The following is a 57,671-nucleotide window of genomic DNA, read 5'->3' on the forward strand; positions in this document are numbered from 1 at the left end:
TGTATTCCAGCTGTTTCTGCCGCCACAATGCCGAGAAGGCACCGGCCCTCTGTCCCAATAATCCCTCTAACTCACGCACCACTCCGTGTGGGTTGATCAGGGTTCCGTAGACATCAAAAGCGATGGTTTTAGACATGGCAGCCTCCCGCTGGATTTCTGTGGGCAGGCATTATCTATATCACTCTACCTGCCTCTGAACCAGACGCATAAGGTGGTATCAGACTTTAAACCGGGCGACCAGATCCTGCAGCTGACGGGCCGAGCCATCCAGTGCGCCGCTTACCTGCTGGGTTTTACCAACACCATGCGCCACAGTCCCCCCCAGCTCCTTGAAGCTGGCAACCTGTTCCCGCACCGAGCTGACTTCAGTGCGGGAATCCGTGGCCAGGCGAGCCGCCTGGTCACAGGCCTGACTCAGGTCGGAGATCGTCTGACGGATTGCAGACAGGCTGGTGACCGTGTTCTGCGCCAGTTCTACCGACTCCCGCGCTTTATCCTGATTGGAGGCCATGGTATCCACCGACGTGGTGATCGAGATAACGATCGACTCCAGCATACTGTTGATCTCGATGGTGGACTGGCGGGTACGGTTAGCCAGCGTCCGGACTTCATCGGCCACAACCGCAAAACCACGTCCGGTCTCGCCGGCACGGGCTGCCTCAATCGCAGCATTCAGTGCCAGCAGGTTGGTCTGGTCGGCAATATCAGCAATGGTCCCCACCACACCAGCAACCTGATCACCGGCATTACGCAGTGCCAGCAGCGAGGAGGCCGTGGTTTCGATATCTCCGGCCAGCGCTTCAATACTTTCAGCCGTCTTCGCCACGGCCCGGGCACCCGCTTCGACCTCTTCAGCGCCCTGCTGGGCGGATTCTGAAGCTGAATAAGAATATCCGGCCCCGGAGTCGATCTGCGCTTCCAGCTGGGTCATCAGTGACACCAGACGGTCGATCTCATTATTCAGGTGATTCACCGTATCATCGGAGGCGCAGGCCGCATCGCCAAGCGCATTGACCGACTGACCGATACTATCGATCGCGTCCATCACGCTGCTCATACCGGCCCGGAACACCGACAGCAGGTCATTGACACTGTGCGCTGCGCGGCCTATCTCGTCATTACTCTGCACCGGAATCTGCACACTGAGATCGTGACTGTCTGCCACCTCGATCAGCTCATTGGCAAGCAGGGTGATCGGTTTAGCCACCTGCCGGCGGGCAAAGATAAAGCCGGCTGCCGCAACCAGGCCGATGATGGTAACCAGCACTGCCACCATCTGGATGGTTTCATTCATATTCTGCAGAATCTGCTCTGAACTCTGAGCCGCATCCTCTGATACCGCGCGCTTCACACGTTCCAGACGCTGCAAGGCCGCCGCTGAAAGATCGGTCAGGACCATCAGCTCGGAGCGGGCGCTGTTCCAGTCGATATCGGAAGCCGACATTATGTTGTGAACCTGATCCAGTGAACGGCTGATGCTGCCAAGGTCCCTCTCCAGGCCGCCGACCTCGCGATAACCGGTTTCCTGAAGTTTTTCCAGGTTGCCCATCATCAGTCGATCCAGCTCGCTTCGCTTCTGCTCGAACTGCGCCACTGATGTGGTGGTACCGTAGAGAGAATAGGCCGATAGTTCCTGCTCTTTAACCGTAGAAGCGGTCAGCTCCAGATATTCGAGTTCGGGTATGGTTTTCTCGACAAACATCGACACCCGGCTACTCACGCTGCTGGTGGTATTGATAAGCATCACTGCAGCGATGGCCGTGATCACAAACACCGCGGCATAGCCTGCAAATACCTTTGAACTGATGGAGCCAAACAGTTTATTCATACCTATATCCCAACAGGTTTAAGAGATTCAGCGTAGACAGAGTATATAACTCTTTTAAGCATAACGACTTAGCTTGTAGATACTTGAGCAAATTTGTCATCTATTTCATGGCAGACAAACCGCTGTATCGCGCCTGACAGCCGCTTTGTGTGCTGCTGTGACAGCGGCAAGGGTAAAAAAATCCTAAAGCAATGCCAGACCCGAAAACTGGTTTCGATGCATCGCTCAAGCACACACCGGTTATTTAGTTCGGGCCTGGTACGAAAGCCGATTGTCGGCCGGGGAAGCCTGGGCAGAGGATCTGCATTATCTTGATGAAGTGGCCCTGCCCGCTGAAGAGACTCTGGTTGGATGGGGATCTGGCATCAGCCGAATCCGGAACAGAGTGAAGGTCGTGTGGATAGCACCCACATTGCAGTGCTGGCCGGTTGTCTGAAACAGTTCAGCCGATCCACTGTTTTGCCCGGACAAGCAGCGCTTACCGCTGCCTGTTCTGAGCGATCAATATTCCAGCCTCAGACCGCAAGCCGTGGATCGGTGCGGGCAACGTTTTCACTCTGCTGATGCTGTTTGTGAAATGCCGACAGGTTAGGCAGATCCGAAAAATCATGCAGTTCACGGAAGATCACCCAGTCAAGCATGGTGTAGAGGCAGATCGCCGGATAGTTCCAGTCGGCAAAGCCGCCATCAGCAACCATCCCCTCCAGCACTTTCAGAGTCTGACCGATGCGCTCATTCTGCAGGCCGCAGACCGGCTGCGCGTCAGCAGCCACTCCTGAGCGCTTTAGCAGCAACAGGGTGACAAAAGAGTCACCCGCAGCATCGACCAGTGTCAGGCGGTTCTCATCTTCCCAGCTCAGCACGGGCAGGTTCATTTTCTGCGTCAGGTAACGTGATATTACCCGTGAATCGTAGATCCGCTGCTCGCCATCCACCAGCACCGGCACTTTCATCGCCGGCGTATACTGGCGTAGCTGATCACGCCCTTCCGGGGTAAAGATATTAAGGTCGATAAACTCATAGGCCGATTCCGGCAGCCAGAGTCGCAGACGGCGTACATAGGGTGAGGTGGATGAGCCAATCAGTTTCATTGCTGCGTTTCCTTATGCTGTGTAGTCAAACAGGACTCCGGATTGAGCCAGCAGAAGCAGGCGGCTGTCGAGTTAAAAAGCCTGCAAGTCACAGAAAACTCTGTTGCTAATTTAGTCTTACCGATGTGATTACTCCCAGTGAACAGAAATAGCTAAAGGCGCTTCAGCTCACCTAACTTCGCATGTTACCGAAGCAGGTACTAACCTTTAGCGTAAGACAGGAACTTAATACCCTGATGCCAGGGTATGCAAATGCGGACGGGAGGATTGAAATACAACGTAGGAGCCGTGTTATGAACCGACACTACTACATCAGCGACAACCTCGATGATCTGGAATCCCTCGAGCATGAACTGGAGGAGCACGGAATCAATATCGAGCAAATCCACGTCCTTAGCGAAAAAAATGCGGAAGTCGAACAACACCACCTGCATGAAGTGACATCCCTGATGAAAAATGACGCCGTGCACTCCGGAGAGATCGGTGCAGCGATCGGCGTGCTGCTGGCAGCGATCATTCTGGGCCTGTCATGGCTGTTCGGCTGGACTGACACCGCCGTTGGCTGGATGCCGTTTATCTTTCTGGCCATCGTGGTGATCGGCTTCTGTACCTGGGAAGGAGGCTTCCTCGGTATCCAGATGCCCAACAGTCATTTCCAGCGCTTTAAACGCGCCCTCAAACGCGGTAAGCATATCTTTTTTGTAGACGTAGAACCCGAGCAGGAACCCCTGCTGGACGAGATCGCTCATCACCACCCTATGCTGAAAGATGCGGGCACCGGCAGCGCCGTGCCTCACTGGGTTGTGTCATGGCTGCACACCTGGCACCAGTTCAAACGCACCATCTGAAGCGGGGCTTTCAGCCTTATCTCAGTCTCATCGCCCGGATGCCAGGGAAGGCATCGCAGGGCTCCGTCCACTGACCCGCCCGACACGACTACCCAAAGAACAGCAACCGGCTCAGCAAGGTATAGTTTGACTCGGCGGCCATCAAAGCCACCAGTATCACCAGGCAACCCGGCGGCAGCAGGATGGCGTACATGATCGCCAGCCGCTCCCAGGCCATATGCATAAAGACGGCGACGATCAGTCCCGCCTTCAACAGCATAAACAGAATAATCAGCCCCCAGCGCAACAGCCCCTGAAACTGCAGGTAGTCGACCAGGTAGGAGAGCGTACTGAGCAGGAACAGCAGCCCCCAGATCTTCAGATAGGTGCCGATCGGATGTGTTTGGGTATTCACCATAGCCCTCTCCTCAGTATCTGTGTCGGGTTTAGCAGCAATGTCGTGCATTCAGAAATCCCCAACCGCTTCGCGGCATAACCCAGGGCCGTATGGCAGGCGATTTCCGGCGTCAGGTCGGGTATTCACCAGAGATAAAAGAAGGCGAAGATAAACACCCACACCAGATCGACAAAATGCCAGTAAAGGCCTGCGGTCTCGACGATCTGGTAATCTCCCCGCTGTTCGTAGTCCCCCTTTAATACCTTCAGCGCCACGATGCCGAGATAGATCACACCGATGGAGACATGCAGCCCGTGAAAACCGGTGATCATAAAGAAGCAGGCGCCAAACTGTGGCGCTCCCATCGGGTTACCCCAGGGCCGGACGCCATCCTCGATCAGCTTACTCCACTCGAACGCCTGCATACCGACAAAAGTGGCTCCGAGCAGCGCCGTCAGCAGGATCAGACCGCCGCATCTGAAGCGACGACGCTGATAGCCGAAATTGACCGCCATCGCCATGGTGCCGCTACTGCTGATCAACACGAAGGTCATAATGGCGATCAGCACCAGCGGGATATGGATACCGCCAAGGGTCAGGGCGAACACTTCACTGGTATTGGGCCAGGCTTCGACGGTGCTGCTACGCACCACCATGTAACCGGTCAGGAAGCAGGAGAATATAAAAGTGTCACTGAGCAGGAAGATCCACATCATCGCCTTGCCCCAGTTCACCCGGCGAAACACCTCACGGTCATCGGACCAGTCCTGTACCAGTCCCTGCATCCCCTCTTCTGCTGCCGCTTTTGGTCTGATCTCGGTACTCATAGCATCACCCCAGACCACAGAATGCGGCGATGGCACGGAAAGTTTCCGGCGTTCGGGTCAGCACCAGAAACAGCAGCAGCCAGATCAACAACAGGAAATGCCAGTAACGGGCACAGAGTTGTAGCGAACTGGCGAAGTGATGCCCCGGCAGCTGTTGCTGATCCAATGCCAGTAACTGACCCAGCAGAAAGCCCCACACCAGCAGTCCGCCCATCAGATGTAATCCGTGCAGGCCGGTCAGCAGATAAAAGAAACTACTGGCAGGGTTAGCATCCAGGGCATAACCGGTGGCTTCAAATAACTGCCACAGGCGCAGCTGGCCGATCAGGAACAGCAGGGCAAAAGCCCCGGCCAGCAAGATGCCGAGCATCAGGCGCTGGCGGTTGGCCCCGGCCAATGCCCGGCGGGCATCGACCAGGGCTAAACTGGCAGCCAGCAACAGCAGGCTGTTGAGCCAGAGAGGCCTGAAATCTGCCAGCGGCGCACCGAAGCCGGTCAGCGAGGGCCAGTCATCCAGCTGCGCACGACTGATAAAAGCCACCAGAAACAACAGGAACAACACACTGATCACCGCCAGCAACAGCCAGATCGCGGTGTTGGCGATGCGCCCTGGACGCTCCGTCGCAGGTACCCAGCCACTCTCACCGCCCTCCCCTGGCTCTGCCCGCCATAATTCCTGAGATCTCATGACTCACCTCCGACCTGTTCCCGGCTGCGGCGACGCTGCAGCTCCTGATCAGACACTGTCTGTGGTACGAAATCCGCTTTCATCCCCGGCAGGCTGTAGTCGTAGGCCCAGCGGTGCACTACCGGTAACTTCGCCCCCCAGTTACCGTGTGGCGGCGGGGTTTGTGGCGTCTGCCACTCCAGTGAAGTGGCCTGCCACGGATTCGCCCCGGCAGGCTTACCGTTACGCACACTCCAGAACAGGTTGAACAGGAACAGTAACTGGCTGACCCCGACCAACAGCGCCGCCACCGTGATAAAGGCATTCAGGTCCTGCGCCGAGTCGGGGATAAATTCATAGCCTTCAAAGCTGTAGTAGCGCCGCGGCATGCCAAGAAAGCCGAGGTAGTGCATAGGAAAGTAGATCGCATAGGTACCGAGAAAGGTGATCCAGAAGTGCAGCTTGCCGAGGCAGTCATTCATCATCCGCCCGGTCACCTTGGGATACCAGTGATAGATAGCGCCGAACACCACCAGAATCGGCGCCACGCCCATCACCATATGAAAGTGCGCTACTACGAAATAGGTATCGGACAAGGGAACATCAACGATGACATTACCCAGAAACAGCCCGGTCAGGCCGCCTACCAGAAAGGTCAGGATAAATCCCAGCGCGAACAGCATCGGTACCGTGAGATGGATATCCCCGCGCCACAGGGTCAGCACCCAGTTATAGACTTTCAGTGCCGTCGGAACCGCAATGACCAGCGTGGTCGTGGCAAAGAAGAATCCAAAATAGGGGTTCATGCCACTGACATACATATGGTGTGCCCAGACCACAAAACTGAGCACACCGATCGCCACGATCGCCCAGACCATCATACGATAGCCGAAGATATTCTTGCGCGCATGGGTGCTGATCAGGTCCGAGACCAGGCCAAAGGCGGGCAGTGCCACGATATAGACCTCTGGGTGACCAAAGAACCAGAACAGGTGCTGAAACAGGATCGGGCTGCCGCCCTGATGATCCAGCGCCTGCCCCATCGAAACGATCGCGGGCATAAAAAAGCTGGTGCCCAGCAGTTTATCGAACAGCATCATCACCGCGCTGACAAACAACGCCGGAAATGCCAGCAGCGCCAGGACGGTCGCCATAAAAATGCCCCATACGGTCAGCGGCATACGGAACAGGGTCATACCATAAGTGCGGGCCTGCAGCACCGTCGTCACATAGTTCAATCCGCCCATCGTAGCGGCAACGATAAAGATCGCCAGCGACACCAGCATCAGCACGATTCCCCAGTCAGTGCCCGGCGTACCGGCCGTGATGGATTGCGGCGGATAGAGGGTCCAGCCCGCCCCGGTTGGCCCGCCCGGGACAAAGAAGCTGGCCAGTAGCACCAGCACCGAGAGCAGGTAAAACCAGTAGCTGAGCATATTCACGTAGGGAAACACCATGTCGCGCGCCCCGACCATCAGCGGGATCAGGTAGTTACCGAAACCGCCGAGAAACAGCGCCGTCAGCAGATAGATCACCATAATCATGCCGTGCATGGTCATCGCCTGGTAATAGGCTGAGGCATCCATAAATTCCAGGCTGCCGGGAAAGCCGATCTGCATACGCATCAGCCCCGACAGTATCAGCGCAATCAGGCCGACAAAGATGGCCGTCAGCGAATACTGGATGGCGATGACCTTATGGTCCTGGCTCCAGATATAGCGGGTAAAAAAGCTCTTTGGCTCATGTACAGCTTCATTTTCAGCCTGGTCTGCATAGGCCATCTCATCATCCTCCGTTGGAGAACTCTGTTACTGAGACGATCCCTGTGAATTATCGGTAGCGGCGGTAAGCGAACGTATATAGGCGACCAGTGCGTCGAGGTCGGCGGAGGCCAGATTATATGCCACCATAATGGCCGGATAACCGGCCACCAGCTGGTCCGCCGGATCGGTAATGGAACGCTTCAGGTAGGCCTCATCGACCAGCACCTCACTACCGTCACTGAGCTTTTCCTTACGTCCGAACAGCCCCTTCCAGCCCGGTCCCAGGCTTTTGCTGCCATCGACGCTGTGACAGGCAAGACAGCCCTGCTGCTGCGCAATCAGGCGTCCGCGTTTCAGCAGCGGATCTTCCGGTGTGCTGTCCTCCCGCTGTAGCAATGCAGCCAGCGTCGGCTGCTGCGCCAGCCAGCTGCGAAACTCTGCATGTGGCTCGACCTGCAGCAGGCCGCGCATACTGTAGTGACCGATACCGCAAAACTCGGCACAAAGAATCTCAAAGCGTCCGTTGCGGGTGGGGGTAAACCAGAACCAGGAAACAGTTCCCGGCACCATATCCATCTTTCCGCGGATCTGGGGAACATAGAAGTTGTGCAGGACATCCTTGGAACGCAGCAACAGTTTGACCGGTTGCCCGAGCGGAAGATGCACCTCGTTGCCCAGCACCAGCTGGTCATCCTGCCCGGCCGGATCATCCGGATTCAGTCCCAGCGGATTGTTATCAGCAATCCAGCGCACATGGCTTTTACCGAACGTGCGGTCTTCACCGGGAAACCGAAACGCCCACTGCCACTGCTGACCGACCACTTCGACTTCATGGGCATCCTCCGGCACATCGATAAACTGTTCATAGACAAAGAGTCCCGGCGCCAGCATCGCCACGATACCGATACCGGTGATCCCCATCAGCCACCACTCCAGCCTGCGGTTCTCCGGTTCATAGGCCGCCCGGTGTGAGTTTTTTCTACCCTCCCGGTGGCGATAGCGAATCAGTGCCAGCACCACAAACAGGGTAATAACCACAAAGAAAAAACCGGTCAGCAGAATCGTAATCAGCAGGGTGTTGTCGATCGCACCCCAGTTGGACGCGGCCTCGGTAATCCACCAGGGGCTGTAGATATGAAACAGGACTGAAGCAACTACGATGAGGATCAGTACAATCGCCAACGCCATTCTTTCGTCACCCTGAAGTGAGGAGCATGGCCAGCAAAGGAAGGATGGTCAGCTCATAAACAGTGGCAAAAACGCCTTGTTCACGGCCAGTTCCATTGTGCGGCAGCGGGGCCGCGAACTTATACATAGGGTAGTGCTGATAAGGGCATCCCGCCAGTCAGGCCGATCTCTGATCTGTGGGAAAAACGGGGAAATCAAAGCAAATGCATGAATCCCATCGTATCCCTATCTGCCCCGGCTGAGGTAAATCTGACGCCGTACTCTGTGGCGATCATATGGCATTGTGGAAAATACCGTCTGACCGCAGAGCCCTGTTAATACGAACCTACCCGGCCCCTCATTCGCACCTTGCTATTACTTAGTTAGTTCAGCGCCTGCAGTTAAGTGCTGAAGCACTCACAATTGCCCCGTATCCCCTAAAATTAGCAGGAGGGATCTGTCAAAGACCGGAGGATCGGTAACGGTGTGACTAAAGAGATACCTGTTCCAAAAAACCGGGCCAGCCGCCTGTTGAAGATCGGCCGATTGCTCGGAGGGATTGCCGGGCAGATGCTCAGCGATGGCGTATCGGCTTTGGCCGACGGAAAACCGCTGCGAGCAAGCGACTTGCTGCTGACACCGGCCAATGCCATGCGGCTGGCGGAGAGGTTGTCTGAGATGCGCGGCGCGGCGATGAAGATCGGCCAACTTCTCTCGATGGAGACCGGTGATTATCTTCCTCCGGCGCTAACCGAGATTCTGGCCACCCTGCGCGAACACGCGCATCCCATGCCGCAGCATCAGGTAGCGCAGGTGCTGGAAACGGCCTGGGGTAAAGGCTGGGACGGTGCATTCCAGCAGTTTTCGTTTACACCTTTCGCGACTGCATCTATCGGGCAGGTGCACGAAGCCTGCAAAGATGGCCGGCACCTGGCGATCAAGGTGCAATATCCCGGGATTCGAAAAAGTATCGATAGCGACGTCGACAATGTCGCGGCGCTGTTCGGCCTTTTCCGCCTGATTCCAGGGGAATTCGATTTGGCACCATTGCTTAAAGAAGCCAAACAACAACTTCACCAAGAAGCCGATTACCGTGCCGAAGCGGTCAATATCGCCGAATATAACCGTTTTATTGGCGATGATTCCGGGTTCGAACTCCCAACGGTAGACAGTTCACTCACCACCTCCGATGTGCTCTCTATGTCTTTCGTCGCCGGGGCCCCTATCGAATCGCTGGCGAGTTCGCCGCTCAATGTGAGAAACCGTGTTGCGACACAGCTGCTGGCACTGGTATTGAAAGAGCTGTTCGAGTGGGGCCTGGTACAGACTGACGCTCAATTTGGCAATTACCGCTACCAGGTCGAGCGGGATCGAATCGGACTCCTCGACTTCGGCGCCACCCGACACTATTCCGACGAGCTGGTTGACGCTTTCCGCCGTCTGATGGGGGCGGCGATTAAAGGCGACCTCTCCGCCATTGAGCACACGGCTGTCGAGCTGGGTTATCTGCGGCAAGCGGAGTCACTAGCCTATCGCCGGGGCTTATGCGAAATGATCAGGGCGGTTGCCGAGCCGGTGCGATACCCGGGCTTATTTGATTTCGGTACCTCCGACCTGTCAAAGCGGGTCGTGGATCTGGCCATCTCCCTGCGGCTGCATCAGCGCTATATGCACCTGCCGCCGACTGATATGCTGTTTCTACACCGCAAAATCGGCGGCACTTATCTGCTTTGCGCCCGGCTACGGGCACAGGTCGACGTCAACCGCTTGGCCGCGCCCTACATCCGTTGAGCATTGCATGGCGTATCCAACATCAGGCGCTGTTTCAGTGGGTATCAGCGGGTAACCAAAAGGCCGCCGCCCGCTCCGCCCTTGCCAGAAGACTCAACAGCCGCTCGTGCGCCTGCCACTGTTGCAGGCTTTCATCCCGACACCATGTTCGCAAAGTTGCTAAAAAAATACCGGTCAGGAAAACCTCTTCAACCTGTCTGCGCCGGCCACCTGCATGCAGTCCAGCCGCTTCCCGCCAGAACTGCACCAGACGTGACAGATCAAAGACCATCGGCAGCCAATGGTGAATGTGGGGGAAATGCAGTTTGGCACCCAGCATCTGAGCAGTGACCCGATGGTAGGGGCTGAGCGCCTCAAACCAGCGCCAGATTACCGCTTCCAGCCGCTCTTTGACCGGCAATGCCTCAATATCCTCGAGATCAGCGGCCAGCATGGCCTCAAGCGCACGCGAAAACCAGGCATTGGCGATGGCATTGGTATCCGCATAATAGTGACGTATATGGTTTACGGAGGTGTCACAGTATTTCGCCAGCGTCACAAGGCTGAGGTCGTACCAGTTATCCCGCTCAGTCGCCAATTCTAACGCTGCATTCAGTATTCGATCAGACTCCACGGCTTGTGAGATCTGCTCTGCGTGTTGCGAAGTTGTAGCCATTACACCGCCCTCGATCAGAGAGACTGATGCCTGATGCGCCAGGATACTCTTGTCAGCGATCTCCCGGCGTTTCAGGCATCAGGTGTAAACAAGTATAGGGCAGCGAAGGGGTCTCTATACTTTGCTTTTGTTCTGGGCTAGCCCTGTGCTTTACGGTCATCCAATCCGGCCTCAATAGCCGGGTGGAGACAAGGGCCCGGCATCTTCTCAGATACGCTGAGAGATTAAAGAGATGGCGTTTATAGCGCGATCAGAGCAGAGAAAACCACAGAACCGGCAGTGTTCATCACCCATGCTACAGGAATCCTCTCGACGACAAGGTCAGGCAGCGGCCACCAGCTGCACCACGCCATCGTAGACAAACTGAATTGCCAGCGCGGCCAGGATAACACCGAGGAAGCGACGCAGAATCTCATCACCGGTACGACCGATCAGTACCTTGACGAAACCTGACAGCAGCATCAGTACCAGCGTCAGCAGAGTAATACTGAGGATTGCCAGGATGATCGAGACATCTGCCGCCGTCGTCTCAGCATCCGAGAACATCAGGATCGCCAGCGTCAGTGAACCGGGGCCGGCGGTGAGCGGTATAGACATTGGGAATACGGAGATATCTTTCTTCTCCGTTGTAACCTTGTACTCCAGGTCCTGCGTGATCATGTTGAAGGCGGTATAGAACAGTAGTAGGCCACCTGAGATCCTCAGAGCCTCGATACTGATCCCCAACTTGGACAGGAACACCTCGCCGTAGTTACCAAACACGATCAGTAGCACAGTGGTGATCAGCATCGACTTTATCGCCATCACCCTGCGGTGTCGCACCTCTCCGGCGGGCACCAGGGAGTGAAAGATGATAGCAGCGCCAATCGGGTCGATGATGACAAACAAGCCGGTAAGGGCATTCAGGTATACAAGCAGATCCATTCTAAATCTCAGGAAATAATCAGTTTACAGAGCTGTCCGCAGGGACAGTATTTTGCGTCAGGCAGGAGCGGCGGGTAACGGATGCCCCGACCGGAATCATAGCCGGGCGCGACTTTATCAAAATGTATATACATTTAAAACCCACAAGAACGATCTGTATGAATTTTCATACCGCTGTAAGAAAAAGTTGGGGATAAAGCGATCAGGCGGCGTGCAACGAATTCAGAACGCTTTCTCGCGGGCAAGACAGCCCCTGATGGAAGCGCGGCTGGAAAACCGGAGAGGTCCGGAGATAGTTAGGTCCTGAGATAAAAATGGCCCGCCTTAGGGCGGGCCGGAAAGCGATTCGAAGGGGATGAATCGTGTTAGAACAGGTTTATAGCAGGCCGGCAAACTCCAGCGCAGCCTTGACGTTGGCACGGCCCGCTTCGGACATTGGAACGATCGGCAGGCGCGCCTCATCACCACACAGCCCCAGCAGGGAAGCGGCGTATTTAACACCGGCCGGGCTTGGCTCAGAGAACAGGGCATTATGTAGCGGTGCCAGGCGATCCTGAATCTCCAGCGCAGCCGCAAAGTCACCACGGTCACAAGCTTCATGCATCTGTGCACAGAGTCCTGGCGCTACATTTGCCGTCACAGAGATACAGCCGTGGCCACCGTTGGCGCGGTAAGCCATGGCGGTCAGGTCTTCGCCGGACAGGTAGCTAAACTCACCTTTTACCTGCAGGCGCTCCTGGCTGATGCGGGACAGGTCGCCGGTAGCGTCTTTGACACCTGATACGCGAGGCAGCTCTGCCAGACGCGCCATGGTTTCCGGCAGCACATCGACCACGGCACGTGGCGGGATGTTGTAGATAACCACCGGGATATCGATAGCATCATGGATCATCTTAAACTGCTGGTACAGGCCTTCCTGGTTCGGACGGTTGTAGTAGCCCGCTACACTGAGGATGGCATCAGCACCGGCTGCCTGGGCATGTCGGGAGTATTCCACCGCTTCCAGCGGGTTATTGGAACCGGCTCCGGCAATCACCGGCACGCGACCCGCAGTCTCTTCAACCACGATCTCGATCACCCGCTTATGCTCGGCTTCCGTCAGGGTCGGGGACTCACCGGTTGTGCCGACCGGCACCAGACCATGGGTACCGTTGTCAATCTGCCAGTTAACCATCTTACGCAGCGCCGCTTCATCCAGCGTACCGTTTGTAAATGGGGTAATCAGCGCTACATAAGATCCGCGAAACATGGGTAAACTCCTTAAAAAAACTATAAAAAAACCCGGTTGCAAAGCCTGCGACCGGGTTTCGAATTCTGTGTCTGAGTGCAGCTAACAAGCGATACGAAACCGGGTCACGGAGAAGACTCCCCGTTTATCTGCCTTTGGTTTGTATTTCACTTGAGTGTTATTCACTGTCATTCTCAGTATTAGTGACAAATTAACGTCAAATTCAGGGACGGCATGACAGGCTGTTGTTCACCGCTAAGTGCCCATCCCTATTAATGACTGCTAATATACAGAATCATATTCTCAAAGACAACCCATTCTAGAATTTTATATGTAATATAAACATCAAACCGAATTATATTCTGATCTATTGTGCAAAAATGACGTCCGGCCGGGGGAAAACTACAAAAAAGCGGGCCTGATCGCCCGCTGCAGTCAGAATACAGAATTTAATTCAGGCGAGGATCTGGAAACGAGACACCCGGTCACGCAGCGTCCGGGCCTGCTGTGCCATCTGAATACCGGCGGTGGCATTGCCTTCAGCCTCCAGCGCCGTCCTGCGGGCTGAATCCTCCAGGGTCTGGCTGCTGGCACTGATCTGGCTGGCCGCAGCACTCTGTTCCTCTGTCGCCCGGGCAACGGATTCCAGATGCTGACGCACCTGATCGGCGGCCTGCCGGATCTGCTCAAGCACCGTCCCCGCCTCCCCCACCTCGGTGACACAACGCTGGACCTGACCGACACCCCCCTGCATCTGCTCGGTAGCACGAAGGGAGTTATCCTGCAGTTTCTGCACCACCAGCTGAATTTCACGGGTCGATTGCTGGGTGCGTTGCGCCAGGGTACGAACTTCATCCGCGACTACGGCAAAGCCCCGGCCCTGCTCACCGGCACGGGCAGCTTCAATGGCGGCGTTCAATGCCAGTAAGTTGGTCTGTTCTGCCACCGCAGAGATCACTTCGACTACCTTACCGATTGCAGCACTGTCCTGCTGTAACTGGCTGATCACCGAGGAGGCCTGACTGAATTCTCGTTGCAGGTCATCCACCGAGCGCACCACTCTGTCGATCACCTCTCCGCCCCGGGCCGACAGATCAGCGGTAGCACCGGCATCCTGCGAGACGGCAACCGTACTGGCAGACACCTCCTCGACCGATTCGGCCATCTGGTTGATCGCAACCGACACCTGGGTGGTCTCGTCACTGCTGCTGCGGGCGACGCCCTGCATCTCGCCGCTGACTTCTACCACCTGTTCAGAAACAGCAGCGATATCCTCGCCTGAAGAACGTACCTGGCTGACCACCGCCGAGAACTGCTCCAGCATGGCATTGATACTGAGCTTCAGCTGATCAAGTTCATTCGCGGTATCCGCCGGGATCTGATCACGGAAACGGTAGGTAAGGTCCCCGGCACCGATCTGCAGCATGATATCGCGCATGGTCCGGACCGGCCTCAGTGCCCGGCTCAGGAACAGTCCGAGTACGACAACCAGAATGAATGCGGCCGCCAGCGAGAACAACACCATCAGCCACAGCAGGTTGTGCACGGCGCTGACAAACTCATCGGCATAACTAACGGCAAACACCACCCAGTTTCCGGCACCGGTCTGATGCCAGACCATACGGGCATCGCGTCCGCTGGCTGACTCCGTGTAGTCCACGGCCCCTTCTTTCTGACTTAGCAGCTCTCTCAGCCGCGGCGCCGGCAGATCAGAATAGACCGCTTCAAGCTGCTTGCCCTGAGACTCTATGTGGGCGATCAGCTTGCCACGGTTTTTGCCGTCACCGGCATACGCCAGCCCGAGATAGCCTGAGTCACCGATAGAGAGCGACTGCAGGTTTTGTCGCAGTGCCGCCATCACCCTGGAGATAGGCAGGCCGACGTAAAGTATCGCATTCACCTGACCATCAGCGCCGGTAAGCGGGCTGTACTTGGTCATATAATCCGTCCCGAACAGGCGGGCCTCACCGATATATGGCTGGCCGGAGAGCAGTTGCCGGTAGCCCGGATGGGTCTTACCCAGCAAAGTACCGATAGCACGTTCGCCCCGTTCGTTTTTAAGTGATGTGGTCACCCGCAGGAAATCATCGCCATAGCGGATAAAGACCGTGGCATTACCACCGGTCATACGGGCAAACTGGTCAACGCGGGAGAAATTGAGGTTAACCTGATCACCCTGGTGGCGTACCAGAGGTGCCTCATAGTGACCGATACGCACTTTTTCCGAATGCGAAAACTCAAGCCGGTCCGGATAGAGTTCATTAAAGGTACGCGCCAGCATCTCAGTGTTATCCATAATGGTGCTGAACGCGGTATTCATCTGCGCAGCCAAGGCCGTCACCTGGCGCTGCTGACTCTCAGCAACATTGGACAACATCAGGTTACGGGTCTGATAACCGGTAATGGCGAGAAACAGTGCCATAACCAGGATAATAAGCAGAAAGGCACCGGTGCGCAGCTGGCGGGATAGAGACCAGTTAGCAATCCATTTATTCATCAACTGCTCCTTGCGGATCTGTGGGATTAAGCAGAGCTCAATTCAAACGATATATTGAGATAACGTTAAAGAATAAAGCGACGCGATCATACACTCAGATGAGAATAGTTTTCAATAACAAGTTAATAGAAGTGTAATAGACCAACAGAGGGGCACAGGCATACAAAGAAGCAGAGAAGGCTCTGGGGATGCAAGAGGTGTCAGTTGCTACCCAACCAGGACAGCAAACCAACCCGTAAATGTATAGCGCGGCTTCTGTATACTCCTGATAGAGAAGCCATTCTCAGGCAGCCGTCTGCTGCTGATCTGAGATGCGGCTGCGCCCCGCCAGTATCCAGAGTGCTATGGCAACAGGTAATAGCGATACCAGTGCCAGCAGCTGATAGACCCCCACCAGCGAACTGGTGCTGTCGCTGATAAAGCCAGCGATCAGGTTGCCGCTTGCCCCGCCGAGACCGGCCATCACCATGCAAAATCCGCTGATCTGCATCGTCGCCGTCGGCGCAAAATAGCGGCTCACCCAGCCCGCCAGAATGCCCCAGACCGGAAAGTACATCATGCCGTAGCCAACACCGGCCAGCAGGGCAAACCGGCCAGGATCAAGCACGAAGAGCCCCAACCCCGTGGCAAAGCCGGTGAATATCAACAACAACGCCACGCCGTGTCCCTTGCTGTCGGCCAGTTTACCGGTGACAAAACCGGCGAACATTCCGGTCAGCCCCAGCGTGGTCCAGGTCAGTCCCCCCAGTGCAGAGGGTAACTGGAGTTCTGCCAGAAAAGTATTCAGCCAGTTGCTAAACGGCATGGTGGTGAAGCCAACAAAGAAACACAGCAAGCAGGCCGTCAGTGCCACAGGCTGTCGGATTACGGTACTCAACAGCTGGGCCGCGGATAGCGCACTGTCTGCCTGCTCAGCCTCGCCGCCAGGCTGCTTCCTTTTCAGACGCCCGAGCATCCGCAAGGTAATGATTATTACCACCACCCCGATTGCGGCGGCGATCAGCCAGCCGCTCTGCCATCCCAGCAATGGCACCACAAGAAGAATCAGCAGGCCGTTAAAACCATAGCCCCAGGCGGTTCCGCTGGCAGCCGTTGACAGGTAGGTCGAGCTTTTCTCCGAGCTGCTGCTACGGCTGATAACATCGACAATAGCTCCCCAGCTGATAGCGGCACTGGCCGAGAGGCAGGTCAGTGCCGCCGTGATCACCAGTGGATCACTCAGAAAAGCGATGGAAGCCAGCAGCGACGTGGTCACTGTACCGGTACCGATCAGCAGTTTAGAGGCGGCAATGCGGTGCCCGATCAGGCCTAACAACATAGCCCCGCCCAGATAAGCCAGCTGAGACAGCGCCCCAATGGCAGCAAGGTGCCAGTGGGTCAGCGCAATGTCCTCCCGCATCAGCGGTACCAGCGCGGCAAAGAGAAATACTCCAAAGCCGTGGCTGATTATCTGATTCATACCGAAAATGGCGGCCATACCCATAGGACTACTCCGAAACTTTTTATTTTGCGGAGATCATAAAAGCTTGCCAGACATCAATAAAACGATAAATACTGACAACCACCTTCAGCTTTATTGAATTCTGACTATGCGCGATCTGCCAATTAGCCTGCTTCGAACCTTTATCACCGTAGCGGAAACCCTGAACCTCTCCGCAGCGGCGACACGACTGCACCGGGCTCCCTCCACTATCAGTATGCAGCTGAGCCGGCTGGAAGAGCTGGTATCCGCCGATCTGGTCGAGCGGGGACAATACGGCGTGCGAATGACTCCGGCCGGAGAACAGCTGAAGCAACATGCCCGGCAACTGCTCAATCTACATGATCAGATCGTCGGCTCCTTTCAGAATTGCGACCTCGACGGGCCTGTCCGGCTGGGCACCCATGACCAATACGCCAGCCGCACCCTGGCCCCGCTGCTTGAGAACTATATGCTGAGTTATCCCGAAGCCAGGCTGGAGGTGACCTGTGACCACCGCCCCTTCTATCTGGCTTCGCTGGTCAACGACCGTAAGCTGGATCTTGCGCTGGTCGAGATGCCGGCATCGGCGCCGGGTGGTATCAGGCTGAATGACGATGAACTGGTCTGGGTTGGCTCAGCCAGCCATAACGCCCATCAGCGCAAGGTGTTACCGCTGGCGGTGTTTGTAGAAGGATGCTTTCACCGGGACTCGGCGATAGAGGCGCTGGAAGCGGCGGGAGTCAACTATCGCATTGCCTTCACCAGCCAGAGCCGGGCAGGCATTCTGGCGGCCGTCAGGGCCGGAATCTGTATTGCGATCATCCCCCGCAGCACGGTGGAGCCCGACCTGCAGATCATTAATGACCGCCTGCCGGGACTGCCGAAAACCCGCACAACCCTGTTGCAGGCCAGCGACAGTAACAGCGCCTCCCGGCGCCTGTCGGAGATCATCCGGCAGAGTCAGCTGTTTGACTGCCGTTGATGCGGATTGCAGAAATAAAAAAGCCCCGACCAGAGGTCGGGGCCAACAATGAAGAAGCAGTGAAAAGGCTCTGATAGGCAAGCCATTGCACTTTGCGCCCCTCCAAACTCAGTTCACGAAAGGTCATGAAAGGGTGAGACGGCTGTACCTGTCAGATCCCCGCAATTCAGTCAGACTCCCTTAATTTGGACAGAATCAGGGATTCGACTGAGGAGGACTGCCAGGCAACGCGCCATCGGGTGGAACTCTTTTGTTGAATCCGGTTGTTGAATCCAGTTGATGAATTCAGCCACCGAACTCAATCGTTAGAAGCTGTCGCCGGGGATACGTACCCAGCCTTCCATTAATACGCGCGCACTTCGGCTCATAATTGCCTTAGTTGCGACCCAGTCACCATCAACAAGTTTAGCTTCTGCACCGACTTTAAGGGTGCCGGATGGATGACCAAAGGTAACTGCCTGGCGCTCACCGCCACCGGCTGCCAGATTAATCAGGGTGCCGGGAATAGCCGCAGCCGTGCCGATCGCCACCGCTGCTGTCCCCATCATGGCATGGTGCAGCTTACCCATAGAGAGCGCACGTACGCAGAGATCGATATCGTTTGCAGTGACCTCTTTGCCGCTGGAAGCCGCGTAGTGCTGGGCCGGGGCACAGAAGGCAACTTTCGGCGTATGCTGGCGCGCAGCAGCTTCAGATACATCGCTGATCAGGCCCATACGTACCGCGCCATGGGCACGGATGGTTTCAAACCGCTCCAATGCGGCCGGATCACCATTGATCGCTTCCTGCAGTTCGGTACCGGTGTAACCGATCTCTTCAGCATTGAGGAAAATGGTCGGAATGCCGGCATTGATCATCGTCGCCTTAAAAGTACCGACGCCCGGCACTTCCAGATCATCAACCAGATTACCCGTCGGGAACATGGAGCCTTCGCCATCGGCCGGGTCCATAAACTCCACTGCGACCTCTGCCGCCGGGAAAGTAACGCCGTCCAGCTCGAAGTCACCGGTTTCCTGTACTTCACCATTGGTGACCGGTACATGGGCAACGATGGTCTTGCTGATATTTTTCTGCCAGATACGCACGGTGCAGATACCGTTTTCCGGGATACGCTCGGCATCCACCAGGCCGCCACTGATCGCAAAAGCCCCCACCGCCGCAGTCAGGTTACCGCAGTTGCCACTCCAGTCGACAAATGCCTTATCGATGGCGACCTGGCCAAACAGGTAGTCAACATCGTGATCAGGTTCGCTGCTCTTATCCAGAATAACGGTCTTACTGGTACTGGAGGTCGCGCCCCCCATACCGTCGGTCTGCTTACCATACGGATCAGGGCTGCCAATGACACGCATAAGAATGTTGTCACGCGCTTCGCCGGGAACCTGAGCGGCTTCAGGCAGGTCCTGACGACGGAAGAAAACACCTTTACTGGTACCACCACGGATGTACGTAGCAGGAATCTTAATCTGAGGTAGATGTGCCATAAGAATATATCCTGTGATTCGGGTCTGAGTTTCCTGATGTAATCGGAACCCACCGGGTTGCTTCGGTTCAGAAAATGCTTAACGGGAATTACTGCAGGCAAGCCTGGCAGCCAGTCAGATTAAGCACTCTCGGATTAATTAAGGTGGCAGCGCCCTGCCCGTCCCGTAGCGTTGATACGGGCGGCTGCCCCCGATGCGCTGTGGTAGCGCCTAGCGGAGGCAGCCAGGCAAAGGCTGCCATTCAGACTTTACTGATCAGGCGTTGTCCGCCAGGAAGTCTTTTGCGAAGCGCTGCAGTACACCACCCGCCTTGTAGACATTCACTTCAGCAGCGGTGTCCAGACGACAGGTGACAGGGACTTCAACTTTCTCGCCGTTGGCACGGTTGATGATCAGGGTCAGGTCACAGCGTGGTGAGATATCACCGACCACGTCGAAAGTCTCGGTGCCGTCGATAGCGTAGGTATGACGGGTATCACCGGCTTTGAATTCGACCGGCAGTACACCCATACCCACCAGGTTGGTACGGTGAATACGCTCGAAGCCTTCAGCGACGATGGTTTCAACACCCGCCAGACGAACGCCCTTGGCAGCCCAGTCGCGTGAAGAGCCCTGACCGTAGTCAGCACCGGCCACGATGATCAGGTTCTGCTTACGCTGCATGTAGGTTTCAATCGCTTCCCACATACGGCTTTCAGTACCCTGAGGTTCGATACGTGCGAGGGAACCCTGCTTAACGTCACCGTTCTCGTCACGGCACATTTCGTTCAGCAGTTTCGGGTTAGCGAAGGTCGCACGCTGTGCTGTCAGGTGGTCACCACGGTGAGTCGCGTAAGAGTTGAAGTCCTCTTCCGGCAGACCCATCTTGGCACAGTATTCACCCGCCGCACTGGACGCCTGAATGGCGTTGGATGGAGACAGGTGGTCGGTGGTGATGTTGTCACCCAGTACCGCCAGTGGACGCATACCTTTCATGGTACGCTCGCCCGCCAGTGCACCTTCCCAGTATGGAGGGCGACGGATGTAGGTAGACATTGGACGCCAGTCGTACAGCGGGCTTTCAGCGCGCTCTACGTCACCCAGGTCAAACATCGGGATGTAGATCTGGTTGAACTGTTCCGGCTTAACGCTCTTAGCTACCAGTGCATCGATCTCTTCGTCACTCGGCCAGATATCTTTCAGCGTAACCGGGTTACCGTTCTGGTCTGTCCCCAGTACATCTTTCTCGATATCGAAACGCACGGTACCGGCAATCGCGTAGGCAACAACCAGCGGCGGAGATGCCAGGAACGCCTGCTTGGCGTGTGGGTGGATACGGCCATCGAAGTTACGGTTACCGGACAGTACCGCCGTAGCGTACAGGTCGCGCTCAACCACTTCTTTTTCGATCACCGGGTCCAGTGCACCGGACATACCGTTACAGGTAGTACAAGCGTAGGCAACGATACCGAAGCCGAGTTTTTCCAGCTCAGGCAGCAGACCCGCTTCTTCCAGGTACAGTTTTGCAACCTTGGAACCCGGCGCGAAGGAAGACTTAACCCAAGGCTTACGGATCAGACCCAACTCATTGGCTTTTTTCGCCACCAGACCGGCAGCGACGACGTTGCGTGGGTTGGAGGTATTGGTACAGGAGGTGATCGCCGCGATGATTACCGCACCATCTGGCATCAGGCCTTCAGCTTCTTCCGCTTGCGCAGCGGCCAGCATCTCGTCACCCGCAATTCCACGCTCGTTCAGCGCAGAGGTCGGCAGACGACGGTGCGGGTTAGATGGACCTGCCATGTTGCGCACAACCGTAGACAGATCAAACTCCAGTACACGCTCGTATTCAGCTTCAACCAGATCATCCGCCCACAGGCCGGTTTCTTTGGCGTACTGCTCAACCAGTGCAACCTGTTCAGGCTCACGACCGGTCAGCTTCAGGTAATCGATGGTCTGTTCGTCGATGTAGAACATACCGGCAGACGCACCATACTCAGGTGTCATGTTGGACAGGGTTGCGCGGTCGCCGATAGACAGGGTCGCAGCACCCGGGCCGAAGAATTCCAGGTAGGCAGAAACGACTTTCTCGTTACGCAGGAATTCAGTCATCGCCAGGGCGATATCAGTGGCTGTGATGCCCGGCTGACGCTCACCGACAATCTTAACACCAACGATGTCCGGCAGACGCATCATGGATGGCAGACCCAGCATCACGGTTTCTGCTTCCAGACCACCTACACCGATCGCGATAACACCCAGCGCATCAACGTGTGGTGTATGGGAGTCAGTACCGACACAGGTATCCGGGAACGCAACACCGTCGCGGTTCTGGATCACCGGAGACATTTTCTCCAGGTTGATTTGGTGCATGATGCCGTTACCGGCCGGAATCACGTCAACGTTATCGAACGCAGTCTTACACCACTCGATAAAGTGGAAGCGGTCTTCGTTACGACGGTCTTCGATCGCACGGTTCTTCTCAAACGCTTCCGGATCAAACCCTGGCGCCTCTACGGCCAGAGAGTGGTCAACGATCAGCTGAGTCGGTACCACCGGGTTTACTTTGGACGGATCACCGCCCTGATCAGCGATAGCATCACGCAGACCCGCCAGGTCAACCAGCGCAGTCTGGCCCAGAATATCGTGGCAGACAACGCGGGCCGGGTACCATGGGAAATCCAGATCGCGCTTGCGTTCGATAAGCTGTTTCAGGGAGTCGGTCAGCGCTTCAGGCTCACAGCGACGTACAAGTTGCTCAGCCAGCACGCGTGAGGTGTAAGGCAGAGTGGCGTAAGAGCCTGGCTGAATTGCCTCGACAGCCTCGCGGGTATCGTAGTATTCCAGTGCCGTACCCGGCAGTGGTTTGCGGTATGCAGAATTCATAGCTTTGTCACCGAATATTGTTCAGAGAGGCGGGGCAGGCACGAGTGAGCTCGCTACCTGCTCCCCTTTTCTTATATGTCTGGGTTCCGCTTAGGGACGATCTTCGATCGCTACCCATTCAGCAGACTCAGGACCGGTGTAATCCGCGGAAGGACGGATAATACGGTTGTTGGCACGCTGCTCCATCACGTGAGCAGTCCAGCCTGCAGCACGGGAACATACGAAAATCGGCGTAAACAGCTTGGTTGGGATACCCATGAAGTTGTAAGCAGATGCATGGAAGAAGTCAGCGTTACAGAACAGTTTCTTCTCACGCCACATAACCGCTTCAACACGCTCGGAAACCGCGTACAGGTATTCGTCACCGACCTGCTCAGACAGTTTCTTAGACCACTCTTTGATGATCGCGTTACGTGGGTCAGACTCACGGTAGATCGCATGGCCAAAGCCCATGATCTTATCTTTACGCGCCAGCATGCCCATCACGGCTTCTTCAGCTTCGTCAGCGGAACGCCAGTTTTCGATCATCTCCATCGCGGCTTCGTTGGCACCGCCATGCAGTGGTCCGCGCAGGGAACCGATCGCAGCCGTCACACAGCTATGGATATCCGACAGGGTGGAGGCACATACACGCGCAGTGAAGGTAGAAGCGTTAAACTCGTGCTCAGCGTAGAGGTTCAGGGACGCATGCATGACCTGAACGTGCAGAGGCTCAGGCTTCTTGTTGTGCAGGGTCCAGAGGAACTGCTCGGCAATAGAGTCAGCGTCGGTTTCAACCTCGACGCGGATGCCGTTATGGCTGAAGTTGTACCAGTAGTTGATCATGCCCGGGAAGACCGCCAGCATGCGATCGATATGATCGTGCTGTTCGGAGAAATCCTGTTCGGTTTCCAGGTTACCCAGCATGGAACAACCGGTGCGCATCACATCCATTGGGTGAGCGTCTGCCGGGATCTGCTCCAGAACAACTTTCAGTGCTTCCGGCAGTGCACGCATGCCTTTCAGCTTGGCTTTGTAAGCGTCCAGTTCAGCCTGGTTTGGCAACTTGCCGTATAGCAGCAGGTATGCCACTTCTTCAAACTGAGCCTTATCAGCCAGTTCTTTAATATCGTAACCACGGTAAGTCAAACCAGCCCCGGTTTGACCCACGGTGCAGAGAGCGGTTTCACCAGCGGACTGACCACGCAGACCAGCACCACCCAGTTTCTTATCAACCATAACGTGCTCCTTCGTTGTTTTGTATAAGGCGGGCTCTGCGGCCCGCTCTGTTATCTCAGGTGTGTATCGAAAGCGGCTTACTTGTTTTTGCCTTCAGCAAAAAGAGCGTCCAGCTTCTGTTCGAAGTCGTGATAGTTCAGGAAATCGTACAGTTCCATGCGGGTCTGCATGGTATCGACAACGGCCTTCTGATCGCCATCCTTCAGGATGTGCTCATAGACGTTCAGTGCAGCTTTGTTAGCGGCGCGGAATGCAGACAGTGGGTACAGCACCATAGAGGCACCGTTCTCAGCCAGTTCTGCCTTGTTGTACAGCGGGGTAGCGCCAAACTCAGTGATGTTCGCCAGCAGGTGACGACCCTGAATACCTTCTGCGAAAGCTTTGTAGTCTTCCAGTGTGTGAACGGCTTCAGCGAAGATGCCGTCTGCACCCGCTTCCAGACATGCCTGGGCACGCTCTACAGCGGCGTTGAGGCCATCCTGCTGGAAGGCATCGGTACGGGCGATGATGAAGAAGTCATCGTCAGTTCGGGCATCTGCAGCAGCCTTGACACGATCGACCATCTCTTCCAGAGATACGATCTCTTTGTTTGGACGGTGACCACAACGTTTCTGGGCAACCTGGTCTTCCAGGTGAACCGCAGCAGCGCCGGCTTTAATCATCTCTTTCACGGTGCGTGCAATATTGAATGCACCGCCCCAGCCAGTGTCGATATCAACCAGTAGCGGCGTTTCGACAGCGCTGCTGATACGACGTACGTCTTCCAGTACATCGTTCATGGAGGTCATGCCCAGATCCGGCAGGCCATAAGAGTGGTTTGCAACACCACCACCGGACAGATAGATCGCTTTGTGACCAACGCGCTCAGCCATCATTGCGTGATAAGCGTTTGTAGTACCTACGATTTGCAGTGGCTGGGTTTCAGCCAGAGCTTTACGGAAACGTCCACCTGCAGTCAGTTTTTCAGCCATGATTCTCCCCTTGTGCATTGTTATCGGCGCCCAGTTTCTCCTCGATATTGCGACGGGCTGCGCTGATATGACGCCTCATGAGCATCTCAGCCAGCTCGGGATCACGGCTCTCAATAGCATCGATTATCTGACGATGTTCCTTCAATGCTCGTTTTGGTCGTGAACTGGAGACACTGAACTGGTAGCGGTACATACGTACCAGGTGGTAAAGCTCGCCTCCCAACACCTCGCGCAGCTTGGCGTTCTTGCTGCCCTGCACGATGCGGAAGTGAAAGTCGAGATCACCCTCTTTCTGGAAATAGGAGCGTCCATCCAGCTGATCGATATTGCGCTCATGCTCATCAAGCAGGCTACGCAGGCCATCGATCTCATCCTGAGGCATATGCTCGGCCGCCAGGCGGCAAGCCATACCTTCAAGCGCTTCGCGGACGCGGTAAATTTCCACCAGCTCCACTGCCGACAACTTAACAACCCGGGCACCTACATGAGGCTTGCGTTCAACCAACCGCAACCCTTCAAGGCGGCGAATAGCTTCACGCAACGGTCCGCGGCTAATGCCGTAAGTGCGGGCCAGTTCGGGCTCACTGATTTTGTAGCCGGGCGGTATATCGCCCTTAACAATCGCAGTGACTATTTGTTCACATACTCGGTCTGCCAGGGTACGGCTTTCTGGCTGAAACGGAGCAAACGCTGTTTTCTGTGTCATAACAACCCTGAAGATTGGAGATTGTCGACAATGTTGGAGTAAAGACACCTTAATACCCTCATAAGGTGCCGTCAACTCAAAAACGACCAAACATTGTCAACATTAAACAAAAGTAGGAGGCCAAGAGCCCCGTAAGTCAGCTTTGCAGAAAGCGCTCCATTTCTGCATTCATCGTCCGCGCTATCTGCCGTGGCTTCTGGAACGGCAGCGAATGGTCTGTACCGGCAACCAGAAAGTAGTGCCAGTTAGGTAATCGCTCAGCCAGTGCGCGGTGGTAATCGTGCATCAGATCGACGCTCAAACCGCCGATAAAGCTGGATACATCACCCTGGGCAGCCACCAGCTGTTCGCGATCGATCGTCTGGATTGCCTCAGTGACACAATCCAGTGCATTGGCAAACCCCAGGGGCCGCATCGCCAGGCGGCTGACAGTAAGGCTTTCACTCTGGGGATGCACCTTGCGGTTGGGCGAAATCGTATCGAGAAAGTTACGTATACCGGTAACCGCCTCGTCGCCACGCAGATGCAGCGCAGCTTCAGAGAAGCGCTGGCGGAGTAATACCGTCGTCTCCCAGCAGGGGCGATCCAGCACTGCCGATTCCAGCAAGAACTGCTTCCCGACCCGGTCATGATGGGCCTGCTTATATAGCAGACTCACTAATCCGCCCATCGAATAGCCCGCAAGGTCAAAGTGCCACCATCCAAGATAGTCGACAATTGCACTTAGGTCGCTGACCAGTGTTTGTGGTGTGAAGGGGTGCTCCTGACCATCAGCTGAGCGGGTATCACCGCTGCCACGCTGATCCGGCACCAGAATTTCGCTCCAGTGACTCAGAAAGCCCAGCAGCATCTCCCAAGTGTCACGCCCGGCGACTCCCGCGCCATGCAACAACACCAGGCGGCGTTTTGAGGTGATATTTGGGTTGCGGTAGATACGATAACTGATCTGCTGATCCGGCACCTGCAGGCTGTGTCCGGTCATGGTAAATGGATGCTTCATTAAACTACTTTTAAGCCCGGCTAAAATTGTCGACAGTTGAATCCTGTCATTATAGCGACAATGTCACGACTGCACTCTCGATTTAGCCGACTCGCAGGAGTAAAATGCGCCGATTTGTACGGTTCAGGAAAGCGGCATTGATCAGAAGACACTCCCTTCCCTACGAGGAAGACAGCAGCACCTATTTCGAGCGGGTAAGGTCGCTGGGTAATCCGGTCTATCTGGACAGCTGTCAGCCAGCTGCACTTTTTGGCCGTTTCGATATCATCAGTGCCGCACCCGAAGCCCTGATACGCTACCACCGTGGCGAGTTGACGCTACAGCGGGCAACCTCCGGCGAGACGCTGACAGACAACCCGTTTGATGCCTTGCGTAACCTGCTGGATCAGTACCCTCAGGTTGCCCGGGAAAAAGAGTTCCCCTTCTGTGGTGGCCTGCTCGGTCATTTCGCTTACGACCTGGGACGTTCGCTGGAAGCGATCCCCGAACAGGCCGCAGATGATATAGCGTTTCCGGAGATGCGCGCCGGCCTCTATCTCTGGGCCGTCATTGTCGACCACCGCCTGAAACAGGCTACGCTGGTGGCACATCCCGCGATTTCTGACAGCCAGTGGCAACTGGCCCTCAATCAGCTGACTGCTGCCAGCACAACGGCTGAAGATCAGTTCCGCCTGAAGAAAGCCTTTGCCAGTAATGTCGACGAAGCGGGCTATCGCCATGCCCTCAATCGCATCGACGACTATATCCACGCCGGTGATTGCTATCAGGTAAACTTCGCACAGCGCTTTTCCGCCCCTTACAGCGGCGATCCGTGGCAGGCTTACAAACAATTGCGCCAGCATGCCCCCACGCCATTCGCAGCCTACATGGAAAGCGATGATGGCGAGATACTGTCGCTGTCGCCGGAGCGTTTTCTGTTCACGCTGGAAAACCGGGTTGAAACCAAGCCGATTAAAGGTACCCGTCCGCGCGGCAAAACGCCGGAGGAAGATCAGCAACAGCGGGACGACCTTAGCAAAGCGATCAAGGACCGGGCAGAAAACCTGATGATCGTTGATCTTTTGCGCAACGACCTAAGCAAGGTATGCGCTTTTGGCAGTGTCAGGGTGCCAAAGTTGTTCGATATCGAAAGCTACGCCAATGTACATCATCTGGTCACCACTGTTACCGGTAAACTCGATCAGGGACAGCACCCGGTCGATCTGCTGAAGCACTGTTTTCCGGGCGGCTCGATCACCGGTGCCCCGAAAATCCGCGCCATGGAGATTATCGACGAACTGGAACCTCACCGGCGCTCGATCTATTGCGGTTCAATTGGTTATATCAGCCTGTGCGGCAGAATGGATACCAGCATTACCATCCGCACACTGCTGTGCCACGATAATAAAATTCATTGCTGGGCCGGAGGCGGTATTGTTGCCGATTCAGATATAGCATCAGAGTATGCCGAGACATTCAGCAAAGTGAATAACCTGCTGGGGACGCTGGAAACGACAATCCAGAAATAGACCACGGCCTGAAGCCTGAACTGCGCGCGGGGTGCCGCGCGCAGTTGGTTGCTACAACGTCAGCTGGCGCTCGCTGGCCTTAAGAAACGCTTTTTTCAGATCAGCATATTCATGTACTGCAGGAAACTGCGGAAACTCGTCAATCACGTTTTGCGGTGACTTAAACAGGATACCGGCCTCGGCCTGCGTCAGCATCGTAGTGTCATTGTAGGAATCCCCGGCGGCAATGACCCGGTAGTTAAGCAATTGAAAAGCCCGCACCGACTGGCGTTTGGGGTCTCTCTGGCGTAGGGTGTAATCAACAATCCGCCCCGCCCCATCCACTTCCAATTTATGACATAGCAGCGTCGGGTGGCCCAGCTGCTTCATCAGCGGCGCCGCAAATTCATAGAAAGTATCCGACAGGATCACAACCTGAAACCGCTCCCGCAACCAGTCCAAAAACTCAGCAGCCCCCGCCAGCGGCGTCAGACGACTGATAGTATCCTGAATTTGCGGCAACGTCAGACCGTGCTGATCAAGAATGCGCAGGCGCTGCTTCATTAACACGTCATAGTCAGGTATATCCCGCGTTGTTGCTTTCAGCTCTTCGATTCCGGTTTCTTCCGCAAACGCGATCCAGATCTCCGGGATCAACACTCCTTCCAGGTCAAGACATGCGAGTTCCAAGGCTCACTCCTTACATTAGCAATAGGGCATTGTTTTTTTAGTTATCAGCCGTAAACCGAACAATATCCGGCCACGGTCAGACGCCCACGATAACGCTCCCTCCCGCTGAGTGTAAACATCGGCATTCACGCAACCATCAAAGCTGTGACCTGCCTCACCAACGCTGTCAGGCAGGCACAAAAAAGGAGGCTCGCGCCTCCTTCAGGGGTAGTCTGCAAAACTGTTCGGGACAATCAAAGTACCGGCAGCTGCTGGTTTGCAAAGATCTCATCGATCTCGGCCCGACTGGTGCAGGCCTGTACCTGACGAACGATGTCCGGCGTCAGATGAGGCGCAAAGCGTTCAATAAAGTCGTACATATAGCCCCGCAGGAAGGTACCTTTACGGAAACCTATCTTTGTAGAACTGGACTCAAACAGATGACTGGCATCGAGGCAAACCAGATCGCTGTCGAATTCCGGTTCATAAGCCATCGTAGCAACGATCCCCACCCCCAACCCCAGACGGACATAGGTTTTGATAACATCTGAATCGACGGCGGTGAAAACCACCTTCGGCTCCAGACCTTCGCGGTTAAAGGCGTCATCCAGCTTGGAACGGCCGGTAAAACCGAACACGTAGGTCACAATCGGGTGATCAGCCAGATCTTTCAGGGTCAGCCTGGAAAGCTGCGCCAATGGATGATCTTTCGGCACTACCACCGAACGATTCCAGTTGTAGCACGGCATCATAATCAGATCATTGAAGTGCTGCAGAGCTTCGGTCGCAATCGCAAAATCCACGGTGCCATCAGCGGCCATCTCAGAGATCTGCATCGGTGTGCCCTGCTGCATGTGCAACGACACATCCGGATACTCTTTCATAAAGTTGGTAATCGTCTGAGGCAGGGCATAGCGTGCCTGGGTATGCGTCGTTGCCACAGAGAGACTGCCCTTACGTTCATCACTGAATTCTTGGGCAACCTGTTTAATACTTTCTACTTTTTGCAGTATATCGCCTGCCACACTGAGAATGGCCTGCCCCGCCGGTGTCACCCGGGTCAGGTGTTTACCGCTCCTGGCGAAAACTTCTACACCCAGCTCATCTTCCAACAGACGAATCTGCTTGCTGATACCGGGCTGTGAGGTATAAAGGCTTTGTGCTGTGGCCGAAACATTCAGGTCATGCCTGGCCACTTCCCAGATATAGCGGAGCTGTTGCAGTTTCATCGCGAACTCCCAGAACTCAAAAAGCGTCTGAACTCAGGCCGGGTATACTATCCGGAAGCAAACCCCCGCCTGAATTTCCAGTAATTAATAATCACTTTATTATAACACATAAGAATAATAGCAACAGTTGACCGGGGTACCAGTTTGGGAGAAGCATCCCCGCTGCCCAGCTGACTCCCTACAGCCTAGCATTCAACCGTCGAATCTCCTCATCCTGTCCGATTATTCGCTTTTCGAGGCTGACGATTTTCGCCTGAGTCCGCATCAGCTCTTCATTGCGCTCCTTCAGCTGAATCCTCAGGCTGTTCTCACGACGAGCCACTTCGCTGTTGCCCTGCAACTCTTTCTGGCGCTGCAGACGGATCTGCTCTTCGAGTTCGGTCACTTTATCAGCGATACGTTTGTTCTTGTTGGTCTCAGACAGCAACTGGCTGTTCAGAGCAGAGATATCCCGGCTGCGACCGGTGGTATCCTTCTTCAGTTCTACCAGTTCGGCTTCGATACTCTTGATCTGGGTTCGCAGGGTTTCGACCTTGACGTCCTTCTTGGCAATCTCCCCCTGAAGGTCATGGATATTCTTCGTCAATGCCGACTCTTTCTTACCTGCTTCATCGCGCACCTTTTCCAGCGCATTGCGGTAATAACGTACATCGGCATCCGCTTTACTAACGGCTTCCAGGGTATGACGCTGCTCATCCTTAATCCGCTGATCAAAAGTACGACGGGCATCATCATAACTCTTGCGCAGGTGAGCCAGCTCCTGATCAACATTTGAACGCTTCTGCTCTTCCTGCTTGCGGCTGGTGGTTTCAGAAGCCAGGTTGGTCTTCAGCACATGCACTTCCGCTTCCAGCGCTTTTATCTGCGACTGGGCTTCATCATAGCGCCCGTGCTGCTCGCGGAAACGGCTTTCAAGCTCAAGCACCTTATCCTGCTGCTTTTTAAGCTCATCATCATTGGCTCGCTTAGCCTCATCATGGCTGTATTCGATGATGTGCTTTTTCTCAAAGCTCTGCATAGCGCGGGCTTCTTCAACGGCCCGATCCCAGATACGTGCAAACGACTGGTTCAGCGAATCAGGCACACCGGGCACAATTGGCGTGCTTTCCTGCTTCATCAGACCGAGGCGGCGAGGCACCTGCGCCCACCAGCCTGCCAGCGCATCTGCGACCAGTGAACTGTCACAGTCAAGCCGTGCGGCTATCACTTCAGCGGAGGGCTGCTGCCCCTGTTTGAGCAGTTTATCGGCCAGTTCAAATATCTTTTCGTTAGCACTTGCGTCAGTCATTCGTGTCGCCCGTTACTTAGCCAGTTCCAGTTGTAAATCATCCATCGCACTTTTCAGAACACCATCCAATGGCGCCTGAATAACTTCGCGCCCGCCACCCGGCAGGGGAAAGCGAAGCTCGGCCGCATGCAAGAATAGCCGCTTGAATCCCAGATCCCGCATTTCACGGTTAATTGCATCCACACCATACTTATCGTCGCCAATAATCGGATGGCCCAGGAACTGAGTATGGACACGTATCTGATGGGTTCTGCCGGTAATAGGTCGCGCCTCAATCAGCGTTGCACGACGGCCAAAACGACGTAATACCTTAAACTCGGTTAACGAAGGCTTACCGTCAGGTTGTACACGTACAACCCGCTCACCGGATTTAAGTTCATTTTTACGCAGTGGTGCATCAACCCGCTGCGCCCTTGCCGCCCAGCTACCGACCACCAGCGCGTTGTAGATTTTGGTAATCCGGCTGCCCTGCAATGCCTCATGCATAAATTTCAATGCGCTGCGTTTCTTCGCAATCATGATGCAGCCGGAGGTATCCCGGTCCAGCCGGTGTACCAACTCCAGAAACTTCGCCTGAGGGCGCATCTGACGAAACGCCTCGATCAGGCCAAGGCTGATTCCACTCCCACCATGCACAGCCAGTCCGGAAGGTTTGTTGACGATAATAAGATCGTTATTTTCAAACAAAATCGCCTTTTCCAGACTTTCTGTGAGGCCCTGACTCACCGGTGGTGGAGCATCACGTTCGGCAACCCGAACCGGAGGTATACGCACCAGATCACCACCCTGCAGACGGTATTCCGGCTTCACCCGCTTTTTGTTTACACGAATTTCGCCCTTGCGCAAAATGCGGTAGATAAGACTTTTAGGAACGCCTTTAAGTTCGTTGCGAAGGAAGTTATCGATCCGCTGTCCTTCCAGATCGTGACTGATTTCTACAAACCTTACAGAGGTGGCTGCGCCGCCATTTTTTACTGACATATGAATAAGATAACGTGGGCTCAATTGATGCTCATAGGGATAGCTGCTATATTCTACCGCTGCTGTTGGCGGTTGGCTTTATCTTTTTCAAATTAGCTCCAGGGCGGTTGGTAAGACCCTGTTGCAGCGAAAAATCGATCCCGCCTGAGGCAGCAAAGACAGATTTCAATGAATTAGAGAACGCTTTGCATCCTGCTGACCACGAAGGTTCAGTCGGAGGTGGAGACGCACGCTAGCCCGGAACCTGCCATCAGGCAGTAACAGCAATCAAAAAGAAGAACATAGGCCAGCGTTTCCTCCACCGTGGATTCAACAAATACCTGCAGCCAGTCAATCGCACACCGACCTGGCCAGCCCAATGGCGAAAAAACGCACGTTGAGGCTTATTCAGAACAGTCAGGCCAGCTTACTGGTGACTACGCTGTCGATACATACGACGCTAGTCTTCGAAGCCTTTGAAGAATCCGAAAGACAGAATAGGCGCATACCGCCAACGTGAATCGAAGTTTACAGAGCGTTCCCATATGAGAACGTTCACCCAAAATGAAAAGAATGCTAATAAATGCGACTCAACCGGAAGAGTTGCGTGTCGCCCTGGTCGATGGCCAGCGACTCTACGATCTGGATATTGAGTCCGGTTCCCGCGAGCAGAAGAAGGCCAATATCTATAAAGGCCGTATCACCCGCATCGAACCCAGCCTTGAGGCTGCTTTTGTCGACTATGGCGCAGAACGCCACGGTTTCCTGCCGCTGAAAGAGATCTCCCGTGATTACTTCTCGCGCCAGCCTGAGCGTGGCGCCCGCCCGAACATCAAGCAGGTGCTGGATGAAGGCACTGAAGTGATTGTTCAGGTGGATAAAGAGGAGCGCGGCAACAAAGGCGCTGCGCTGACTACATTCATCAGCCTGGCCGGACGCTACCTTGTCCTGATGCCCAACAACCCTCGCGCCGGCGGCATCTCCCGCCGTATCGAAGGCGATGATCGCAGCCAGCTGAAAGAAGCGCTGTCCGGTGTAACCATTCCAAACAAGATGGGTATTATCGTACGTACCGCCGGCATCGGTCGCAGCAGCGAAGAGCTGCAATGGGACCTGGATTACCTGGCCACGCTGTGGGATTCCATCAAGGACGCCTCAAACCGCAAAGCCCCTTTCCTGATCTATCAGGAAAGCAATGTGGTTATCCGCGCCATCCGTGACTACCTGCGTTCAGATATCGGTGAAGTACTGATTGATAAAGAGAGCACTTTCCAGGAAGCGCGCGACTTTGTTACTCAGGTGATGCCGAACTACGAAAGCAAGATCAAGCTCTACGCCGAGCAGACGCCGCTGTTTAACCGCTTCCAGATTGAAACCCAGATCGAAACAGCCTTCGAACGCGAAGTAAAACTGCCTTCAGGCGGCTCTATCGTGATAGACCCGACCGAAGCCCTGGTATCGATCGATATCAACTCCGCCCGTGCGACTCGCGGCGGCGATATCGAAGAAACCGCCCTGAATACCAACCTGGAAGCCGCTGACGAGATCGCTCGCCAGCTGCGTTTGCGCGATATCGGCGGCCTGATCGTGATCGATTTCATCGACATGACACCGATTAAAAACCAGCGCGAAGTTGAAAACCGCCTGCGCGATGCCCTGAAACTGGATCGCGCCCGCGTTCAGATGGGCCGCATCTCCCGCTTCGGCTTGCTGGAAATGTCCCGTCAGCGCCTGCGTCCGTCTCTGGCTGAAACCCGCGGTGTTGTCTGCCCACGCTGCAGCGGCCAGGGCATCATCCGCGATACGGAGTCACTGGCACTTTCCATCCTTCGCCTGATCGAAGAGGAATCCGCCAAGGACCGCACAGCACAGATCCGGGCCATACTGCCGGTTACCGTTGCCACTTACCTGCTGAACGAGAAGCGCCAGCCGGTGCATGATATCGAACAGCGCAATGACGTGCGCGTGGTCATTGTTCCTAACCCGAACATGGAAACCCCGCACTACGAGGTTGTCCGCCTGCGTGATGACCACACTGTTGCGACCACCAACGATGCCAGCTACACGCTGCAGCCTGAACCGGAAGAGCCGGAAATGGCCGACAGTGTCTCTGCTGCAGCTCCGGTTGTGCGTCAGCAGGCCGCGGTCAGAAGCGTTGCCCCTGCAACACCGGCCCCGGAAAGCTCCGAGCCAGCCGAGCAACCAGCACGCCAGGAAATTCCCCAGGCAGCACCCGCAGCTGCCGCTCAGGCACCTTCCCTCGGCCAGCGCATCAGCGGCCTGTTCCGCAACCTGTTCGGCAGCCCCGAAGAGAGCACACCGGAACCGGAAGCCAAGCCGGAAGAAACCACCAAGAAAGAGCGCACACCAACAAGAAGCCGTGGCACCCAGCGTAAGCCTAAGTCACGACGTCGCGACAGTGACCGCGGCAAGCGCGTTGAAAAAGACAATGATGAAATCATCACGATTAAACCGGATGAACTTGCGCCGCCGACCTCCGAGCCGGAACTGAAAGAGAAGCCGGAAAAGGAACGCGCAGAACGGGGCGAAAAATCTGAAAAAGAGAAAAGCAAGTCTCGCCGCCGTCGCAAGCCTCGTAAAGCGGAGGATAGCGAAGCTCCTGCACAGGCACCTGCACCTGCACCGACACCTGCACGTGAAGAAAGCAGCCCGAGCGAAGACCCTGCTGAAGCCGCTGAAAAGCGTCGCCAGAAGCGCGAAGAGGATGAATCCGCTCCGCGTGGCCGCCGTCGCGGTCGCCGCCGCCGCGGATCTGAGCGCGTCGCCAAGCGCACTCCAGTAGAAGCTATTGCAAGCGAGGCTACGCCTGAAGCAGCCGCTGAAGCGGGCACAGCTGAAGTGACCGCAGTCGACCAGCCTGCTGCCGAGACAACCAGCGAAGCGACTACTACCAAGATCGACACAGCTGAAAGCACTGCAGATACCACTCAGCAAGCCAGCAAGACTGCTGAAACTGCTGAAACTGCTGAAACTGCTGAAACCAGTATGGATTCAGAAACACAGCCTGCAGACAACGATTCAGTCACTGCTGCCGAAGCAAATGTCAGCGACACACCTGCAGCACAGACTGCAGAGGAGAGCCAGGAGGCAGCCGAAGCCAGCACCAGCAATGCAGCTGAAGCTTCCGCCGCCAAAGAGACCGCTCCAGAAGCCGCTGTCGACACTGCACCTGAAGAAAAATCTCAGGAAGCTGCCGAGACAGAGTCAGTCGAGACACTTCAGGCAGAGACAGAGCAGAGCGCAGCAGCAACCCAGGTGAGCGAAGGCCAAGAAACGACACCTGCGACAGAGACTGCCGCAGATGCCGAGACACAAACCGACGAAGCCCCTGCAGAGGCGGCAGTGACCGACATCGCCGCGACTGGCGCTGATACTGCCGAAACAGAAACCGCTGCCAAGACTGCGGAGACTGTGACAGAAGACGCAACTTCTGCCACCGCCCCGGACGCAGAAAGCGAACCGGAATCAGCTACAGAGACCGAAGCAAGCACTTCATCAACAGAAGTCACTGCTGAAGAGAAGCCGGTAGCTGAAGCGGAAGCAGCGGAAGCAGCGGAAGCAGCGGAAGCAGCGGAAGCAGCGGAAGCAGCGGAAGCAGCGGAAGCAGCCGATAAGGCGAAAGAAGCCGCTAGTGAAGAGAAGGCTGAAGAAGCCCCTCAGGAAGCTTCCCGCCCGGCTCAACCTAAGCGTCGCCGCCGCGCAGGCCGCGCGCCAAACGACCCCCGGGAAGTAAAGCGCCGCATGATGGAGCAGAACTCTCAGCAGGAACACTGATTCCAGCCCCACCTGTGACTGCCAGATCAGGCAGTCGCAGGCGGACAAAGAATATACTCCATTAGCAGCCTCTGGCTGACAGATATAAAAAAACCGCCGATGGCGGTTTTTTTATATCTGGTATTTCCATCTGCCCTCTACCCAGGCAAGTCAGCCGGATAGATTCGAGGCTCCTGACGCAGCTCCACACCAAAGCGCTCCCTGACCGAAGCTTTGATCCTATCCGCCAGCTCAGCCAGCTGAACAGCATCCCCACCCCCGCGATTAACCAACACCAGCGCCTGCTTCTCATAGACACCAATACCGGCATGACCGCAGCGATAACCCTTCCAGCCAGCCTGATCGATCAACCAGCCAGCCGCCAGCTTCATATAACCCGGCCTGTCTTCAAAGGCCACCAGGTCTGGAAACCTGCGCTTAAGCTCGGAGAAACTCTGCTGATCGACTACCGGATTTTCAAAGAAACTGCCGGCATTGCCGACTTCGGCAGGATCAGGAAGCTTGGAAGAGCGCACAGACACCACCGCATCAAATACCCGTTCAGCGGTAATCACCTGCTCCGCCGAAACACTGTGATCCGAGTGGCTGATGGCATCAGCCAGAGCCCGATACTGCAGTTGCGGCGTAAAATCCCGGTCCAGCCTGAAGCGCAGACTCCAGATTATGTAACGCCCGGGCACTACCGACTTAAAAATACTGTCCCGATAGCCAAAGCCGCAATCCGCACAGGACAGGCTGATAAAACTGCCGCTCTGCCGGTCAAGCACCCGCAGTTCGACCAGTCGATCTGCCAACTCGACACCGTAAGCCCCGATATTCTGCACCGGTGCGGCTCCGACTGAGCCCGGAATGAGTGCCAGGTTTTCCAACCCGTAATAGCCATTGCGGGCCATTTCAGCCACAAAGCCATGCCAGCTTTCACCGCCAGCCACTTCAATCAAGACATGATCCTGCTCCGTTTCCAGCAGCGACCAGCCGCGATTGCCAAGCTGAATCACCAGCCCGGGCACCTGCGGTTGCAGTATCAGATTACTGCCGCCACCCAATACCAGCAGCGGCCAGTTATTATCCTGCGCCCGTTGGGATAGTTGCTGCAGTTCAGTCTGATCAGACGCGATCGCATAGCGTTCCGCTACGGCACAGAAGCCAAAACTATTACTTTCCCGAAGATTTACTCCAGAACTGATCTTCAGCCCCATCAACGGCCCCCGCGCCGAATCGCATCAAGCAATCCTTCAGAAGCCGACTCGACCAGGTCAAGCACCTGCTCGAATCCCTGCCCCCCACCATAGTAAGGATCTGGCACTTCAGATTCAGAGCAATCAGCAAAATCGAGGAACAATCCCAGATAACCACTATAAGCTTCAGGCTTCATCTGCCGTAGATGAGCAAGGTTGGCCTGATCCATCGCCAGGATATAGTCAAACTGGTCGAAATCGGCAGCAACAACCTGTCGCGCCACCTGCTGGCTGAGATCATACCCACGCCGGGCCGCCGCCTGTGTGGCGCGGCTGTCAGGTGATTCTCCTGCGTGCCAGGCACCAGTGCCGGCGGAATCTACCCGGATCTGATCCCGCAGGCCTTGTCGTTCAACCAAAGCCTGAAAGACACCGTGCGCCGTCGGCGAACGGCAGATATTTCCCAAGCATACAAAAAGCACCGAACTCATCCGGCAGCCTCCAGGTAGGCGCGGATGCGTTCCAGATCCTCCGGCGTATCGACACCTGCCGGCGGCTGCTCATCAGCTTCAGCCACATGAATCCGGGCGCCGTTCCACATAGCCCTGAGCTGCTCGAGACATTCGGTCTGCTCCAGCGGAGCCGGCGGCCACTTTACGAAGTCATTCAGCAGCTTAACCCGATAGGCGTAGATACCGATATGACGCTGCCAGTCAAACCCCTGAGGCATCTGATCACGCCCCTCACCGGTCGCGAACTGGTCACGAGGCCAGGGCATCGGCGCTCGGCTGAAGTACATTGCCATCCCGCGCTGGTCACTCACTACCTTCACGACGTTCGGATTCAGCAGCGCCTCAATCTCTTCGATCGGCTCGCTCAGGGTCGCTATGCTGGCATCAAGCTCTGCCTGCAGATTATGCGCCACCTGATTAATCAGCCGAGGCGGCACAAGAGGCTCATCCCCCTGCACATTGACAACGATATCGTCAGCATAGAAACCCAGGCTTGCAACCACCTCCTGCAACCGGTCGGTGCCGGACGGGTGGTCAGCGGAGGTCATACAAACCTCGGCCCCAAAGCTATTGGCTACATCGGCAATACGCTGATCATCAGTCGCAACGATAACCCGCGCCGCTTCACTCTGGCAGGCTTTTTCATATACATGCTGAACCATCGGCTTGCCGGCCAGGTCAGCCAGCGGCTTGCCCGGAAAGCGGGTCGACGCAAAGCGGGCAGGAATAATGACACTAAAGCTCATATCAGACTCCGCTTTATTTGCGTTCGCGTTCTTCTGCTGTCAGCGTCCTTGCCTCTGATTCCAGCATCACCGGAATATCATCCCGGATAGGATAAGCCAGGCCGCTAGCACGGCAGATCAGCTCATTGGTCTCTTCGTTCAGCTCCAGAGGCGCTTTTGAGACCGGACATACCAGTATTTCCAGGAGTTTCTTATCCATCGTTCGATTTCCGCCTGCTATTTCGCAATACAATTCAACTTAGTCGCCAGCGCATCCGAAAATGCCGGGTCAGGCAGAGCTTCCACCTCAAGAAACCAGACATTATCGTAAGCGCCGGACGAAACTTTAACCGCATCTTTTTCCGTCATCACCACCGGCAGCCGATCACCGAACGCAAGATCCGACATCGTAAACGGGTGATGATCAGGAAAAGCATGCTCAATCACTTCAAGACCTGCCGTGCGCAGGGTATTAAAAAAACGTTGCGGATGCCCGATACCGGCAACCGCATGAATCCGACCTCCCGCCAGATCAGCCAACGGCATGCTTTTACTGCGATCCGGAGCATGCAGGGACTCGGGGACCAGATTAAAACGATAGGGAGCAAAACGCCCCGGGTCGCCGCCATTCTGTATAACCAGGTCAACACTGTGCAATCGCGTTTCAGGTTCTCGCAATGGCCCGGCGGGCATACAGCGGCCGTTCCCAAGCCCGCGTTCGCCATCGATCACCGCAATTTCGATATCCCGCCCCAGGGCATAGTGCTGTAATCCATCATCACTGATGATCAGATCACAGGCATGATGCTGCAGCAGGTAACGCACTGCGGCAGGCCTGTCCGGATCAATGACCAACGGGCAACCGGTGCGCTGCACCATCATCAGCGGCTCATCCCCGGCTTCAGGGGCAGGACTGGCCGCCGTTACCTCATAAGGATAGCCCGGCGGGCTGGCCCCATAGCCGCGGCTGACAATTCCCGGGGAATACCCCTGACCCCGCAGCCACTGAACCAGCCATAAGGTTAACGGAGTCTTGCCGGTACCACCGACGGAAATATTACCCACCACCAGCACCGGAACCGGCGCCTTCCAGCTCTGTTTTTTCCCGCTAAGGTAGGCCTGCTTACGCCGTTCGGCCAGGTAACGGTAGAGCCGCTCCAGCGGCAGCAGCCAACAGGGAGCCGAGCGGTCTGAATACCAGCGCTTTTCTAACCATTGCATCTATTGAGCGCGCTCCTGAGTCGTAATACTCAGCTTACTGAAACCAAGATTACCGGCAACCTCCATCGCAGTTACCACTGACTGATGGGGTGTACTGGCATCTGCGGTAATGGTCAGGGGATTGTCACGCTCCTTACCGGCTACTTTTTTCAGCGCCCGCCCCAGGGTATCGGCCTGACTGTTAACCAGCGCCTCCCCGTTCACACTCATCAGCCCATCAGAGGTGATGACGATCTCAATCACCCGGGGCTTATCGGCACTTTGCTGCGCCGAGTCAGCTTCCGGCAGATCGATCTGCAGCTGTGTTTCCCGGCTGAAGGTAGTGGAAACCATAAAAAATATCAGCAGTAGAAAAACAACATCGATAAGTGGCGTGAGATTAACGGAAACCTCTTCCTGCTTCTGACGACGAAACTTCAAGACCGGTCTCCGTTAATAGTCCACTTCCCGCTCACCATGCATCACCTCAACCAGCTTCACCGCATCCTGCTCCATGGCAACGATCAGCGATTCGATACGACGCTGAAAGAAGCGATGGAAGATCAGCGCCGGAATGGCAATAGATAAGCCAGATGCTGTCGTAATCAATGCCTGAGAGATACCGCCGGCCAACACACCGGCATTACCCGTGCCCTGGATCATGATCTCAGAGAAAACCTCGATCATCCCGATTACCGTACCCAGCAAGCCCAGCAAAGGGGTAACCGCCGCGATCGTACCCAGAGGATTGAGGAAGCGCTCCAGATCATGAACTACCTGACCGGCCGCTTCCTGAATACTCTCTTTCATGATCTCCCGGCCGTGAGAGGCGTTATCCAGCCCGGCGACGATAATTTTCCCCAAAGGACTGCTTTCTCGCACCTGCGCCAGATAATTCTGATCAACTTTCTCACCGCAGATCTTGCCCCAGACCTCGGCCAGCAGCCCACGGGGAGCCACCCGAGATGCCCTCAGCACCCATAAACGCTCCATGCATATGGCCAGAGCAATTACCGAACAGGCGATGATCGGCACCATCAGCCAACCACCCGATTTAATTAGCTCAAACACCGTATTACTGCCTCCCTTAAGTTGCTGGCTACTCTATCACAGCACCGCCAGTGCGAGTAGCCACCGATAATCACCGGCCTCTGCGCTATATCAACCACAGCTGACGGCGGACAATACTTACATCATCTTGCCTGCCCACGGTCAGACTGTGGTAATGCAGACCAGAAGCGACGCTTTAGATTACGCTGACCATCGGCCAAACACCCCTCTGGCGCCGATACCAACCGCACGGCCCCGGCATCGGCCGTATTGATCTGCCGAGCGCCTGTGTCACTCACCCGCTCGACAACGGCCACAGCGGGATGACCGAAACGACTCGCGTATCCGGCACTGTAAATAACGGTCCCCGGTTGCCACTTATTCAGGAATGTTCTGGAGGTTGAGCTGTCACTGCCATGGTGGGAGGCGATCAGCCAGCTTAACGAAGACGGCGAAAGGGGAAGCGCTGCCTCAGCTTTCCGTCCAATATCTCCCGGCAATAGCAACGAGCAACGACCATCACTCACCAGCAATACGCAGGATCGGTCATTGTCTTTTATCCCACGGCTACCAGCCAGCATCTCAAACTTCACCCCGCCCGCCTGCCACTGCTGTCCTTCAACGCAGGCCCGAGCTCGGGGATCTGTAAGGAAGCGCTCACCTCCGGTGAGGATACGCCGCGGGTTATAGCGATCGATAATTAGCTGCGCACCGCCGACATGATCAATATCGTCATGGCTCAGTATCAGATCATCGAGTCGACCGCTTCCGCGGCTATCCAGATAGGGTAAAACAGCACGCTCAGCCGCATTGCCTCCGGAGCGGTAAGCGGCGCCGGTATCATAGAGCAGGCGGTAGTTACCGGCCTCAACCAGAATCGCACTGCCCTGGCCAACATCGAACACCCAGGCACTGAATCGGGCCTGATCAGAATCCTGGCGCTCCCCCGATAACCAGGGCAACCACAGTAACAACAGCAGATAGCGCATCGGGAATCCACGGGGCTGCAAGGCGATCCAGCTTCCGCCAAGGGCGAGTAACAATGCAGTCAATGACACGGCCGAAACCGGCGTATAGCCGTGAGAAAATCCGGCTATCCACTGCTGTCCCAACCAGAAAAAATCCACCATCACGATGACAGCCTGCTGCAGCAGATCCAGTCCCAGCACCGACAAGAAATGATCGGCTATCGCTATTGCCAGCAACAGCGCAACATAGGGGATCGCAATCAGATTAACCAGCGGAGCCACCCAGGATACAGCCGCAAACAGATAGGCCAGCAAGGGCGCCATGCCGATAAACAGACACCACTGAATTCGCAGCACCCCCTTGAGCCTCAATGCCGAGATCCAGATCAGTATTGCCACGGCACCAAAAGACAGCCAGAAGCCTGGCATATAAGGAGACAACGGCATATAAAGCAACACGACCACAAGAGCCGCCCACCAGCGAGCCCATGCAGACAAACGCCATAGCCGCAGTTCGGCAATCAGGAATACAGCGATCATTATAAAGGCACGGATAACCGGCAGGCCGGCACCTGCCAGCAGTACATAGCCAGCAGCGATAGCGACTGAAAGCCAGACAGGCAGTGCACGCCCCAGGTTAAAGCCGAGCCAGGCAGGAACACGCCTGCAAAGCCAGAACACCGACAAGGCAATAAAACCAATATGCAGCCCGCTAATCACCGCCAGGTGCACAGTGCCGCTGGCACGCAACATCAGCCATTGCTGATCATCAATCGCGTTTCGCAGCCCCAGTGTCAGAGCCTGAACAAGGCCCGAGGCATCAGAGCCATAACGCTCCAGTTGCCAGCGCTCAAGCCGCTCTCTGACGAAAGCCCCCTCGTGCGCTCCCGGGCTATATTGATCAAGCCGGCGTATGTAGCCGGTTGCATCGATCCCCTGCTGCAGTAACCACAATTCATAGTCAAATGCTTCGGGATTACTGAGGCCATGAGGAGGCTTAAGCCTGATCTCTGCCTGGAGAAAGTCGCCTACGCTAAGCGCCTGAGTCGGTGAGTACCAGCTTACCCTGATCTTCCTTAGCTGCGGTGATGCCATCTCAACCGCAGCATCGCTAAGCGCTGCACTTTTCTCTGGCACAAGGTCGAACCTGACCCGCCCATCAGACCTGTCGGCGATCGCCGTTACCACACCGCTGATCACCCAGTCGGAGCGCCCCGGTATTGGAAGCCTGTGGTCGAGCTGCCAATGTGCCCAGACCAGTGCCCAACAGGCACCAAAAACAAAAGCCCCGACGAGCTTTAAGCGATGCAAACAGAAAGGAATGATAATGCCGGCACAAAGCCACTGCAGAGGCGGTAAAACGGGCAGCAGCACCATCGTTGTGATACCGGCCGAACAGGCGATCATCCGTGATCTCATTGGTTGGCTTACCTATAGCATCCGTGCATAATACGCCCATTACTAGCTGCCGATGACTGCGACCGAGATGCCGCGCAAACTGATCAAGAAGTACATGCCAGACGAGGAAAGTCTGAAAGCAAACCGGCACCTCAGCTGGCTGGGGGCGTATCTTCACGACCCGAATCTTTGGCATCTCACCCGGAAATCCGTATCACGGGCATTCTTCGTTGGTTTGTTCTGTGCGTTCCTGCCGATACCGTTGCAGATGCTGGTTGCCGCCGTGCTGGCACTGGCTGTTCGCAGCAACCTGGCCATCTCGATCGGGCTGGTCTGGCTGACCAACCCGGTGACCATGCCCCCGATATTTTACTGCACCTATCTGATAGGCGATGCAATTCTCGGATCTCCGAACGGCCCTGTTGCCTTTGAACTGTCTATGGAGTGGCTGTCATCCAGTATCTCCGTCATCTGGTGGCCACTGCTATTCGGATCTGTACTCTGTGGCCTGATATTCGGCTTTTTGTTCTATCTGGGTATTAACTGGTTCTGGATCTGGCATGTAGGTCGCAGCTGGCGTCAACGCCATGTTCTCCGCAAAGAACGCCGCTACAAGTAGTCCGGGCCAGACGCCATCTTACACAGCCCTCATAACCCGGCTAACGGCCAGTCATGATAGCCGCATAGCCTGTCAGGCCTTCAGCGCTGTAGCAACTCGCCATCAACCAGCTCAAGCACCCTGCCCGTCCGATGCGCCAACTCCATATCATGCGTCACTATGATGAATGCCGTTTGCAGCTCATTATTGAGACGCTCGATCAGGGCCTGAATATCCTCTGCCGTCTTTCTGTCCAGGTTCCCCGTAGGCTCATCCATCAAGACACAGGACGGCTGCCCGACCAGGGCACGCGCAATCGCCACGCGCTGTCTTTCACCACCTGACAGCTGCGCCGGTTTATGACTAGTCCGGTGTTCTAGCCCCACCGCGGCCAATATCTCTAATGCAGCATCGGTAGCAACATTGCGGCGATCACCACGCAGCAGCAACGGCATTGCCACATTTTCCAGTGCGGTAAACTCAGGCAGCAGATGATGAAACTGGTAGACGAAACCCAGCTCGCGGTTACGCAATCGTGATCGCGCCTTTTCAGACTGGGTATGCAGATCCTGATCGGCTACCCGGATAGTACCCGATGAGGGCAGATCCAGCCCCCCCAGCATATTCAGCAGGGTACTCTTACCCGAACCGGATGAACCTACAATGGCGATCCGCTCTCCAACCGCCAGTTCCAGCGAGACATCACGCAGCACCGCAACTTCCTGTCCGGCCTCCCTATAAACCTTCGCTACCGCCTTCGCGGAAAGGATCGATTTACTCATAACGCAGCGCCTCCGCCGGATGAGTTTTCGCCGCACGCCAGGCAGGGTAAATCGTTGCCATAAAGCTCATAACCATTGCTGAACCGCAGATAACGGTTACATCATCCCACTGCAGCTGAGAGGGAAGATAACTGATGAAATAGACATCTGCGCTGAGGAATTTGAAACCAAGTACCCGCTCGACCCAGGCCACCAGATCCGACACTGTAAGCGCCAGGGTGACGCCCAGAGCACCTCCCAGCAGCGTGCCTACAATACCGATAACCGATCCCTGAACCATGAAGATACGCATCACCCGCCCCGGCGTTGCACCCAGCGTACGCAGAATAGCCACATCCGCTTTTTTATCGGTTACCACCATGACCAGGGTAGAGACGATATTAAATGCCGCGACCAGCACGATCAGAAACAACAACAGACCAATCATCCGCTTTTCCAGCTGAATCGCCTGGAACAGGTTGCCATGAGTGCGGGTCCAGTCACTGGCGCGGTAAAAACCGGGCAGTTCACTGGCGATATCACGGGCGTTCTGTGGAGCTTCGAACAGATTATCAAACTGCAGGCGGATCCCATCAACCTTATCACCGAGACGCTTTATCCTGGCTGCGTCATTAAGGCTGATATAAGCCAGGTTGGCATCGAGCTCGGCTCCGACTTCAAAAATACCGGTGACGGTAAATCGCTTCAGGCGCGGAACTACGCCCGCCACACTGATTGACGCCTCCGGCAGCACCATGGTGACCTTATCACCAGGCTGAACTCCCAGATAACGGGCCAGAAGGTCGCCCAAAACAATACCGAAACGCTGATGATCAAGGTCATCCAGCTGGCCTTTCTTCATATGCCTGGCAAGGATAGAGACCCTGGCTTCCTGAGCCGGGTCTACCCCATATATAAGCGCGCCCCGGACAGCGCCATTTGCCGTCAACATGCCCTGCGCCTGAATATAGGGAGCGGTACCAGTGACAGCGGGATGCGCACTCAGTTGCGTCTGAACATCCTGCCAGTTGTCCATTGGACGACCATACTCACTGATGGTGGCGTGGGAAACCATACCCAGAATCCGCTGCTTGAGCTCACGGTCGAAGCCGTTCATCACGGACAACACCACGATCAAAGCCGCAACCCCCAGCATAAGCCCAAGCATCGACGCCAGAGATATAAAGGAGATGAAATGATTACTGCGTTTTGCCGCGGTATAACGCAGCCCGATAAATAGCGATAATGGTCTGAACATGCCGCGCATTAAAGCATACACAGCCTGATTTCTCTAACAAATTCAAAGCAATCTTATGTATACTCAAACGGTTAGCTCCGGCCAATTAATTCCAGGATAAGCCTAATGCAGGAACAGGATCGCCGAAAATATTTTCGTATCGAACAAAAGGTGTCTATCGAACTCAAACCGGTCACTGAGGAGGAGATTGCTGACAATCCCCGACCCGCCCAGTTTGAAGTTTCACCTTACTTCACCCTGCTGAGCCAGCTTCAGGAGCTGGATCAGGAGAGCCATTCGTTGCTGCGTAAGATTGCAGAACGTGATGCGAATGTAGCCGCCTTCCTGCATATATTGCACAGCAAGATCGAGACTATTGCCAAAACGGTCGCCTCAAGCGGTTTTGAGGTAGACCAGGTATCCACTCAGGAGGTCAATCTGTCTGAGGGCGGCTTGATGTTCGAAAATGAAGTGGCGCTGGATATGGATAAGCATGTCGCGGTCAAACTGATTTTCCAGGAATCATGCATCGGTCTGCTGCTGTATGCCAAAGTCTGTCGCATCATTCCGCTGGATAACGGAAAGTTCAATGTCGGCCTGGAGTTTGTCTCCCTGCCGGAGAACTGCCGCCAAATCCTCGCGCGCCAGGTTTTTGCCGCCCAGACACATGCCCGTCAGATAGAGCTTCACGCCCTCGCAGATGAGTGAAACCAAGGCGGGAGCACTGATTCTTGAGCGGTTTGAGGCCCTGGTAGACAGCCTCCGCCAGCTCAGTGCCGGAATTCTCAACGACCCACTTCCTGCCTGGGTCCCCGACGCTGCGGACAATCCACGCAGCATCATTGCCAACATATACAGCGATATATGGTATCAGGAAGAGGGAGACGGACGCGCCACCCGCTCCTTGCACGGCCTTGTTGCGGCCAGCGAACATACTCTTCGCCAGGCCCATAAGGTCAATGCAGCCAAGCATCAGCTGCAGCGCGCAGTACAGGCTTACCGTACCCTGACCAGCCCTTCCGCCTTGCCTGACGAGCTGCACAACCGGGCAGCCCAGCTATCCGAGCATCTGCAGCATCAAGGCCTCGCGCGCATTCACCTGAAACAGTGCTATCGCGATATTCCGGTGCTGCAAAGCTGCCCCGACCATGTTGGCTTTAACTGGTATTGCAGCGGCCGCAGCATCCGGAAGGTGTCCATTGCCGACGCGGAACAAATGCTACTGCAGCTAGACAGCCGCCAGCCTCATATCCAGCGCCAGCTCGCTGCACTGGCTTCCCTGCCCAGCAACGAGCAACTGGCCCAGGTACAACAACTGGCTCCGGTAATGCGGGCCAACATTGTCTGGAAAACTGAGACCGAAACCATCCGCAAAGCCCGCAACTGCTCCCTGCCATTGCTGTTCCCGATAGACAAGGAGCAGAATTTTCCGGATCATAACGATCCGTCACTGACGCCACCGACGGAGAGACAGCGAGTCACCCGCATGGACAGTAAGCTGGACCCGACTCCGTTCCTGACCAGTTTGAGAATTCACCGATACCTTTGAGAGTCCGATGCAGGAAAAAAACAACACACTGCTACACCATATCGCAACAGGGGCTGGCTTTATCGGCCTTGTACTCTGGTTTTATCTTGGCAAGGAGAGCGGCTTCCTGAACTGGGCCGTGGCACTGGCGCCTGAGCAATATACCGGCTCAGCCCTGATGGTGGGGATTATGATAATGATGACCCCGGGCTTCTTTTGCTGGAAGCTCTACGTACGCTGGTTTGAACGCAAGCTGGATATAAAGGGGATCTACTATGAAGATTCCTACTATGGCGAAAACCCCGCTAATTCCGGCAAGAGAGGCAGTCAGGATTCCGCCAAGTAACGCCAGATACGCTCGTCGCAAAAAAACCGGCACAGATCTGATCTGTGCCGGTTTTTTTAATCAGCTAACAATCAGAGGTTAGCGATACGATTCAAGCCTGCAATCGCAGCAACACGATAGGCCTCCGCCATCGTCGGATAGTTGAAGGTCGTGTTAATAAAGTACTTAATCGTATTTGCCTCACCTTCCTGGCGCATAATTGCCTGACCGATGTGGATGATCTCCGAAGCCTGGTCGCCAAAGCAATGAATCCCCAGAATCTCCAGCGTTTCGCGATGAAACAGCACTTTCAGCATACCTACCGGCTCGCCGGAGATCTGCGCACGGGCGGTATCCTTAAAGAACGCCTGACCAACCTCATAAGGCACCCGCTCACGGGTCAGCTCTTCCTCAGTCTTACCGATGGAGCTGATCTCCGGAATGGTATAGATACCTGTCGGCACCTCATTGATAAAGCGGAAATCCTCGGCATCCAGCAGGTCTGCAGCCGCTGCACGCCCCTGATCCAGCGCCGCAGATGCCAGGCTCGGCCAGCCCATCACATCACCGGCAGCATAGATACCTTCGCGTCCGGTGCGGTAATGCTCGTCGACTTCCAGCTGACCACGCCCGTTGGCCTCAAGACCAATCTTCTCAAGGCCGAGGCCATCAGTGTTACCAGTACGCCCGTTACACCAGAGGAACGCATCCGCGCGGATTCTCTTACCGGACTTCAGGGTCAGAATCACGCCAGCACCATCGCCTTCAACGATTTCGTACTCTTCGTTGTGACGGATCTTCACTGAGTTGTTGCGCAGATGATAGCTGAGCGCATCAGAGATCTCACCATCCAGGAAGGAAAGCAGGCGGTCGCGGTTGTCGATCAGATCGACCTTAACGCCCAGGCCACTGAATATCGACGCGTATTCACACCCGATAACACCCGCCCCATAAATAATCAGCGTACGTGGCGTATGACTCAGCTTCAGAATCGTGTCGGAGTTATAGATTCGCGGATGCTTGAAGTCGATATCAGGCGGGCAGTAAGGACGGGAACCCGTTGCAATGATGATATTTCTGGCCCGCAGGGTCTCATCACCCTTTGCGGTACCCCGCACCAGCACGGTGTTATTATCTTCAAACTCGGCACTGCCAAAGAAGACATCAACGCGATTACGGGCGTAGAAATTGGTACGCAGTACAACCTGACTGGAGATAACTTTCTCGGCCCGGGTCAGCACCTTAGGGAAAGAGAACCAGCGCGGCTCGCCGATTTCACGGAACATCGGGTTGGTGTTGAATTCGATGATCTGCTTAACCGAGTGACGCAGAGCCTTCGAGGGAATAGTACCCTTGTGAGTACAGTTACCCCCCACCAGATCCTGCTCCTCGATAACCGCGACACGACGGCCTTTTTTAGCCGCACTCATCGCAGCCCCTTCACCGGCAGGCCCTGATCCAATTACAATGACGTCATAGTCATATACAGCCATCTCATTCCCCTATCAGTTTTTATAAAGAGTGTCGCCCCGGCAACCATCCGGCCAGCCGAAATAACACTCCCGGATATTACTATCCGTTATATTTCCGCTTCAGCAGAAGCTACTCCTGCAAGCAATACCGCTTCAATAAGCCTTTAGCCGCAACCGGCCTCAGGACTTAACTTCGTAGGCGAGATCATCCTTTGCGGAACGGTCGGCCGAGTTAGCCTGCTGCTCCTGATAATCATCACAGACTTCCTTATCGCCCTTACAGATATCACAGGCTGTATCCATACCCAGTGCAGCCATACCGCCACAAGAGCCTGCAATGGGCTTGCGCCCCATTAACACACCGACGGACATACCGACGATAATCAAACCCAGTACGATGAAAGTCAGAACCATCACTTCCATTTCAACCACCTCACTTAAGCAGGTATTTTTCAAACCCCGGAGTCATGGACTCTTTAAAGCCCTGTCCGGATTTGGTAATAAAAAGCGCTTCCACACCATGATCCACGGCATGTTTATATCCCTTTTCAGGACCAAGCACTGAGATAGCCGTCGCCGTCGCATCTGCCTCGGCACAGCTTGGTGCCAACACCGTAACCGACGCCAGCTTATGGGATACCGGCACACCGGTGTGGGGATCTATTGTATGGGAAAAGCGAATCCCATTCTCTTCGAAATAGTTTCGGTAATCGCCAGAGGTAGCTATACCGATATTATCGACCTCGATAACGCGCTGAATTGCACGTTCGCCATCAACCGGACTTTCAATGGCCACCTTCCAGCTGCTCCCGTCCGGTTTGACACCCCTGGCCCGCAGCTCGCCACCTATCTCCACCAGATAAGAAGAAAAGCCATTCTCCTCCAGTAACTCTGCGACCTTATCCACACCATAGCCTTTCGCGATGGCGGACAGATCGATATAGAGCGATGGCGTCAGCTTTCTGATCCGCTGCGATTCAGTATCCAGTTCAAGCTTATCAAATCCGATTCGACGGCGCTGCCGCTCAATCTCTGCAGACTCCGGTGCTTTGATGACACGCCCATCAGGACCGAAGCCCCAGAGGTTCACCAGCGGCCCGACGGTAACATCAAATGCACCGCCTGAACGCTCACTGATTTGCTGTGCCATAGCCAGAACCTCCGCCAGTCCGGCAGACAGATCCTGATAGTCGGTAGAGACCGAAGCGTTCAGCAAAGAGAGTTCAGAGTCGGGAATATAGGTAGACATACTGGCGTTAACCTGAGCCAGTATTTGCGTGATCTTTTGACCTGTTTCAGCTTTGGTTTCCGGCTTCTCAGCCACCCACTTAACACTGAAGGTCGTGCCCATGGTAAAGCCGTTATAGACCTCTACCCGGGCTTTAGGCGCCTGCTGGCAGGCGACAATAAAAAAAGCGGCCAGCAGCAGAGCTGCCGGCCACTTCATATACTGCTTGATTAGGGCAGTCATCAGTGATTAGCCACCAAAGTCGTCGAGGAAGATATTCTCACGCTCAACGCCCAGATCCAGCAACATCTGGATCACAGCAGCATTCATCATTGGAGGCCCACACATGTAGTACTCGCAGTCCTCAGGCGCTTCATGCTCCTTCAGATAGTTTTCATACAGTACATTGTGGATAAAGCCCGTCATGCCATCCCAGTTATCTTCCGGCTGCGGGTCTGACAATGCCAGATGCCACTGGAAGTTAGGGTTTTCAGCCTGTAGCTGGTCGTACTCTTCACCGTAGAATGCCTCGCGCATAGAGCGGGCACCGTACCAGAACGAGATCTTACGCTTGGAATTCAGACGCTTCAGCTGGTCAAAGATATGGGAGCGCATTGGCGCCATACCTGCACCACCACCAATGAATACCATCTCATTGTCAGTTTCTTTAGCGAAGAACTCACCAAACGGTCCGTATACAGTGATCTTGTCACCCGGCTTCAGGCCGAAGACATAGGAGGACATCTTACCCGGCGGAATACCCTGGCTGCCCGGAGGCGGAGAAGCGATACGGATGTTGAATTTAACAACACCACGCTCTTCAGGGTAGTTCGCCATGGAGTACGCACGGATTACGGTCTCATCAACCTTGGAAACATTGTCCCAAACGTTAAAGCGATCCCAGTCTTCGCGGTACTCTTCCTGGATATCGAAATCCTTGTAGTCCGCAACATGCGGTGGCGCTTCCAGCTGCACATAACCGCCAGCACGGAAGTCTACGTTCTCGCCTTCAGGCAGACGCAGAGTCAGCTCCTTGATGAAAGTAGCAACGTTCGGGTTAGACTCAACCGTACACTCCCACTTCTTAACACCAAAGATCTCTTCTTCCAGCTCGACTGTCATATCCTGCTTTACAGCAACCTGACAAGACAGGCGCCAGCCGTCTTTTGCTTCACGCATAGTGAAGTGAGACTCTTCAGTCGGCAGCATAGAGCCACCGCCATCCAGCACCTGACACTTACACTGTGCACAGGTACCACCACCACCACAAGCGGAAGGTACGAAGATACCCGCGCCTGCCAGCGTCTGCAGCAGCTTACCACCTGCCGGCACAGTAACGCTTTTCTCCGGATCGTCATTGATGTTGATATGAACATCACCGGAGCTTACCAGTTTTGAACGGGCTGCCAGGATTACCGCGACCAGTGCAAGCACCACCACGGTAAACATAACAACACCGAGAATGATTTCAGCATTCATTGGCTTGTTCCATCCTTCTTGTTATCGCGCAACTGCTGTTACAGCTGTACACCGGAGAATGACATGAAGCCCAGGGACATCAGACCAACAGTAACGAAGGTAATGCCCAGGCCACGCAGACCCGCAGGTACGTCGCTGTATTTCAGTTTTTCACGGATACCCGCCAGCGCAGTGATAGCCAGAGCCCAGCCAACACCAGCGCCAACACCATAAACCACAGACTCACCGAAGGTGTAGTCACGCTCTACCATGAACAGAGCAGCACCCATAATGGCGCAGTTTACGGTGATCAGCGGCAGGAATACGCCCAGTGCGTTGTACAGTGCAGGAACGTACTTATCGAGGAACATTTCCAGGATCTGTACGATCGCCGCGATAACGCCGATGTATGAGATATAGCCCAGGAAGCTCAGATCCACATCCGGGTAACCGGCCCACGCCAGTGCGCCTTCACGCAGCAGGTGGTTGAAGATCAGGTTGTTTACCGGCGTAGTGATCGCCAGAACAACGATAACGGCAATACCCAGACCCAGGGCTGTCTGTACCTTCTTGGAGATCGCCAGGAATGTACACATCCCCAGGAAGAAGGCCAGCGCCATGTTCTCTACGAAAATCGCCTTAACAGCAAGACTGATATACTGTTCCATAGCTTACGCAGCCTCCTTCTTGGAGTTAGAAGCCAGCTCAAACTCTGGTTTCTCGACCTGAGACTTATCCCAGGTACGGATGATCCAGATGAACATACCGATCAGGAAGAATGCGCTCGGTGGCAACAGCAGCAGACCGTTTGGCTGGTACCAGCCGCCATTTGTGATCAGCGGCAGGATTTCAACACCAAACAGGCTACCTGCGCCGAACAGCTCACGGAAGAAGCCGACGAACAACAGGACCGCACCGTAACCCAGACCGTTACCCAGGCCATCAAAGAAGCTGACTCCTGGCGGGTTTTGCATTGCAAACGCTTCTGCACGACCCATAACGATACAGTTGGTGATGATCAGGCCGACGAATACCGACAGCTGCTTAGATACATCGTAAGCGTACGCCTTCAGGATCTGGTCAACCACGATTACCAGAGAGGCAATAATCGTCATCTGACAGATGATACGGATATTGCTTGGAATGTGGTTACGGATCAGGGATACGAACAGGTTGGAGAATGCCGTTACCGCCATTACCGCCAACGTCATAACCAACGCTGTGTTCAGGTTGGAGGTAACCGCCAGTGCCGAACATACACCCAGAATCTGCAAAGCGATCGGGTTGTTCTTGGCAATTGGGTTTACCAGAATGTCTTTAGTAGCGGACATGGATTAAGCCCCCCCTGCTTTCAGGTTAGCCAGGAACGGCGCATAGCCGTTTTTACCCATCCAGAACTGCACCAGATTAGTCACACCGACACTGGTCAGCGTGGCACCGGACAGACCGTCGATCTGGTGCTCGGCACCCGGTACCGCAGGATCAACAGATCCCTTGATCAGACCGATAGCCGGCTCCACAGAACCTTCCTGATACACCTTCTTGCCAGGCCACAAGGCCTTCCAGGATGGGTTGTCAACTTCGCCACCCAGACCCGGAGTTTCAGCATGGGAGTAGAAACCCAGGCCGACAACGGTATTCAGGTCACCTTCCAAGGCCAGGAAGCCGTACAGGGTAGACCAGAGACCGTAACCGTGAACAGGCAGGATCACCTTATCAACAGACTCGCCCTGCTGAACCAGGTATACAGGCATGATCTTGGCCTGATACTTGATAGACGCAATGTCCATCTCCTTGCTCAGGGATACGCCCTGCTGAGGGTCCTTCGCGGCCTTACGGGCGTCGTACTTAGCCGGAACTTCAGCCGTGTACTTACCGGAGCGCAGATCAACGTACTTAGTCGTGATCTGGCTGTCGAACAGCTCACTGACATCCTTGCCCTGGTAATCGATACCAGCAGCCGCAAGGATGTTGGACTTACGGTCAAGCTCCTTGTTCGCCACCTGCTGTGGCTTCAGCAGAACTGCTGCAGCGGATACTACGACGGAGCAGATCACACACAGCAGAACTGTGACGGTAATGGTTTTACCGATAGTGTCGTTATTAGCTGACATCGCGTGCCATCCTCCGTTTGATATTTGCCTGCACAACAAAGTTGTCGATCAGCGGTGCAAACAGGTTAGCGAACAGGATCGCCAACATCATACCCTCAGGGAATGCCGGGTTAACCACACGGATAAGCACCACCATCACACCGATCAGAGCACCGAAGTACCACTTACCTTTATTAGTCATGGAAGCGGATACCGGATCGGTTGCCATAAAGAACATACCGAAGGCAAAACCACCCAGAACCAAGTGCCAGTAGAACGGCAGGCCAAACATCGGATTGGTGTCAGAGCCGATAATATTGAACAGAGTGGAAGTCGCCACCATGCCCAGGAATACACCGGCAACGATACGCCACGCAGCAACCTTGGCAATCAGCAGTACGGCACCACCCAGCGCAATCGCCAGTGTCGATACCTCACCCACAGAACCCTGAATTGTGCCGACGAAAGCGTCGAACCAGGTCACGTTCTGAGCCAGGATTGCATCAACACCACCTGCAGCAGCCAGACCCAGCGGCGTCGCGCCGGAGAAGCCGTCAACAGCGGTCCAGATCGCATCACCGGACATCTGCGCAGGATACGCGAAGAACAGGAATGCACGGCCAGTCAGCGCAGGGTTCAGGAAGTTCTTACCTGTACCACCAAACACTTCCTTACCGATGACCACACCAAAGCTGATACCCAGGGCTACCTGCCACAGCGGAACTGTAGGCGGCAGAATCAGCGCGAACAGCACGGACGTTACGAAGAAACCTTCGTTAACCTCGTGACCACGCTTCATCGCGAACAGCACTTCCCAGAAACCACCCACTACAAAGGTAACAATGTAGACCGGCAGCCAGTAAGCAGCACCGTGAATGATGTTGTCCCATAGAGAGTTAGGATCAAAGCTGGTCAGTGCACCCGCAATAGCACCCTGCCAGGTAGACGCTTCGGTCAGACCCAGAGAAGCCATTGCAGTGTTCGCCTGCAGACCAACATTGTACATACCGAAGAAGATCGCCGGGAATGTACACATCCAGACCAGAATCATCATACGCTTCAGGTCAACCGCATCACGCACGTGTGCAGCCGCCTTGGTTACATGACCCGGAGTATAGAAAATGGTATCGGCCGCTTCATACAGCGCATACCAGTTTTCGTATTTACCGCCCTTATGGAAGTGCGGCTCCATTTTATCGAGTACGTTTCTCAGGCTCATCGAATCAGGTCTCCTTCTCGATACGCGTCAGGTTATCGCGGAGGATTGGGCCATATTCATACTTACCCGGGCAGGCAAAGGTACACAGCGCCAGGTCTTCTTCGTCCAGCTCAAGACAGCCAAGCTGCATCGCAGACACGATATCGCCCGTAACCAGCGCACGCAGCAACTGAGTTGGCAGGATATCCATCGGCATCAGCTCTTCAAACTGACCAACCGGCACCATGGCGCGCTCGGAACCATTGGTGGTGGTAGTGAAGTCGAATTTTTTGCCCTTACTCAGGAAGGAGCTGAATACATTCAGTACGGAGAACTTCTCGGCACCAGGTACAACCCAGCCCATGAATTCACGCTGATCGCCTTCAAGCAGCACAGAAACCTGACTGGCATAACGACCCAGATATGCAAAAGGACCGTTTGCCTTGCGGCCATTCCAGACGGAACCGCTGATAACGCGGTTATTACCCGCCTCCAGACGACCTTCGGCCAGATCCACCAGGTTTGCGCCGATACGGGTACGCAACAAGGTTGGATTCTTAACCCGAGGACCGCCCAGCGCCACTACACGATCGGTAAATACTTTACCGGTCGTGAACAGGTAGCCAAATGCGATCACATCCTGATAACCGATGGTCCAGGCGACCTTTTGCTGAGAAGCAGGGTCCAGGAAGTGGATATGCGTTCCGGCATTACCTGCCGGGTGCTTACCTTCGAACTCTTCGACAGTAACACCGTCGGTCGTCGGCACATTGGCACCAGCAGCCTTGCACAGGAAGACATTTTTATCAGCCAGCCTACCCAGCAGCTTAAGACCATTAACGAACGCTTCAGCGTGCTCATTAATGAAGACTTCAGGATTTGCACACAGCGGATTTGTATCGATTGCAGTAACGAATACAGAACGCGGTGCACTACCCGGCTGTGGTACACGGCTGAATGGACGCGTACGCAGCGCAGTCCACATACCGGATTCAACAAGATTCTCCTGAATCTGTTCCCGGCTCAGCCCGTCCAGGGCAGCGGCATCATATTTGTTAAATTCGATCGCTTCTTCGTTATCATCCAGCTCGATAACAACAGACTGCAGTACGCGACGTTCGCCTCGGTTTATCTCCTTGACGACACCCGCACCCGGCGCGGTGAACTTAACACCTTCAGTTTTTTTATCGGTAAAGATCAATTGACCGAGTTTTACCCGGTCTCCCACCTTGACGGCCATGGTAGGTTTCATACCTACGTAGTCAGGACCAATCACGGCGACGGTGCTGACATCCGGTGTTGCAGTTACTGACTGCTCCGGAGCGCCCGTTATCGGTAGATCCAGACCCTTGTTGATCTTGATCATACGCCTCACCCAATCACGATTAATTTTTTTAGGTTTACCCAGACACCATGACCAGCCCGACTGTCCCCGGTCCGCAACTCGACACAGCATTAACGTCTGCAGTAATTAACCCCACCCAAAAATCCGAGTAAGTATACCTGAGCGGAAACCTTGTTTTCTACAAACCCCTTTTTTAATCAGCAACTTTCCGCTGAATTAGTGACCAAACACGATAGAACTTTATTAAATATGCTTATTCCTTTAAGGAATATTAAACTTTAAGCAAAAAAAACCACCCGGACAGGGTGGTTTTCATTCAGCTTAAGTCGCGATCAGCCTTCCAGCGGGTATGCCGGCAGCGTGCACTTAGCCATTTTCTGAATCATGCGGATTACCTGGCAGCTGTAACCGAATTCATTGTCGTACCATACGTACAGTACGCAACGCTTGCCGTTGGCAATTGTCGCCAGGGAATCAACAACACCCGCCGCACGGGAACCAACGAAGTCACTGGAAACCGCTTCAGGCGAGTTGCTGTAATCGATCTGCTTCTGCAGAGGAGAATGCAACGCCGCGTCACGCAGGTAGTCGTTCAGATCTTCTTTGGTTGCTTCGCTGCTCAGGTTCAGGTTCAGGATCGCCATAGATACGTTTGGCGTCGGAACACGAATAGCGTTACCAGTCAGCTTGCCTTCCATTTCAGGCAGAGCCTTGGAGACAGCTTTAGCAGCACCGGTTTCAGTCAGAACCATGTTCAGGCCAGCCGCACGGCCACGACGATCACCTTTGTGATAGTTATCAATCAGGTTCTGGTCGTTGGTGTAAGCATGAACAGTCTCGACGTGACCGTTCTCAACACCGAACTTATCGCTCAGCGCTTTCAGCACCGGAGTGATAGCGTTCGTGGTGCAGGAAGCAGCAGACAGGATATGATCTTCATCAGTGATATCGCTGTCGTTAACACCCATTACGATGTTCTTGATGCCTTTACCCGGCGCCGTCAGGACAACGCGGGAAACGCCGGTCGCACGCAGGTGCAGAGCCAGGCCATCAGCATCACGCCATTTACCGGTGTTATCAACAACGATTGCGTTGCTGATACCGTACTGGGTGTAGTCGATAGTGTCAGGAGAGTCAGCAAAGATCACTTTGATCATGTTGCCGTTAGCGATGATCGCCTGGTTCTCTTCATCAACCTGAATGGTGCCTTTAAAGGAACCATGAACGGAGTCACGACGCAGCAGGCTGGCACGTTTTTCCAGATCGTTGTCAGCACGACCTTTACGTACCACGATGGCACGCAGACGCAGTGCCTGACCACCACCTGCGCGCTCGATCAGCAGGCGAGCCAGCAGACGTCCGATACGACCGAAGCCGTACAGTACAACATCAGTACCCTGACGGTCTTCGTTGCCGATAGCATCTTTCAGTTCTTCACGCAGGAAGGCTTCCAGATCCTGGCCGTTTGCTTCTTTGCGGAATTTAACCGCCAGCTTACCAACGTCCAGATGTACATTTTTAACATCCATGCTGGCTACAGTATCCAGGATTGGATAAGTATCCAGTACAGATAGCTCTTCGCCTTCAACCTGACGGGCAAAGCGATGCGCTTTCAGGAT

At 55.1% G+C, this 57,671-nt stretch carries 52 protein-coding genes (2 of these 52 cut by a window edge); 9 read left to right on the top strand and 43 right to left on the bottom strand.

From position 1 onward, the window contains the following. The 3 genes from Q354_RS0106880 to Q354_RS0106890 form a co-directional block, all read right to left on the bottom strand. Positions 1-136, bottom strand: the 5' portion of a protein-coding gene (locus tag Q354_RS0106880; RefSeq protein ID WP_027856960.1) for a haloacid dehalogenase type II. It extends 542 nt beyond the left edge of the window; only the first 136 of its 678 coding nucleotides appear in the window; the start codon lies at positions 134-136; its stop codon lies beyond the left edge, outside the window. A gap of 81 nt (positions 137-217) precedes the next feature. Further along, positions 218-1,828: a methyl-accepting chemotaxis protein gene (locus Q354_RS24905; RefSeq protein WP_051559964.1), complete on the bottom strand. Its 1,611-nt coding sequence runs from the start codon at positions 1,826-1,828 to the stop codon at positions 218-220. A 515-nt stretch (positions 1,829-2,343) separates the two neighbouring features. Then, positions 2,344-2,919, bottom strand: coding sequence for a glutathione S-transferase family protein (locus Q354_RS0106890; RefSeq protein WP_027856961.1), 576 nt, complete (start codon positions 2,917-2,919; stop codon positions 2,344-2,346). A 293-nt stretch (positions 2,920-3,212) separates the two neighbouring features. Between Q354_RS0106890 and Q354_RS0106895 the strand changes: the two genes are divergently transcribed. Then, positions 3,213-3,767 carry a hypothetical protein gene (locus tag Q354_RS0106895; protein WP_027856962.1) on the top strand — a complete coding sequence of 185 codons (555 nt, stop codon included), beginning with the start codon at positions 3,213-3,215 and terminating at the stop codon, positions 3,765-3,767. Positions 3,768-3,855: 88 nt separating this feature from the next. On the opposite strand, the gene Q354_RS0106900 is transcribed toward Q354_RS0106895, so the two are convergent. The 5 genes from Q354_RS0106900 to Q354_RS24910 all read right to left on the bottom strand — a co-directional run bounded on the left by Q354_RS0106900 (position 3,856) and on the right by Q354_RS24910 (position 8,588). After that, positions 3,856-4,164 carry a cytochrome C oxidase subunit IV family protein gene (locus tag Q354_RS0106900; RefSeq protein ID WP_027856963.1) on the bottom strand — a complete coding sequence of 103 codons (309 nt, stop codon included), beginning with the start codon at positions 4,162-4,164 and terminating at the stop codon, positions 3,856-3,858. Positions 4,165-4,286: 122 nt separating this feature from the next. Further along, positions 4,287-4,970 (bottom strand): heme-copper oxidase subunit III family protein, encoded by a 684-nt coding sequence (locus Q354_RS0106905; RefSeq protein ID WP_051559965.1) that lies wholly within the window; start codon positions 4,968-4,970, stop codon positions 4,287-4,289. A 4-nt stretch (positions 4,971-4,974) separates the two neighbouring features. Then, positions 4,975-5,658 carry a cytochrome c oxidase subunit 3 gene (locus tag Q354_RS0106910; RefSeq protein WP_027856965.1) on the bottom strand — a complete coding sequence of 228 codons (684 nt, stop codon included), beginning with the start codon at positions 5,656-5,658 and terminating at the stop codon, positions 4,975-4,977. Beyond that, positions 5,655-7,418, bottom strand: a complete 1,764-nt coding sequence (gene ctaD, locus Q354_RS0106915) for a cytochrome c oxidase subunit I (protein ID WP_027856966.1) — start codon at positions 7,416-7,418, stop codon at positions 5,655-5,657. Before ctaD ends, Q354_RS0106910 begins: the two co-directional genes overlap by 4 nt. A 27-nt stretch (positions 7,419-7,445) precedes the next feature. Then, positions 7,446-8,588 (bottom strand): cytochrome c oxidase subunit II, encoded by a 1,143-nt coding sequence (locus tag Q354_RS24910; RefSeq protein ID WP_051559966.1) that lies wholly within the window; start codon positions 8,586-8,588, stop codon positions 7,446-7,448. A gap of 465 nt (positions 8,589-9,053) precedes the next feature. Between Q354_RS24910 and Q354_RS0106930 the strand changes: the two genes are divergently transcribed. Further along, positions 9,054-10,358 carry an ABC1 kinase family protein gene (locus Q354_RS0106930; RefSeq protein WP_036228860.1) on the top strand — a complete coding sequence of 435 codons (1,305 nt, stop codon included), beginning with the start codon at positions 9,054-9,056 and terminating at the stop codon, positions 10,356-10,358. 34 nt (positions 10,359-10,392) lie between these two features. On the opposite strand, the gene Q354_RS24915 is transcribed toward Q354_RS0106930, so the two are convergent. The 5 genes from Q354_RS24915 to Q354_RS0106955 form a co-directional block, all read right to left on the bottom strand. Next, positions 10,393-11,013, bottom strand: a complete 621-nt coding sequence (locus Q354_RS24915) for a DAHP synthetase I family protein (RefSeq protein ID WP_051559967.1) — start codon at positions 11,011-11,013, stop codon at positions 10,393-10,395. 321 nt (positions 11,014-11,334) lie between these two features. Continuing rightward, the gene (locus tag Q354_RS0106940; RefSeq protein ID WP_027856968.1) at positions 11,335-11,937 is read right to left on the bottom strand and encodes a MarC family protein; all 603 of its coding nucleotides are present in this window, start codon (positions 11,935-11,937) and stop codon (positions 11,335-11,337) included. A 376-nt stretch (positions 11,938-12,313) separates the two neighbouring features. Further along, positions 12,314-13,186 carry a 4-hydroxy-tetrahydrodipicolinate synthase gene (gene dapA, locus Q354_RS0106945; RefSeq protein ID WP_027856969.1) on the bottom strand — a complete coding sequence of 291 codons (873 nt, stop codon included), beginning with the start codon at positions 13,184-13,186 and terminating at the stop codon, positions 12,314-12,316. Between the two features lie 433 nt (positions 13,187-13,619). Then, positions 13,620-15,662: a methyl-accepting chemotaxis protein gene (locus Q354_RS0106950; RefSeq protein WP_027856970.1), complete on the bottom strand. Its 2,043-nt coding sequence runs from the start codon at positions 15,660-15,662 to the stop codon at positions 13,620-13,622. A gap of 283 nt (positions 15,663-15,945) precedes the next feature. After that, entirely contained in the window at positions 15,946-17,145 is a 1,200-nt protein-coding gene (locus Q354_RS0106955; RefSeq protein WP_027856971.1) for an MFS transporter, read from the bottom strand. A gap of 106 nt (positions 17,146-17,251) precedes the next feature. Here Q354_RS0106955 and Q354_RS0106960 point away from each other — a divergent pair, with 106 nt between their 5' ends. Beyond that, complete coding sequence (locus tag Q354_RS0106960; protein WP_027856972.1) at positions 17,252-18,106, top strand: LysR family transcriptional regulator; 855 nt, start codon at positions 17,252-17,254, stop codon at positions 18,104-18,106. Positions 18,107-18,411: 305 nt separating this feature from the next. On the opposite strand, the gene prpF is transcribed toward Q354_RS0106960, so the two are convergent. The 6 genes from prpF to Q354_RS0106990 all read right to left on the bottom strand — a co-directional run bounded on the left by prpF (position 18,412) and on the right by Q354_RS0106990 (position 26,350). Continuing rightward, entirely contained in the window at positions 18,412-19,590 is a 1,179-nt protein-coding gene (prpF, locus tag Q354_RS0106965; RefSeq protein ID WP_027856973.1) for a 2-methylaconitate cis-trans isomerase PrpF, read from the bottom strand. A gap of 255 nt (positions 19,591-19,845) precedes the next feature. Next, the gene (acnD, locus tag Q354_RS0106970; protein ID WP_027856974.1) at positions 19,846-22,455 is read right to left on the bottom strand and encodes a Fe/S-dependent 2-methylisocitrate dehydratase AcnD; all 2,610 of its coding nucleotides are present in this window, start codon (positions 22,453-22,455) and stop codon (positions 19,846-19,848) included. 90 nt (positions 22,456-22,545) lie between these two features. Continuing rightward, positions 22,546-23,673: a bifunctional 2-methylcitrate synthase/citrate synthase gene (gene prpC, locus Q354_RS0106975; RefSeq protein WP_027856975.1), complete on the bottom strand. Its 1,128-nt coding sequence runs from the start codon at positions 23,671-23,673 to the stop codon at positions 22,546-22,548. Positions 23,674-23,750: 77 nt separating this feature from the next. Then, the gene (gene prpB / locus Q354_RS0106980) at positions 23,751-24,644 is read right to left on the bottom strand and encodes a methylisocitrate lyase (RefSeq protein ID WP_027856976.1); all 894 of its coding nucleotides are present in this window, start codon (positions 24,642-24,644) and stop codon (positions 23,751-23,753) included. Beyond that, the gene (locus Q354_RS0106985; RefSeq protein WP_027856977.1) at positions 24,637-25,350 is read right to left on the bottom strand and encodes a GntR family transcriptional regulator; all 714 of its coding nucleotides are present in this window, start codon (positions 25,348-25,350) and stop codon (positions 24,637-24,639) included. The genes prpB and Q354_RS0106985 overlap by 8 nt, the downstream gene beginning before the upstream one ends. Before the next feature lie 136 nt (positions 25,351-25,486). Then, a complete protein-coding gene (locus Q354_RS0106990; RefSeq protein ID WP_027856978.1) occupies positions 25,487-26,350 on the bottom strand; it encodes an alpha/beta fold hydrolase in 864 nt (287 codons plus the stop codon). A gap of 137 nt (positions 26,351-26,487) precedes the next feature. Between Q354_RS0106990 and pabB the strand changes: the two genes are divergently transcribed. Continuing rightward, positions 26,488-27,858: an aminodeoxychorismate synthase component I gene (pabB, locus tag Q354_RS0106995; protein ID WP_027856979.1), complete on the top strand. Its 1,371-nt coding sequence runs from the start codon at positions 26,488-26,490 to the stop codon at positions 27,856-27,858. A gap of 51 nt (positions 27,859-27,909) precedes the next feature. Here the strand turns inward: pabB and thrH are convergent, their stop codons facing one another. The 4 genes from thrH to rluC all read right to left on the bottom strand — a co-directional run bounded on the left by thrH (position 27,910) and on the right by rluC (position 32,004). Continuing rightward, positions 27,910-28,527 (bottom strand): bifunctional phosphoserine phosphatase/homoserine phosphotransferase ThrH, encoded by a 618-nt coding sequence (gene thrH, locus Q354_RS0107000; RefSeq protein ID WP_027856980.1) that lies wholly within the window; start codon positions 28,525-28,527, stop codon positions 27,910-27,912. Between the two features lie 233 nt (positions 28,528-28,760). Next, entirely contained in the window at positions 28,761-29,735 is a 975-nt protein-coding gene (cysB, locus tag Q354_RS0107005) for an HTH-type transcriptional regulator CysB (RefSeq protein WP_027856981.1), read from the bottom strand. Between the two features lie 178 nt (positions 29,736-29,913). Then, positions 29,914-31,023 carry a DNA-binding protein gene (locus tag Q354_RS0107010; RefSeq protein WP_027856982.1) on the bottom strand — a complete coding sequence of 370 codons (1,110 nt, stop codon included), beginning with the start codon at positions 31,021-31,023 and terminating at the stop codon, positions 29,914-29,916. A 12-nt stretch (positions 31,024-31,035) separates the two neighbouring features. After that, positions 31,036-32,004: a 23S rRNA pseudouridine(955/2504/2580) synthase RluC gene (rluC, locus tag Q354_RS24920; RefSeq protein ID WP_036228865.1), complete on the bottom strand. Its 969-nt coding sequence runs from the start codon at positions 32,002-32,004 to the stop codon at positions 31,036-31,038. A gap of 543 nt (positions 32,005-32,547) precedes the next feature. Between rluC and rne the strand changes: the two genes are divergently transcribed. Then, positions 32,548-35,778, top strand: coding sequence for a ribonuclease E (gene rne, locus Q354_RS0107020; protein ID WP_027856983.1), 3,231 nt, complete (start codon positions 32,548-32,550; stop codon positions 35,776-35,778). 137 nt (positions 35,779-35,915) lie between these two features. Here rne and murB read toward each other — a convergent pair whose 3' ends face one another. The 8 genes from murB to Q354_RS0107060 form a co-directional block, all read right to left on the bottom strand. Continuing rightward, the gene (gene murB, locus Q354_RS0107025) at positions 35,916-36,977 is read right to left on the bottom strand and encodes a UDP-N-acetylmuramate dehydrogenase (RefSeq protein WP_027856984.1); all 1,062 of its coding nucleotides are present in this window, start codon (positions 36,975-36,977) and stop codon (positions 35,916-35,918) included. Further along, on the bottom strand, positions 36,977-37,447 hold the full coding sequence (locus Q354_RS0107030) for a low molecular weight protein-tyrosine-phosphatase (RefSeq protein ID WP_027856985.1): 471 nt from the start codon (positions 37,445-37,447) through the stop codon (positions 36,977-36,979). Before Q354_RS0107030 ends, murB begins: the two co-directional genes overlap by 1 nt. Further along, positions 37,444-38,214 carry a 3-deoxy-manno-octulosonate cytidylyltransferase gene (gene kdsB / locus Q354_RS0107035; protein ID WP_027856986.1) on the bottom strand — a complete coding sequence of 257 codons (771 nt, stop codon included), beginning with the start codon at positions 38,212-38,214 and terminating at the stop codon, positions 37,444-37,446. Before kdsB ends, Q354_RS0107030 begins: the two co-directional genes overlap by 4 nt. Before the next feature lie 13 nt (positions 38,215-38,227). Beyond that, positions 38,228-38,413 carry a Trm112 family protein gene (locus Q354_RS0107040; protein ID WP_027856987.1) on the bottom strand — a complete coding sequence of 62 codons (186 nt, stop codon included), beginning with the start codon at positions 38,411-38,413 and terminating at the stop codon, positions 38,228-38,230. A gap of 17 nt (positions 38,414-38,430) precedes the next feature. Then, positions 38,431-39,414, bottom strand: a complete 984-nt coding sequence (gene lpxK / locus Q354_RS0107045) for a tetraacyldisaccharide 4'-kinase (RefSeq protein WP_027856988.1) — start codon at positions 39,412-39,414, stop codon at positions 38,431-38,433. After that, positions 39,415-39,834, bottom strand: a complete 420-nt coding sequence (locus Q354_RS0107050) for an ExbD/TolR family protein (protein WP_027856989.1) — start codon at positions 39,832-39,834, stop codon at positions 39,415-39,417. A gap of 12 nt (positions 39,835-39,846) precedes the next feature. Next, positions 39,847-40,464 (bottom strand): MotA/TolQ/ExbB proton channel family protein, encoded by a 618-nt coding sequence (locus Q354_RS0107055; protein ID WP_027856990.1) that lies wholly within the window; start codon positions 40,462-40,464, stop codon positions 39,847-39,849. 122 nt (positions 40,465-40,586) lie between these two features. Further along, positions 40,587-42,818: a DNA internalization-related competence protein ComEC/Rec2 gene (locus Q354_RS0107060; protein WP_027856991.1), complete on the bottom strand. Its 2,232-nt coding sequence runs from the start codon at positions 42,816-42,818 to the stop codon at positions 40,587-40,589. A 79-nt stretch (positions 42,819-42,897) separates the two neighbouring features. On the opposite strand from Q354_RS0107060, the gene Q354_RS0107065 reads away from it, so the two are divergent. Further along, positions 42,898-43,428: a DUF2062 domain-containing protein gene (locus Q354_RS0107065; protein ID WP_027856992.1), complete on the top strand. Its 531-nt coding sequence runs from the start codon at positions 42,898-42,900 to the stop codon at positions 43,426-43,428. 80 nt (positions 43,429-43,508) lie between these two features. On the opposite strand, the gene Q354_RS0107070 is transcribed toward Q354_RS0107065, so the two are convergent. Together Q354_RS0107070 and Q354_RS0107075 are read right to left on the bottom strand one after the other, a co-directional pair. Beyond that, on the bottom strand, positions 43,509-44,189 hold the full coding sequence (locus Q354_RS0107070; RefSeq protein WP_027856993.1) for an ABC transporter ATP-binding protein: 681 nt from the start codon (positions 44,187-44,189) through the stop codon (positions 43,509-43,511). Continuing rightward, positions 44,182-45,426, bottom strand: a complete 1,245-nt coding sequence (locus Q354_RS0107075; protein ID WP_027856994.1) for a lipoprotein-releasing ABC transporter permease subunit — start codon at positions 45,424-45,426, stop codon at positions 44,182-44,184. Before Q354_RS0107075 ends, Q354_RS0107070 begins: the two co-directional genes overlap by 8 nt. A 105-nt stretch (positions 45,427-45,531) precedes the next feature. Here Q354_RS0107075 and Q354_RS0107080 point away from each other — a divergent pair, with 105 nt between their 5' ends. Genes Q354_RS0107080 through Q354_RS24925 form a run of 3 tightly spaced genes read left to right on the top strand, consistent with a single transcriptional unit; the run spans position 45,532 to position 47,279 of the window. Beyond that, positions 45,532-46,113 (top strand): PilZ domain-containing protein, encoded by a 582-nt coding sequence (locus Q354_RS0107080; protein WP_027856995.1) that lies wholly within the window; start codon positions 45,532-45,534, stop codon positions 46,111-46,113. Then, a complete protein-coding gene (locus tag Q354_RS0107085) occupies positions 46,106-46,954 on the top strand; it encodes a hypothetical protein (protein WP_027856996.1) in 849 nt (282 codons plus the stop codon). Before Q354_RS0107080 ends, Q354_RS0107085 begins: the two co-directional genes overlap by 8 nt. A gap of 7 nt (positions 46,955-46,961) precedes the next feature. Continuing rightward, entirely contained in the window at positions 46,962-47,279 is a 318-nt protein-coding gene (locus tag Q354_RS24925) for a hypothetical protein (protein WP_036228870.1), read from the top strand. A gap of 71 nt (positions 47,280-47,350) precedes the next feature. Here the strand turns inward: Q354_RS24925 and sthA are convergent, their stop codons facing one another. From sthA to Q354_RS0107140, 10 genes are all read right to left on the bottom strand, one after another. Further along, positions 47,351-48,751: a Si-specific NAD(P)(+) transhydrogenase gene (gene sthA, locus Q354_RS0107095; RefSeq protein ID WP_027856997.1), complete on the bottom strand. Its 1,401-nt coding sequence runs from the start codon at positions 48,749-48,751 to the stop codon at positions 47,351-47,353. 159 nt (positions 48,752-48,910) lie between these two features. Further along, positions 48,911-49,153 carry a (Na+)-NQR maturation NqrM gene (nqrM, locus tag Q354_RS0107100; RefSeq protein WP_027856998.1) on the bottom strand — a complete coding sequence of 81 codons (243 nt, stop codon included), beginning with the start codon at positions 49,151-49,153 and terminating at the stop codon, positions 48,911-48,913. A 10-nt stretch (positions 49,154-49,163) separates the two neighbouring features. After that, complete coding sequence (locus tag Q354_RS0107105; RefSeq protein ID WP_027856999.1) at positions 49,164-50,201, bottom strand: FAD:protein FMN transferase; 1,038 nt, start codon at positions 50,199-50,201, stop codon at positions 49,164-49,166. Between the two features lie 6 nt (positions 50,202-50,207). Next, entirely contained in the window at positions 50,208-51,437 is a 1,230-nt protein-coding gene (gene nqrF, locus Q354_RS0107110) for an NADH:ubiquinone reductase (Na(+)-transporting) subunit F (RefSeq protein ID WP_027857000.1), read from the bottom strand. Positions 51,438-51,475: 38 nt separating this feature from the next. Continuing rightward, a complete protein-coding gene (gene nqrE, locus Q354_RS0107115) occupies positions 51,476-52,084 on the bottom strand; it encodes an NADH:ubiquinone reductase (Na(+)-transporting) subunit E (protein ID WP_027857001.1) in 609 nt (202 codons plus the stop codon). Between the two features lie 3 nt (positions 52,085-52,087). Continuing rightward, entirely contained in the window at positions 52,088-52,747 is a 660-nt protein-coding gene (locus Q354_RS0107120; RefSeq protein WP_027857002.1) for an NADH:ubiquinone reductase (Na(+)-transporting) subunit D, read from the bottom strand. Between the two features lie 3 nt (positions 52,748-52,750). Then, positions 52,751-53,530 (bottom strand): Na(+)-translocating NADH-quinone reductase subunit C, encoded by a 780-nt coding sequence (locus tag Q354_RS0107125; protein WP_027857003.1) that lies wholly within the window; start codon positions 53,528-53,530, stop codon positions 52,751-52,753. Beyond that, on the bottom strand, positions 53,520-54,728 hold the full coding sequence (locus Q354_RS0107130) for an NADH:ubiquinone reductase (Na(+)-transporting) subunit B (protein ID WP_027857004.1): 1,209 nt from the start codon (positions 54,726-54,728) through the stop codon (positions 53,520-53,522). The genes Q354_RS0107125 and Q354_RS0107130 overlap by 11 nt, the downstream gene beginning before the upstream one ends. 4 nt (positions 54,729-54,732) lie before the next feature. Further along, positions 54,733-56,073 carry a Na(+)-translocating NADH-quinone reductase subunit A gene (locus Q354_RS0107135; RefSeq protein ID WP_027857005.1) on the bottom strand — a complete coding sequence of 447 codons (1,341 nt, stop codon included), beginning with the start codon at positions 56,071-56,073 and terminating at the stop codon, positions 54,733-54,735. A gap of 311 nt (positions 56,074-56,384) precedes the next feature. Then, positions 56,385-57,671, bottom strand: partial view of a glyceraldehyde-3-phosphate dehydrogenase gene (locus Q354_RS0107140; RefSeq protein WP_027857006.1) — the 3' portion only. 147 nt of this gene lie beyond the right edge of the window; the window shows 1,287 of its 1,434 coding nt (coding positions 148-1,434); its start codon lies off the right edge, out of view — the gene reads right to left on this strand; the stop codon is at positions 56,385-56,387.

It is taken from the genome of Marinobacterium jannaschii DSM 6295, assembly GCF_000620085.1.
GTDB classification, from domain to species: domain Bacteria; phylum Pseudomonadota; class Gammaproteobacteria; order Pseudomonadales; family Balneatricaceae; genus Pontibacterium; species Pontibacterium jannaschii.

What these genes read in the sequence shown, in the direction of transcription:
- Q354_RS0106985 (WP_027856977.1), bottom strand. Translation starts at nt 25,350, where the DNA reads ATGACACAGAAAACAGCGTTTGCTCCGTTTCAGCCAGAAAGCCGTACC.
- cysB (WP_027856981.1), bottom strand. Translation starts at nt 29,735, where the DNA reads ATGAAACTGCAACAGCTCCGCTATATCTGGGAAGTGGCCAGGCATGAC.
- Q354_RS0106950 (WP_027856970.1), bottom strand. Translation starts at nt 15,662, where the DNA reads ATGAATAAATGGATTGCTAACTGGTCTCTATCCCGCCAGCTGCGCACC.
- Q354_RS0107135 (WP_027857005.1), bottom strand. Translation starts at nt 56,073, where the DNA reads ATGATCAAGATCAACAAGGGTCTGGATCTACCGATAACGGGCGCTCCG.
- Q354_RS24905 (WP_051559964.1), bottom strand. Translation starts at nt 1,828, where the DNA reads ATGAATAAACTGTTTGGCTCCATCAGTTCAAAGGTATTTGCAGGCTAT.
- Q354_RS0107130 (WP_027857004.1), bottom strand. Translation starts at nt 54,728, where the DNA reads ATGAGCCTGAGAAACGTACTCGATAAAATGGAGCCGCACTTCCATAAG.
- kdsB (WP_027856986.1), bottom strand. Translation starts at nt 38,214, where the DNA reads ATGAGCTTTAGTGTCATTATTCCTGCCCGCTTTGCGTCGACCCGCTTT.
- Q354_RS0107040 (WP_027856987.1), bottom strand. Translation starts at nt 38,413, where the DNA reads ATGGATAAGAAACTCCTGGAAATACTGGTATGTCCGGTCTCAAAAGCG.
- rne (WP_027856983.1), top strand. Translation starts at nt 32,548, where the DNA reads ATGAAAAGAATGCTAATAAATGCGACTCAACCGGAAGAGTTGCGTGTC.
- Q354_RS0107075 (WP_027856994.1), bottom strand. Translation starts at nt 45,426, where the DNA reads ATGTTCAGACCATTATCGCTATTTATCGGGCTGCGTTATACCGCGGCA.
- acnD (WP_027856974.1), bottom strand. Translation starts at nt 22,455, where the DNA reads ATGAATTCTGCATACCGCAAACCACTGCCGGGTACGGCACTGGAATAC.
- prpF (WP_027856973.1), bottom strand. Translation starts at nt 19,590, where the DNA reads ATGGCACATCTACCTCAGATTAAGATTCCTGCTACGTACATCCGTGGT.
- Q354_RS0107010 (WP_027856982.1), bottom strand. Translation starts at nt 31,023, where the DNA reads ATGACTGACGCAAGTGCTAACGAAAAGATATTTGAACTGGCCGATAAA.
- Q354_RS0107085 (WP_027856996.1), top strand. Translation starts at nt 46,106, where the DNA reads ATGAGTGAAACCAAGGCGGGAGCACTGATTCTTGAGCGGTTTGAGGCC.
- ctaD (WP_027856966.1), bottom strand. Translation starts at nt 7,418, where the DNA reads ATGGCCTATGCAGACCAGGCTGAAAATGAAGCTGTACATGAGCCAAAG.
- nqrE (WP_027857001.1), bottom strand. Translation starts at nt 52,084, where the DNA reads ATGGAACAGTATATCAGTCTTGCTGTTAAGGCGATTTTCGTAGAGAAC.
- rluC (WP_036228865.1), bottom strand. Translation starts at nt 32,004, where the DNA reads ATGTCAGTAAAAAATGGCGGCGCAGCCACCTCTGTAAGGTTTGTAGAA.
- Q354_RS0107030 (WP_027856985.1), bottom strand. Translation starts at nt 37,447, where the DNA reads ATGAGTTCGGTGCTTTTTGTATGCTTGGGAAATATCTGCCGTTCGCCG.
- Q354_RS24910 (WP_051559966.1), bottom strand. Translation starts at nt 8,588, where the DNA reads ATGGCGTTGGCGATTGTACTGATCCTCATCGTAGTTGCTTCAGTCCTG.
- Q354_RS0106895 (WP_027856962.1), top strand. Translation starts at nt 3,213, where the DNA reads ATGAACCGACACTACTACATCAGCGACAACCTCGATGATCTGGAATCC.
- Q354_RS24915 (WP_051559967.1), bottom strand. Translation starts at nt 11,013, where the DNA reads ATGGCTACAACTTCGCAACACGCAGAGCAGATCTCACAAGCCGTGGAG.
- dapA (WP_027856969.1), bottom strand. Translation starts at nt 13,186, where the DNA reads ATGTTTCGCGGATCTTATGTAGCGCTGATTACCCCATTTACAAACGGT.
- nqrM (WP_027856998.1), bottom strand. Translation starts at nt 49,153, where the DNA reads ATGGAAGTGATGGTTCTGACTTTCATCGTACTGGGTTTGATTATCGTC.
- sthA (WP_027856997.1), bottom strand. Translation starts at nt 48,751, where the DNA reads ATGGCTGTATATGACTATGACGTCATTGTAATTGGATCAGGGCCTGCC.
- Q354_RS0107125 (WP_027857003.1), bottom strand. Translation starts at nt 53,530, where the DNA reads ATGTCAGCTAATAACGACACTATCGGTAAAACCATTACCGTCACAGTT.
- prpC (WP_027856975.1), bottom strand. Translation starts at nt 23,673, where the DNA reads ATGGTTGATAAGAAACTGGGTGGTGCTGGTCTGCGTGGTCAGTCCGCT.
- Q354_RS0107105 (WP_027856999.1), bottom strand. Translation starts at nt 50,201, where the DNA reads ATGACTGCCCTAATCAAGCAGTATATGAAGTGGCCGGCAGCTCTGCTG.
- Q354_RS0106955 (WP_027856971.1), bottom strand. Translation starts at nt 17,145, where the DNA reads ATGGGTATGGCCGCCATTTTCGGTATGAATCAGATAATCAGCCACGGC.
- Q354_RS0106900 (WP_027856963.1), bottom strand. Translation starts at nt 4,164, where the DNA reads ATGGTGAATACCCAAACACATCCGATCGGCACCTATCTGAAGATCTGG.
- nqrF (WP_027857000.1), bottom strand. Translation starts at nt 51,437, where the DNA reads ATGAATGCTGAAATCATTCTCGGTGTTGTTATGTTTACCGTGGTGGTG.
- Q354_RS0107120 (WP_027857002.1), bottom strand. Translation starts at nt 52,747, where the DNA reads ATGTCCGCTACTAAAGACATTCTGGTAAACCCAATTGCCAAGAACAAC.
- Q354_RS0107065 (WP_027856992.1), top strand. Translation starts at nt 42,898, where the DNA reads ATGCCGCGCAAACTGATCAAGAAGTACATGCCAGACGAGGAAAGTCTG.
- Q354_RS0106905 (WP_051559965.1), bottom strand. Translation starts at nt 4,970, where the DNA reads ATGAGTACCGAGATCAGACCAAAAGCGGCAGCAGAAGAGGGGATGCAG.
- Q354_RS0107080 (WP_027856995.1), top strand. Translation starts at nt 45,532, where the DNA reads ATGCAGGAACAGGATCGCCGAAAATATTTTCGTATCGAACAAAAGGTG.
- Q354_RS0106960 (WP_027856972.1), top strand. Translation starts at nt 17,252, where the DNA reads ATGCGCGATCTGCCAATTAGCCTGCTTCGAACCTTTATCACCGTAGCG.
- Q354_RS24925 (WP_036228870.1), top strand. Translation starts at nt 46,962, where the DNA reads ATGCAGGAAAAAAACAACACACTGCTACACCATATCGCAACAGGGGCT.
- prpB (WP_027856976.1), bottom strand. Translation starts at nt 24,644, where the DNA reads ATGGCTGAAAAACTGACTGCAGGTGGACGTTTCCGTAAAGCTCTGGCT.
- Q354_RS0107070 (WP_027856993.1), bottom strand. Translation starts at nt 44,189, where the DNA reads ATGAGTAAATCGATCCTTTCCGCGAAGGCGGTAGCGAAGGTTTATAGG.
- Q354_RS0106890 (WP_027856961.1), bottom strand. Translation starts at nt 2,919, where the DNA reads ATGAAACTGATTGGCTCATCCACCTCACCCTATGTACGCCGTCTGCGA.
- murB (WP_027856984.1), bottom strand. Translation starts at nt 36,977, where the DNA reads ATGGGGCTGAAGATCAGTTCTGGAGTAAATCTTCGGGAAAGTAATAGT.
- Q354_RS0107060 (WP_027856991.1), bottom strand. Translation starts at nt 42,818, where the DNA reads ATGATCGCCTGTTCGGCCGGTATCACAACGATGGTGCTGCTGCCCGTT.
- lpxK (WP_027856988.1), bottom strand. Translation starts at nt 39,414, where the DNA reads ATGCAATGGTTAGAAAAGCGCTGGTATTCAGACCGCTCGGCTCCCTGT.
- Q354_RS0106990 (WP_027856978.1), bottom strand. Translation starts at nt 26,350, where the DNA reads ATGAAGCATCCATTTACCATGACCGGACACAGCCTGCAGGTGCCGGAT.
- Q354_RS0106910 (WP_027856965.1), bottom strand. Translation starts at nt 5,658, where the DNA reads ATGAGATCTCAGGAATTATGGCGGGCAGAGCCAGGGGAGGGCGGTGAG.
- Q354_RS0106940 (WP_027856968.1), bottom strand. Translation starts at nt 11,937, where the DNA reads ATGGATCTGCTTGTATACCTGAATGCCCTTACCGGCTTGTTTGTCATC.